We start from the raw sequence: 55,555 nt of genomic DNA on the forward strand, positions 1-55,555 counted from the left end.
GGCGGGCTCTGAATCGAGCCCGCCCGGCGACCGGGAGCAGAACGGCAACCGGGACACCGGTCGGCCGCTCCGCGTCACCTCACGAACACTCCCGCCTGGCTCGCCAGGTCGAGGAAGTACTGCGGGGCCAGGCCCAGCACCAGCGTGACGGCGACGCCGACCGCGATCGTCGTCATCGTCAGCGGGGACGGGACGGCGACTGCTGGGCCGTCCGCCTTCGGCTCGCTGAAGAACATGAGCACGATGACCCGGATGTAGAAGAACGCGGCAATGGCGGACGAAATCACACCGACCACGACCAGGCCGCCCGCGCCGCCCTCCGCCGCCGCCTTGAAGACCGCGAACTTTCCGGCGAAGCCGGAGGTCAGCGGGATACCGGCGAAGGCCAGCAGATACACCGCGAAGACCGCGGCGACCAGCGGCGAGCGCCGGCCCAGCCCGGCCCACTTCGACAGGTGGGTCGCCTCGCCGCCCGCGTCGCGCACCAGCGTGACGACGGCGAACGCGCCGACCGTCACGAAGGAGTACGCGCCCAGGTAGAAGAGCACCGAGGAGATGCCGCTGGGGGTCGTCGCGATGACACCGGCGAGGATGAAGCCGGCGTGCGCGATGGACGAGTAGGCCAGCAGCCGCTTGATGTCGGTCTGGGTGATGGCGACGATCGCACCACCCAGCATCGTGACGATCGCGACGGCCCACATGACCGGCCGCCAGTCCCAGCTGAGGCCCGGCAGCACCACGTACAGCAGGCGCAGCAGCGCACCGAACGCGGCGACCTTCGTGGCCGCGGCCATGAAGCCGGTGACCGGCGTCGGGGCGCCCTGGTAGACGTCCGGCGTCCACATGTGGAACGGGACGGCGCCGACCTTGAAGAGCAGCCCGGTCAGGATCATCGCGCCGCCGATCAGCAGCAGCACGTCGTTGCCCATGGTGTCGGCGAGCGCCGGGTCGATCTGGGTGACGGAGCCGTCGACCACGTTGGCGATGGCCGCGTACGAGACGGAGCCCGCGTACCCGTACAGCAGGGCGATCCCGAAGAGCAGGAACGCCGACGAGAAGGCGCCGAGCAGGAAGTACTTCACCGCCGCCTCCTGCGACATCAGCCGCTTGCGGCGGGCGACGGCGCACAGCAGGTAGAGCGGGAGGGAGAAGACTTCCAGGGCCACGAAGAGCGTCAGCAGATCGTTGGCGGCCGGGAAGACCAGCATGCCCGCCACTGAGAAGAGGACCAGCGGGAAGACCTCGGTGGTGGTGAAGCCCGCCTTGACCGCGGCCTGCTCGCTCTCGCTGCCGGGCACCGAGGCGGCCTGTGCGGCGAACGAGTCGACGCGGTTGCCGTGCGACTCGGGGTCGAGCCGCCGCTCGGCGAAGGTGAAGACGGCGACCAGCGACGTCAACAGGATGGTGCCCTGCAGGAACAGCGCGGGTCCGTCGACGGCGATGGCACCCATCGCGGCGATGTGCGCCTTCGTCGTGCCGTACCCCCCGGTCGCGAGGCCGATGACCGCGGCGAACGCGGCGGCGAGGGCAACGACGGTCAGGAAGACCTGTGTGTAGTAGCGGGCCCGGCGCGGCACGAAGGCCTCGACGAGTACGCCGACGACGGCGACACCGATCACAATGAGGACCGGGGTCAGCTGGGCGTACTCGATGACCGGCGCCTTGAACTTCTCGTGCGGGGCGGCCGATGTCACCCCACCCGCCATTGTCCACAGGCTGTGGACAGCTGTTGTGCTCACTTGGCGGCCTCCACCTCAGGCTGGGGGTCCTTCTTGTGTACGTCCGACATGGTGTGCTGCACCGCCGGGTTGACGATCTCCGTGAGCGGCTTCGGGTAGACGCCCAGGAAGACCAGCAGCGCGATGAGCGGGAGGACCACCACCAGCTCCCGGACCTTCAGGTCGGGCATGCCCCGGACCTCGGCCTTCACCGGGCCCGTCATCGTCCGCTGGTAGAGGACGAGGACATAGAGCGCGGCGAGCACGATGCCGGTGGTGGCGATGATGCCGGCCGCCGGGTATGCGCTGAACGTGCCGACCAGGACCAGGAATTCGCTGACGAACGGGGAGAGGCCGGGGAGCGACAGGGTGGCGAGCCCGCCGATCAGGAACGTGCCGGCCAGGACCGGCGCCACCTTCTGCACCCCGCCGTAGTCGGCGATGAGCCGCGAACCGCGCCGCGTGATCAGGAAGCCGGCCACCAGCATCAGCGCGGCCGTCGAGATGCCGTGGTTGACCATGTAGAGCGTGGCGCCCGACTGGCCCTGGCTGGTCATCGCGAAGATGCCCAGGATGATGAAGCCGAAGTGCGAGATCGACGCGTAGGCGATCAGGCGCTTGATGTCGCGCTGGCCGACAGCGAGCAGCGCCCCGTACACGATGCTGATCAGCGCGAGGACCAGGATCACCGGCGTCGCCCACTTGCTGGCCTCCGGGAACAGCTGGAGGCAGAAGCGGAGCATCGCGAAGGTGCCGACCTTGTCGACGACCGCGGTGATCAGGACGGCGACCGGGGAGGTCGCCTCGCCCATGGCGTTGGGCAGCCAGGTATGCAGCGGCCAGAGCGGGGCCTTCACCGCGAAGGCGAAGAAGAACCCGAGGAACAGCCAGCGTTCGGTGCTGGTCGCCATGGAGAGCGAACCGCCCGCGCGGGCCGAGGCGATCTCGGAGAGCGAGAAGGTGCCCGCGACGACGTACAGGCCGATGACGGCGGCCAGCATGATGAGCCCGCCGGCCAGGTTGTAGAGGAGGAACTTGACCGCGGCGTACGAGCGTTGCGCCGCGGCGTTCTCGTCGCTGCCGGAGTGAGCCCGGTCCCCGAAGCCGCCGATGAGGAAGTACATCGGGATGAGCATGGCTTCGAAGAGGATGTAGAAGAGGAAGACGTCGGTGGCCTCGAAGGAGAGGATCACCATCGCTTCGACCATCAGGATCAGGGCGAAGAAGCCCTGGGTGGGACGCCAGCGCGAGGACTTCGTCTCCAGGGGATCGGCGTCATGCCAGCCGGCCAGCATGACGAACGGGATCAGCAGGGCGGTGAGCGCCAGGAGCGCCACCCCGATGCCGTCCACACCCAGTTCGTACCGGACGCCGAAGTCCTTGATCCAGGCGTGTGATTCGGTGAGCTGATAGCGGGCGCCGCCGGGCTCGAAGCGGGCAAGCACGATGCCCGCCAGCACGAGGGTGGCCAGCGAGAAGAGCAGCGCCAGCCATTTGGCGGTGGTGCGCCGGGCGGCCGGGACGGCGGCGGTGGCGATCGCGCCGATCGCCGGGAGCACCGCCGTCGCTGTCAGGAGGGGAAAGGACATGGTGATCAGACCGCCCTCATCAGCAGGGTCGCGGCGATGACGATCGCCGTACCGCCGAACATCGAGACCGCGTAGGAGCGGGCGTAGCCGTTCTGCAGCTTGCGCAGCCGGCCGGAGAGCCCGCCCATCGATGCGGCCGTGCCGTTGACCACGCCGTCGACCAGGGTGTGGTCGACGTACACGAGGGAGCGGGTGAGGTGCTCGCCGCCGCGGACCAGGACCACGTGGTTGAAGTCGTCCTGGAGGAGATCGCGGCGGGCGGCCCGGGTGAGCAGCGAGCCGCGCGGGGCGACGACCGGGACCGGACCGCGCCCGTACATCGCCCAGGCGATGGCGACGCCGATGACGAGCACCACCATGGTGGCGGCGGTGACCGTCATGGCGCTGACGGGGGAGTCTCCGTGGCTGTGTCCGGTGACCGGCTCCAGCCAGTTCAGGAAGCGGTCACCGATGGAGAAGAACCCTCCGGCGAAGACCGAACCGAACGCCAGGACGATCATGGGGATGGTCATCGACTTCGGGGACTCGTGGGGGTGCGGATCGTGGCCCTCAGCGTCGGGCTGCCAGCGCTTCTCGCCGAAGAACGTCAGCAGCATCACGCGTGTCATGTAGAACGCGGTGATCGCGGCGCCCAGCAGCGTGACGGCGCCGAGGATCCAGCCCTCGGTGCCGCCCTTGGCGAAGGCCGCCTCGATGATCTTGTCCTTGGAGAAGAAGCCGGAAAGACCGGGGAAGCCGATGATCGCCAGATAGCCGAGGCCGAAGGTGACGAAGGTGACCGGCATGTACGTCCGCAGGCCGCCGAACTTCCGCATGTCGACCTCGTCGTTCATGCCGTGCATGACCGAACCGGCGCCGAGGAAGAGTCCGGCCTTGAAGAAGCCGTGCGTCACCAGGTGCATGATCGCGAAGACATAGCCGATCGGGCCGAGCCCGGCGGCCAGGATCATGTAGCCGATCTGCGACATCGTCGACCCGGCGAGGGCCTTCTTGATGTCGTCCTTCGCGCAACCGACGATCGCACCGAACAGCAGCGTGACCCCACCGACGACCACGACGACCAACTGCGCGTCCGGGGCGGCGTTGAAGATCGCGCCGGAGCGGACGATCAGGTAGACGCCCGCGGTCACCATGGTGGCGGCGTGGATGAGGGCCGAGACCGGGGTCGGACCCTCCATCGCGTCACCGAGCCAGGACTGCAGCGGTACCTGGGCCGACTTGCCGCAGGCGGCGAGCAGCAGCAGCAGGCCGATCGCCGTCAGCTTGCCCTCGCCGGTCTCCCCGGTCGAGGCCAGGACGGGGCCGAAGGCGAACGTGCCGAACGTGGTGAACATCAGCATGATCGCGATCGACAGACCCATGTCGCCGACCCGGTTGACCAGGAACGCCTTCTTGGCAGCGGTGGCCGCGCTGGGCTTGTGCTGCCAGAAGCCGATCAGCAGGTACGACGCCAGACCGACGCCCTCCCACCCGACGTACAGCAGCAGGTAGTTGTCGGCGAGGACCAGCAGGAGCATCGCCGCGAGGAAGAGGTTCAGGTACCCGAAGAAGCGGCGCCTGCGCTCGTCGTGCTCCATGTAGCCGATCGAATAGAGGTGGATCAGGGTGCCCACACCGGTGATCAGCAGCACGAACGTCATCGACAGCTGGTCGAGCTGGAAGGCCACATCGGCCTGGAAGCTCTCGACCGGGATCCAGCTGAACAGGTGCTGGTGCAGCGTCCGCTGATCGGCGCCCTTCCCCAGCATGTCGGTGAAGAGCACCGCCCCGATGACGAACGAGGCGGCGGCGAGCAGGGTGCCGAGCCAGTGGCCTGAGCGGTCCAGCCGTCGGCCGCCGCAGAGCAGCACGGCCGCTCCGAGCAGGGGCGCCGCGATGAGCAGCGCAATGAGGTTGTCCACGATTCAGCGTCCCCTTACAGCTTCATCAGGCTGGCGTCGTCGACCGAGGCCGAGTGGCGGGAACGGAACAGCGACACGATGATCGCGAGCCCGACCACGACCTCGGCGGCGGCGACGACCATCGTGAAGAAGGCGATGATCTGGCCGTCGAGGTTGCCGTGCATCCGGGAGAAGGTGACGAACGCGAGGTTGCAGGCGTTGAGCATCAGCTCCACGCACATGAACACCACGATCGCGTTCCGCCTGATCAGCACCCCGGACGCGCCGATGGTGAACAACAGGGCGGAGAGATAGAGGTAGTTGACCGGATTCACTTGGTGACCTCCTCTTCGTCCTGGTCACGGCCGAGCCGCTCCTCGGAGCGCTGCTCCAGCGCCTTGAGGTCGGCCAGCGACTCGTTCGACACGTCACGGATCTGGCCGCGCCGCCGCAGCGTCTGCATGACGGTGAGCTCGGACGCGGTGCCGTCCGGGAGCAGACCGGCGATGTCCACGGCGTTGTGCCGGGCGTAGACACCGGGGGCCGGCAGCGGCGGCAGGTGATTGCCGCGTACCCGCTCCTCCGACATCTCCCGCTGGGTCCTGGCCCGTTCGGTGCGCTCCCGGTGGGTGAGCACCATCGCGCCGACCGTCGCCGTGATCAGCAGGGCGCCGGTGATCTCGAAGGCGAAGACGTACTTCGTGAAGATGAGGCTGGCCAGCCCCTCGACGTTTCCGCCGTGCGCGGCGTTCGCGGTGCCGAGTCCGTTGAAGCTGTTCAGCGAGGCGTGGCCGATGCCCGCGATCAGCAGGACGCCGAAGCCGATCCCGCATCCCGCGGCCAGCCAGCGCTGGCCCTTGAGGGTCTCCTTCAGCGAGTCCGCCGCCGTGACACCGACGAGCATGACCACGAAGAGGAACAGCATCATGATCGCGCCGGTGTAGACGACGATCTGGACGACGCCGAGGAAGTAGGCGCCGTTGGCCAGGTAGAACACCGCCAGGACGATCATGGTCCCGGCGAGGCTCAGCGCGCTGTGCACGGCTTTCTTCATCAGTACGGTGGACAGCGCGCCGATCACGGCGACCGTGCCGAGCACCCAGAACTGGACGGCCTCGCCGATGGATGTGGTGGAGGCCGCTGCGGCCAGGCCGGTCATGCGTCCACCTCCTTGTCCTTGGCCGGCTGCTCCTTGGACTCGCCCTTGGAGAGCGCGACCTGACGCTCCGTGCCGGGCGCCGCCTCGGTGACCAGCCCCCGGTAGTAGTCCTGCTCGTCCATACCCGGGAAGATCGCGTGCGGAGTGTCGACCATGCCCTCCTCCAGGCCCGCGAGCAGCTCGTCCTTGGTGTAGATGAGGCTTTCGCGGGTGGTGTTGGCGAGCTCGAACTCATTGGTCATCGTGAGCGCCCGGGTCGGGCACGCCTCGATGCACAGTCCGCAGAGAATGCAGCGCGCGTAGTTGATCTGGTAGACGCGCCCGTAGCGCTCACCCGGGGAGTAGCGCTCCTCGTCGGTGTTGTCCGCGCCCTCCACATAGATGGCATCGGCGGGACAGGCCCAGGCGCACAGCTCGCAGCCGACGCACTTCTCCAGGCCGTCCGGGTGACGGTTGAGCTGGTGCCTGCCGTGGAAGCGCGGCGCCGTCACCTTCTGCTGTTCGGGGTACTGCTCGGTCAGCCGCTTCTTGAACATGGCCTTGAAGGTCACGCCGAAGCCGGCCACAGGATTCTGGAACTTGTCCCCAGTGGACTCCGATGGCTCAGACACCGTCAGCCTCCTTTCCGTCACTCGGACTTCCACCAATCTGACTGCCGTCACTCTGAGAGTCCGGCCCGCCACTGACAACGAGCTCCCGCTCGTGCCGTGGCCTGCGGCGCGGTACCGGCGGCAGGGTCTGTCCGGGCAGCGGCGGCACCGGGAATCCGCCCGCCATCGGGTCGAACTCCGGCCCGGGTCCGGCTTCCGTCCCGGTCTCCCCGGCCGCCTTGGTCGAGCGGTCCCGGAAGATGTCGGCGACGAAGGAGATCAGCAGGATCGCGATCACGGCCCCGGCCACGTACAGCACGATCTTCGAGAAGTCGTAGCCCTCGTTGCGCAGCGCCCGCACCGTTGCGACCAGCATCAGCCAGACCACGGAGACGGGGATCAGGACCTTCCAGCCGAGCTTCATCAGCTGGTCGTAGCGGACGCGGGGCAGCGTGCCACGCAGCCAGATGAAGAAGAACAGCAGCAACTGGACCTTGAGGACGAACCAGAGCATCGGCCACCAGCCGTGGTTCGCGCCCTCCCAGAAGGTGCTGATCGGCCACGGGGCCCGCCAGCCGCCCAGGAACAGCGTCGTGGAGACGGCGGAGACGGTGACCATGTTGACGTACTCGGCGAGCATGAACATCGCGAACTTGATCGACGAGTACTCGGTGTTGAAGCCGCCGACGAGGTCGCCCTCGGACTCCGGCATGTCGAACGGGGCGCGGTTGGTCTCACCGACCATCGTGACGATGTAGATGATGAACGAGACCGGCAGCAGGATGATGAACCAGCGGTCCTGCTGCGCCTCCACGATCTTCGAGGTCGACATCGACCCGGAGTAGAGGAAGACGGAGGCGAACGCGGCGCCCATCGCGATCTCGTACGAGATCATCTGCGCGCAGGAGCGCAATCCGCCGAGCAGCGGGTACGTCGATCCGGAGGACCAGCCGGCCAGCACGATGCCGTAGATCCCGACCGACGCGACCGCGAGGACGTAGAGCATCGCGATCGGCAGGTCGGTGAGCTGCATCGCCGTACGGTGGCCGAAGATCGAGACCTCGTTGCCGGACGGCCCGAACGGGATCACGGCGATCGCCATGAACGCCGGTACGGCGGCGACGATCGGCGCGAGGACGTAGACGACCTTGTCCGCCCGCCTGACGACGACGTCTTCCTTCAGCATCAGCTTGATGCCGTCGGCGAGCGACTGGAGCATGCCCCAGGGGCCGTGCCGGTTGGGGCCGATGCGCAGCTGCATCCAGGCGACGACCTTGCGCTCCCACACGATGGAGAAGAGCACGGTCACCATCAGGAACGCGAAGCAGAACACCGCCTTGATGACGACGAGCCACCAGGGGTCGGTGCCGAACATCGAGAGATCCTCGGCGGCGAGTACGGCACGGTCGGGTGCCGCGGCCAGTTGAGCGAGGGCAGTCACGCTCGCACCTCCGGTGTGACGTCGGGAGTACCCGGCGCGGCGGGGCCGATCCGGACCAGACCGCCGGGTTGGGCGCCGGTGTCGGCCGGTACGCCCCGCCCGACGGAGTTCAGCGGCACCCAGACCACCCGGTCCGGCATGTCGGTGACCCGCAGCGGGAGTTCGACGCTGCCGGACGGTCCGGTGACGGCCAGCAGATCGCCGTCCTTCACACCCGTCTCGGCGGCGGTGACGGCGGAGAGCCGGGCGACCGCGGCGTGCCGGGTGCCGGCCAGCGCCGCGTCGCCCTCCTGGAGCCGCCCCTGGTCGAGCAGCAGCCGGTGGCCCGCGAGGACCGCCTCGCCGTCGCCGGGCCGGGGCAGCGGCTGCGCCGACTCGTGCGGGTCGGTGGCGTGCGTACCGGTCCAGCCGCCGAGCCGGTCCAGCTCACGGCGTACGGACTTCAGGTCCGGCAGCGCGAAGCGACTCGGTTCATCAGAGCCTCCGGCGCGGACCAGCGCGTCGGCGAGCATGTGCAGCACCCGGGCATCGGTCGGTGCGAGGGTCCGCGTCATCTGCTCGGGCTTCAGCGCCGCCTCGAACATCCGGGCCCTGCCCTCCCAGTTGAGGAAGGTGCCAGGCTTCTCGGCCACCGCGGCGACCGGGAAGACGACGTCGGCCCGCTCGGTGATCTCGCTGGGCCGCAGCTCCAGCGAGACGAGGAAGCCGACCTGGTCCAGCGCCTCCAGGGCGCGGGCCGGGTCCGGCAGATCGGCGGTCTCCACCCCGGCGACGAGCAGCGCGCCCAGTTCGCCGGTGGCGGCGGCCTCGACGATCTGGCCGGTGTCGCGGCCGAACCGGGAGGGGAGTTCGGCGACGCCCCACACGGCCGCCACCTCGTCCCTGGCATGCGGGTCGGTGGCCGGGCGGCCGCCGGGCAGCAGCGACGGGAGCGCGCCCGCCTCCACCGCACCGCGCTCGCCGGCCCGGCGCGGGATCCACACGAGCCGGGACCCGGTCGCGGTGGCCGCCCGTACCGCGGCGGTCAGCCCGCCCGGTACTCCGGCCAGCCGCTCGCCCACCACGATCACGGCGCCCTCGCCACGCAGCGCCTCGGCCGCCGCGGCTCCGTCGCCGTCGAGTCCGACGCCGCCCGCGATTGCGTCCAGCCACTCGGTCTCGGTGCCGGGCGCGGCGGGCAGCAGTGTGCCGCCCGCCTTCTCCAGACCGCGGGTGGCGTGCGAGGCGACGGCGAAGGTGCGCTGGCCGTGCTTGCGGTGGGCCTTGCGCAGCCGCAGGAAGACGCCGGGCGCCTCCTCCTCGGACTCGAAGCCGACCAGTAGGACAGTCGGCGCCTTCTCCAGCGAGGTGTAGGTGATCCCGCTGCCGTCCAGGTCGCGTCCGCGCCCGGCGACGCGGGCGGCCAGGAAGTCGGCCTCCTCGCTGCTGTGCACCCGGGCCCGGAAGTCGATGTCGTTCGTGTCGAGGGCGATCCGGGCGAACTTGCTGTACGCGTACGCGTCCTCGACGGTCAGCCGGCCGCCGGTGAGGACGCCGGTCCTGCCGCGTGCGGCGGCGAGCCCGGCGGCCGCGGCAGCCAGTGCCTCGGGCCAGCTCGCCGGTTCGAGGACACCGTCCGCGTTCCGTACCAGCGGCGTGGTGAGCCGGTCCCGCTGCTGCGCGTAACGGAAGCCGAAGCGGCCCTTGTCGCAGACCCACTCCTCGTTGACCTCGGGGTCGTTGGCGGCGAGCCGCCGCATGACCTTGCCGCGCCGGTGATCGGTGCGGGTCGCGCAGCCACCCGCGCAGTGCTCGCACACCGACGGCGACGACACCAGGTCGAAGGGGCGGGAGCGGAACCGGTACGCCGCCGAGGTGAGCGCGCCGACCGGGCAGATCTGGATGGTGTTGCCGGAGAAGTACGACTCGAAGGGGTCGCCCTCGCCCGTGCCGACCTGCTGGAGCGCGCCGCGCTCGATCAGCTCGATCATCGGGTCGCCCGCCACCTGGTTGGAGAACCGGGTGCAGCGCGCGCAGAGCACACACCGCTCACGGTCCAGCAGTACCTGGGTGGAGATCGGGACGGGCTTCTCGTACGTCCGCTTCTTTCCGTCGAACCGGGAGTCCGGGTCGCCGTGCGACATCGCCTGGTTCTGCAGCGGGCACTCGCCGCCCTTGTCGCAGACCGGGCAGTCCAGCGGGTGGTTGATGAGCAGCAGCTCCATCACCCCGCGCTGCGCCTTCTCGGCGACCGGCGAGGTGAGCTGCGACTTGACCGCCATGCCGTCGGTGCACGTGATGGTGCAGGACGCCATCGGCTTGCGCTGGCCCTCGACCTCGACGATGCACTGGCGGCAGGCGCCGACCGGGTCGAGGAGCGGGTGGTCGCAGAAGCGCGGAATCTCGATGCCGAGGAGTTCGGCGGCGCGGATGACCAAGGTGCCCTTGGGCACGCTGATCTCGATGCCGTCGATCGTCAGCGTGACAAGGTCCTCGGGCGGGACCGCCGCCTCGCCGCCCCCGGAGGGCGCACTCGTGGTGACTGTCATGCGTTCACCCCCTGGTGAGCGTTCTTGTCGTCGGCCCAGGCGGTCGACTTGGCGGGATCGAAGGGGCAGCCCCGGCCGGTGATGTGCCGCTCGTACTCCTCGCGGAAGTACTTCAGCGAGGAGAAGATCGGCGAGGCGGCGCCGTCGCCGAGGGCGCAGAAGGACTTGCCGTTGATGTTGTCGGCGATGTCGTTCAGCTTGTCGAGGTCGGCCATCTGTCCCTTGCCGGCCTCGATGTCGCGGAGCAACTGGACGAGCCAGTAGGTGCCTTCACGGCATGGCGTGCACTTGCCGCAGGACTCATGGGCGTAGAACTCGGTCCAGCGGGTGACGGCCCGCACGACGCAGGTCGTCTCGTCGAAGCACTGGAGCGCCTTGGTGCCGAGCATGGAACCGGCGGCGCCGACGCCCTCGTAGTCGAGGGGCACATCGAGGTGCTCGTCGGTGAACATCGGGGTGGAGGAGCCGCCCGGGGTCCAGAACTTCAGCCGGTGGCCGGCGCGCATGCCGCCGCTCATGTCGAGCAGCTGGCGCAGCGTGATGCCGAGCGGGGCCTCGTACTGTCCCGGGCTGGCGACGTGGCCGCTGAGCGAGTACAGCGTGAAGCCCGGGGACTTCTCGCTGCCCATCGACTTGAACCAGTCCTTGCCCTTGTTCAGGATCGCGGGAACCGAGGCGATGGACTCGACGTTGTTCACCACAGTGGGGCAGGCGTACAGACCGGCGACCGCAGGGAAGGGAGGCCGCAGCCGGGGCTGACCGCGTCGCCCTTCGAGCGAGTCGAGCAGTGCGGTCTCCTCACCGCAGATGTACGCGCCCGCGCCCGCGTGCACGGTGAGCTCCAGGTCGAGCCCCGAGCCCAGGATGCTCGTTCCGAGGTAGCCCGCCTCGTACGCCTCGCGCACGGCCTCGTGCAGCCGCCGCAGTACGGGGACGACTTCACCGCGCAGATAGATGAAGGCATGCGAGGAGCGGATCGCGTAGCAGGCGATCACGATACCTTCGATGAGGCTGTGCGGGTTGGCGAAGAGGAGCGGGATGTCCTTGCAGGTCCCGGGCTCCGACTCGTCGGCGTTGACCACCAGGTAGTGCGGCTTGCCGTCGCCCTGCGGGATGAACTGCCACTTCATGCCGGTGGGGAAGCCCGCGCCGCCGCGGCCGCGCAGGCCGGAGTCCTTGACGTACGCGATGAGGTCGTCCGGAGACATGGCGAGAGCCTTGCGCAGCCCCTCGTAGCCGCCGTGCCGCTTGTAGGTGTCCAGGGTCCATGACCCGGGCTCGTCCCAGAAGGCGGAGAGGACGGGCGAGAGCAGCTTCTCGGGGCTGGCCCCGTTGCCGCCTCCGTCGTTGATTTCGGCTGCCAACGTCATCACTCTCCCTCCTCTGCTGCGGTGCCGGCCGAGTGGTCCGGGTCCTGCGGGGCGTCGGTGCGGGCCGACTCGCCACGTGGGGCGACGACCTTCGGGTGCAGCTCCTCGCCCTTCGCCAGCCGGAGGCCGACGAGCGAGGCGGGGCCCGCTCCACCGGTCGCCTCGACGGCGCCGGGGCGCTGGTCGGGGAAGCCGGCCAGGATCCGCGCGGTCTCCTTGTACGAGCAGAGCGGGGCGCCGCGGGTGGGTTCGACGGTTCGCCCGGCGATCAGGTCGTCGACGAGCTGCGTCGCGCTCTGGGGCGTCTGGTTGTCGAAGAACTCCCAGTTGACCATCACCACGGGTGCGAAGTCGCAGGCCGCGTTGCACTCGATGTGTTCGAGGGTGACCTTGCCGTCCTCGGTCGTCTCGTTGTTGCCGACGCCGAGATGCTGCTTGAGTCGGTCGAAGATGGCGTCGCCGCCCATCACCGCACACAGCGTGTTGGTGCAGACACCCACCTGGTAGTCGCCGCTCGGCTTGCGCCGGTACATCGTGTAGAAGGTGGCGACCGCGGTGACCTCGGCGGTGGTGAGGCCGAGCAGTTCGGCACAGAGTGCCATGCCGGTACGGGAGACGTATCCCTCCTCGGACTGCACCAGGTGCAGCAGCGGCAGCAGCGCGGAGCGGCTGTCGGGGTAGCGGGCGATCACCTCCTTCGCATCCGCTTCGAGCCTGGCGCGCACCTCGGCCGGGTAGGCGGGGGCGGGGAGCTGCGGCATCCCCAGACTGACTTCCTGACGTGCTTCGGTCACCGGTCGACGCCTCCCATCACGGGGTCGATGGACGCGACGGCGACGATGACATCGGCGACCTGGCCGCCCTCGCACATCGCCGCCATGGCCTGCAGATTGGTGAAGGACGGGTCGCGGAAGTGGACCCGGTAGGGGCGGGTTCCGCCGTCCGAGACGATGTGCACGCCGAGCTCGCCCTTGGGCGATTCGACGGCGGTGTACGCCTGTCCGGCCGGGACCCGGAAGCCCTCGGTCACCAGCTTGAAGTGGTGGATCAGGGCCTCCATGGAGGTCCCCATGATCTTCTTGATGTGGTCGAGCGAGTTGCCGAGCCCGTCGGGTCCCAGCGCGAGCTGAGCGGGCCAGGCGATCTTCTTGTCGGCGACCATGACCGGTCCGGGGGCGAGCCGGTCGATGCACTGCTCGATGATCCGCAGCGACTGCCGCATCTCTTCCAGACGGATGAGGAAGCGGCCGTAGGCGTCGCAGCTGTCGGCGGTGGGGACGTCGAATTCGTAGGTCTCGTAGCCGCAGTAGGGATCGGTCTTGCGCAGGTCGTGCGGGAGTCCGGCGGAGCGCAGGATCGGGCCGGTGGCGCCGAGCGCCATGCAGCCGGTCAGGTTGAGATAGCCGACGTCCTGCATGCGGGCCTTGAAGATGGGGTTGCCGGTGGCGAGCTTGTCGTACTCCGGCAGGTTCTTCTTCATGGTTTTCACGAACTCGCGCAGCTGGTCGACCGCGCCCGGCGGCAGATCCTGGGCGAGTCCGCCGGGCCGGACGAACGCGTGGTTCATCCGGAGCCCGGTGATCAGCTCGAAGAGGTCGAGAACGAGTTCACGATCGCGGAACCCGTAGATCATGATCGTGGTCGCGCCGAGCTCCATGCCGCCCGTGGCGATGCACACCAGGTGCGAGGAGATCCGGTTGAGCTCCATCAGGAGCACGCGCAGGACACTCGCCCGGTCGGGGATCCGGTCCTCGATGCCGAGAAGCTTCTCGACACCCAGGCAGTACGCCGTCTCGTTGAAGAACGGCGTCAGGTAGTCCATGCGCGTGACGAACGTGGTGCCCTGCGTCCAGTTCCGGAATTCGAGGTTCTTCTCGATGCCGGTGTGGAGGTAGCCGATGCCGCAGCGGGCCTCGGTGACGGTCTCGCCGTCGATCTCCAGGATCAGCCGCAGCACGCCGTGCGTGGACGGGTGCTGGGGACCCATGTTGACGATGATGCGCTCGTCGTCGGACTTGACCGCGGACTCGACGACCTCGTCCCAGTCGCCGCCGGTGACCGTATATACAGTCCCCTCGGTCGTGGCGCGAGGCGTTGCATGGGGAGTAGTCATCAGGAGTACGACCTCCGCTGGTCCGGAGCCGGGATCTGGGCGCCCTTGTACTCGATGGCGATGCCACCGAGCGGGTAGTCCTTGCGCTGCGGGAAGCCCTGCCAGTCGTCCGGCATCATGATCCGGGTGAGGGCCGGGTGCCCGTCGAAGACGAGCCCGAAGAAGTCGTAGGTCTCGCGCTCGTGCCAGTCGTTGGTCGGATAGACCGCGACGAGCGACGGGATGTGCGGGTCGCTGTCCGGGGCAGAGACCTCCAGCCGGATCAGCCGGCCGTGGGTGATCGACCGCAGATGGTAGACGGCGTGCAGCTCGCGGCCCTTGTCGCCGAGGAAGTGGACACCGCTCACCCCGGTACAGAGCTCGAAGCGCAGGGCCGGGTCGTCGCGCAGGGTTCGAGCCACGGTGGGCAGGTGCTCGCGGGCGATGTGGAAGGTGAGCTCACCGCGGTCGACAACGGTCTTCTCGATGGCGTTCCCGGGAAGCAGATCCTGCTCCTCCAGGGCCCCTTCGAGTTCGTCGGCCACCTCGTCGAACCAGCCGCCGTACGGCCGGGACGTGGCTCCCGGCAGCGTCACCGTGCGGACGAGCCCGCCGTAGCCGGAGGTGTCGCCGCCGTTGTTGGCGCCGAACATGCCCTTGCGTACGCCGATGACCTCGCCGGTCTCGTCGCGCGGCGCGGGTACGCCGTTGTTGTTCTGTTCGTCGCTCACCGCAGCAGCCCCTTCATCTCGATCAGGGGAAGCGCCTTGAGTGCCGCGTCCTCCGCCTCGCGGGCGGCCTCCTCCGCGTTGACCCCGAGCTTGGAGCCCTGGATCTTCTGGTGGAGCTTGAGAATGGCGTCCATCAGCATCTCGGGGCGCGGCGGGCAGCCCGGCAAATAGATGTCGACGGGCACAATATGATCAACACCCTGCACAATGGCATAATTGTTGAACATCCCACCCGAGGATGCGCAAACCCCCATGGAGATAACCCACTTGGGGTTCGGCATCTGGTCGTAGACCTGCCGCAGGACGGGCGCCATCTTCTGGCTGACCCGACCCGCCACGATCATCAGATCCGCCTGCCGCGGCGATCCGCGGAAGACCTCCATCCCGAATCGGGCCAGGTCGTAGCGCCCGGCTCCGGTCGTCATCATCTCGATGGCGCAGCAGGCAAGACCGAACGTGGCAGGGAAGACGGAGGATTTCCGCACCCAGCCGGCGGCCTGCTCGACAGTGGTCAGCACGAAGCCGCTGGGCAGCTTCTCTTCGAGTCCCATGGTGTGCCCCTCAGCCCCTCAGTCCCATTCCAGGCCGCCGCGACGCCATACATACGCATAGGCGACGAAGACGGTGAGCACGAAGAGCAGCATCTCGACGAGCCCGAAGATCCCCAGGGCGTCGAAGGTGACCGCCCAGGGATAGAGGAAGACGATCTCGATGTCGAAGACGATGAAGAGCATCGCCGTCAGGTAGTACTTGATGGGGAAGCGGCCGCCTCCGGCTGGAGTGGGGGTGGGTTCAATACCGCACTCGTACGCTTCGAGCTTTGCTCGGTTGTACCGCTTTGGGCCGATAAGCGTGGCCATGACCACGGAGAAGATCGCAAACCCTGCCCCGAGGGCGCCGAGCACGAGGATGGGCGCGTAGGCATTCACGCTCCTCGCTCCTTCCAGTCGTCCTTGACCGTTGGACCGCATCGGGCGACCGGCTCGCCACCTCACCAAGATCGTGCACATGTGAGGCAGTTCACAAGCCCGACTGCCCCGCATCCTATGCCTGCCGTCCTGTGATCTGCGACACGGGGTACTACACCGACTTTGTGATCTCCACCACCCGGCGAAGGATCATGAAGCCGGATGAGGGGTGATCTTCGTACGCAAAGCGGCCGCGCGATCACGAGACGTGACATCTGGTGTTGTTGTTGCTGGTCAAGGCGATGCTTCTTTAACAATCAGACGCCTCGACCAGCAAATTGGCAATGGACGGCAGAGGGGTGATAAGGGGATCCGTCCCACTTCGGGGTCACCCGCGCGAGGGGCTCACGAGGAGCGATGTGGACGCGTGCACATATTCATGACCTTCCGGATGAAACGCCCCCACCGTGCCGGCCGCCCCGCCGTCGGCACCGTCGCGCGCGTCGGCCGCCCGTATGCCCACCTCGCCACAGTCACACTGTGACCTGCGTCACTTCACCGGACCTTCAATAAAGCCGGGCTTGGCCATCGGTGTGAACGGATGGTAGGTGGCGGGCAATTCGGGCGAATTGCTGAAAGCCCGTGATCACAGCGGTGATCGTGCATGACCGATTTGCCCGTTACGGCGTCAATAAGGGTCAGCGGAAAGCGGATTCAGTGATTCCGAACGTAACTGTGTCGCAACACACGTTTCTTGAAGGGAACCCAGGTGCCCTGATAGCGCTAGTACTCATGTCCCTCACCGCTCACATACCCAGCCACCGGAAGCCCCGCCGAAGCGCCCCGAAATCGGCACTGCGCGCCGGAGTTGCCGGTGGCGTCCTCAGCACCATCGCGGTCGCAGGCGCTGCCGGTCCTGCCCAGGCCGAGCCGGTGACCCAGACCATCGAGATGCCCACCCTCACCTCCGGGCTCTCCACCGCCGTCGCCGCGTCCGCCGAGGCCACGCAGCAGGTCGCCCTGGACCTGGAGACGCAGGCCCAGGAGGACGCCGCGGCCACCAGCGCGGCCAAGGCCGCCACGAAGGCCAAGGCCGAGGCGGTCCGCAAGGCAGAGGCCAAGGCCAAGGCGGAGGCGGCCGCCAAGGCCAAGGCGGAGGCCGCCCTGCGCGCCTCCCGCTCCGAGGCCCGTACGACGCTCAGCACGTCCAGCACGTCCAGCACGTCCGGCTCCACCGCCGTGGCGTCCTACTCGTCGAGCGCCACCGGCTCCGCCGCCTCCGTCGTCGCGTTCGTCCAGGCCCAGGTCGGCGACGCGTACGTGTCCGGCGGCACCGGCCCCAACTCCTGGGACTGCTCCGGCCTGGTCCAGGCCGCGTTCCGCACGGTGGGCGTCGACCTGCCGCGCGTCTCGCAGGCCCAGTCGACCGCCGGCACCCAGGTCTCGCTGAGCAACCTCCAGCCGGGCGACATCCTGTACTGGGGCGGCGCGGGCTCCGCGTACCACGTCGGCGTCTACGTGGGCGGCGGCCAGTTCGTCGGTGCGCAGAACCCGAGCACCGGCGTGGTGCTGCGCCCGCTGAGCTACGACCCGCCGTCGGGCGCGGTCCGCGTTCTCTGATTCACAAGCGCGCGAACACGGCGAAGGGCCGTCACTCCCCCGCTCGGGAGCGACGGCCCTTCGTCGTGGAACGGCGGGCCGGGTGCTGTCGCCGGCGCGCCGGTACCTTTTCCGTTCCCGGATCCGCCTGCGCGCGCGGTCCCGGGCGGGATAGTTTCGCTCTCATGGCGCGACCCCGTACCCGCCCTCCTTACGAAGCCGACGAGCGGACCCAGCTGCTCGGCTGGTTCGACATGCAACGGGCGGTCGTTCACTGGAAGTGCGAGGGGCTGTCCGAGACGGATGCGCACCGGGCCGTGCTGCCCGCCTCGCCCCGTCTGACCGCCGCCGGGCTCGTCTCGCATCTGCGCTGGGTCGAGCACTCCTGGTTCGAGGTGATGTTCCTCGGCCGGCCCGCCGTGGGGCCGCGGTTCGACCCGGACACCGAGGACGCCGACATGCGGGTCGACGGCATTCCACTCGCGCAGCTCCTCAAGGAGTACGAGCAGCAGTGCGCCGTCACCGACGACATCGTCGCCGGCCACGCCCTGGAGGACGTGGGCCGTCACCCCGACTTCGAGATCGCCAGGGCGAATCTGCGATGGATGCTGTTCCACATGATCGAGGAGACCGCCCGGCACGCCGGTCACCTCGATGCCGTACGGGAGATCATCGACGGCGAGAAGGGCTACTACTGACCCGGCCGGGGCGCCGCTCGCCCTCGCTTCGTGCAGCAGGACAACGGTCTCCATGCCTCACACGCCTCACCGAGATCGCCGGCGCCTCGCCCGTGGACCGGGCGAGGGCGCGAACGGGAGTGGTGGTCAGGCTTTCGGGGCCACCTTCGAGAGGCCGTTGATGATGCGGTCCATCGCGTCGCCGCCGGTCGGGTCGGTGAGGTTGGCGAGCATCTTCAGCGTGAACTTCATCAGCAGCGGGTGCGTCAGACCGCGCTGGGTGGCGATCTTCATGACCTTCGGGTTGCCGATGAGCTTCACGAAGGCGCGGCCCATCGTGTAGTAGCCGCCGTAGGTCTCCTTCAGGATCTTCGGGTAGCTGTGCAGCGCCAGTTCGCGCTGGGCGGGGGTCGCGCGGGCGTGCGCCTGGACGATGACGTCCGCGGCGATCTGGCCCGACTCCATGGCGTACGCGATGCCTTCGCCGTTGAACGGGTTGACCATGCCGCCCGCGTCACCGACGAGCAGCAGCCCCTTGGTGTAGTGCGGCTGGCGGTTGAACGCCATGGGGAGCGCGGCGCCGCGGATCGGCATCGTCATGTTCTCCGGGGTGTAGCCCCAGTCCTCCGGCATGGACGCGCACCACGCCTTGAGGACCTCCCGCCAGTCCAGCTCCTTGAAGGCGGACGACGAGTTGAGGATGCCGAGGCCGACGTTGGACGTGCCGTCGCCCATGCCGAAGATCCAGCCGTAGCCGGGCAGCAGCCGGTCCTGGGGGCCGCGCCGGTCCCACAGTTCCAGCCAGGACTCCAGGTAGTCGTCGTCGTGGCGCGGGGAGGTGAAATACGTACGGACCGCGACACCCATCGGGCGGTCCTCGCGGCGGTGCAGACCCATGGCGAGCGACAGCCGGGTGGAGTTGCCGTCGGCGGCGACGACGAGCGGGGCGTGGAAGGTGACCGGGGTCTTCTCCTCGCCGAGCTTCGCGTTCACACCGATGATGCGGCCGGTGCGCTCGTCGATGATCGGGGCGCCGACATTGCACCGCTCGTGCAGCCGGGCGCCCGCCTTCTGCGCCTGGCGGGCCAGCTGCTCGTCGAAGTCGTCGCGCTTGCGAACCAGTCCGTAGTCCGGGTACGAGGCGAGATCCGGCCAGTCCAGCTGCAGCCGGACGCCGCCGCCGATGATGCGCAGCCCCTTGTTGCGCAGCCAGCCCGCCTCTTCGGAGATGTCGATCCCCATGGCGACGAGCTGCTTGGTGGCGCGCGGGGTGAGGCCGTCGCCGCAGACCTTCTCGCGCGGGAAGGCGGTCTTCTCCAGCAGGAGAACGTCGAGTCCGGCCTTGGCGAGGTAGTACGCGGTCGTGGAGCCGGCTGGGCCTGCCCCGACGACGATCACATCCGCGCTGTGTTCGGACAGGGGCTCGGTCACGGTCGGATCTCCCGAAGACTCGAAATCGCGTGCCGCGCGGCACATGTCCCGTGCAGTCTATGGGTGCCTGCTGACCAACCTTCCGAAGGGCTCCCCGATGTCGACCGTGCGCTCCCCCGGCCCGCAGCAGATGCGGCGCGACCAGCACCGCGGCCGCCACCCACAGCAGTCCGAACAGCAGCGCGTCCGCCCCGGCCGGTGCGGGCTCGTCTTCCCGCCCACCGGTTCCCCCGTTACCGGAATCCCGGCAACTTCCGTCCGGCGCACGGCTCATCGCTGCCGGGCGGCGGTCTGCGTCAGGGACGTACACCCCGGTGCAGCGCCACCACACCACCGGTCAGATCGCGCCAGGCCACCTTCGACCAGCCCGCCTTCTGCAGCAGCTGCGCGAGCCCGGCCTGATCGGGCCAGGCACGGATCGACTCGGCGAGATAGACGTACGCGTCGGGGTTGGACGACACCGCGCGCGCGACCGGCGGCAGTGCCCGCATCAGGTACTCGGTGTAGACCGTGCGGAACGGCGCCCAGGTCGGCTGCGAGAACTCGCAGATGACCACGCGGCCGCCCGGTTTGGTCACCCGGTACAGCTCACGCAGTGCCCCAACCGTGTCCTGGACGTTGCGCAGCCCGAAGGAGATCGTCACCGCGTCGAACATCTCGTCGCGGAACGGCAGCTTCGTGGCGTCGCCCGCGGTGAACGGCAGCCAGGGGTGGCGCTTCTTTCCGACCTGCAGCATGCCGACGGAGAAGTCGCACGGCACGACGTACGCGCCGGTCGCGGCGAACGGCAGCGAGGACGTCGCCGTGCCCGCAGCCAGGTCGAGGACCTTCTCCGCGGGGCGGGCGTGCACCGCCTTCGCAACCTCCTTGCGCCACAGCCGGGCCTGGCCGAGCGACAGCACATCGTTGGTGAGGTCGTAGTTCGCCGCCACGTCGTCGAACATCGAGGCGACTTCGTGCGGCTGCTTGTCCAGGGATGCTCGGGTCACCCACCCATTCAAGCAGCCCGGCCGCGCACGCCTCGCGCCGGTCGTGCGTCGGCACCCGGAGCCGCTCGAAAGCCGGCTTCAACCTTTTGGGCGCGAGGCGACTCAGTACAGGGGTGAGAGACCACCGAGGAACCGGAGAGGGGGGCAGATGACCGCAGACCGCAGTCGGGACTCCACCGGCTTCGAGGAGTTCGCCCGGGCGAACCAACGGCGTCTGTACCGGACCGCATATCTGCTGTGCGGTGATGCGGAGAGCGCCCGCGATCTGACGCAGACGACGCTCGCCAAGCTGTTCCAGCACTGGCACCGGGCGAGCGCCGCCGACCATCCCGCCGCCTATGCGCGCACCGTCCTCACCCGGACGTATCTCGCCGAGCGCCGGCGGCGGCTCCGCGACTTCCTGGCCCACAGCCGGGTCGACGCCCCGCCCCCCGTGGTGGGTCCCGAGCTGACGGTGACGCTGCTGTCCGCACTCGCCGAACTGCCGCCCCGCGCCCGGGCGATGGTCGTCCTGCGCTACTGGGAGGACCTGGGCGTGCAGACGGTCGCCGAGCTGCTGCGCTGCAGCGAATCCACCGTCAAGAGCCAGTGCTCGCGCTCGCTCGCCACGCTGCGTACGCGGCTGGGCGACCCGCATCTCTACACCACCCGCAGCTGAGGAGAACCGTCATGGACATGTTTTCGGAAGGCGTGCCGGAGGAGACCGGGACTCAGCGGATCAAGGAGGCGATGACGGAGGCGGCCGAGGGGGCGCCACCGCTGCCGGACCTGGTGCCGGTCGCGCTTGCCGAGGGGCGCAGGCGTCGCACCAGGGCGCGGGCGGCCATCGGCGTGGGGGTGGCCGGGGTGGTGGCGCTCGGGGTGTTCGGTGCGACGCTGCCGTCCTGGGGCACGGGCAACGGCACCGCACAGGTCGGGGCGCCTGCCCCGGGCCGCAGCGACGCGACTGCGTCGCCCGCACCCACGGGCCCCGCGAGCGACGTCGTCAAGCCGACCTCCGTTCCCACCGAGCCGCCGCGCACGCCGGTGCACGTCGAGCCCACCCCGGGCGAGTCGTCCATGGCGGACCTGCCCGCCGCCGAGCGCAGGCGGATGGAGCGGTTCCAGCAGGCCGCGGCGGCGTTGTTCGACACGATGCTGCCGGCGGCGTTCGGTACCGTCCGCCCGGTCGATCTGGCGGTCAGCCGGTACCAGGGTGCGTCCAAGGGCAGCGTCTTCCCCGTCGTCTTTTCCGTAAGCCCCGTCAGTGGCTCGTCCGGCAGCCCGGAGGCCCCCTGCCAGTACGCCCCGAAAGCGAAGTACCGGTGCGAGAACGCACAGCTGCCCGGTGGCATCGTGGCCCGCGCCGTCACCGCGACCGGGAACACGATGGGCGGGAAGGACATCGTCGATGTGAGCGTCCGCTTCGAGTTCGGCCACAGCACCGTCCTCCTGTCGGCGGAAGGCGACGACTCCTCCATGGTCTCGGCGCCGGTCACCGCGGACCAGTTGCTCCACATCGCACGGGACCCCCGCTTCCTGAACCTGGTGCGTTATGCGGACGCGTACCCGATGGAGCCGACGCAGGAGTCCGTCCGTGGCGGGTGAGGCACGGGGACGCCGGGCGCGTGGCCGCGGCCGCGGCGCGACCCGGCGCGCCCGCCGCCGACGGACCCGGATACGGGTGGTGGGCGCCGTGCTGGTGCCGGGCGCGCTGCTCTGCGGGGCGCTGGTGTGGGGGCCCTGGGGCGGTGGGGACGGGGCGTCGGCGGCGTCGAACACCCCGTCGGTCCGGCCGTCGGTGACCCGGTCGGCCACGGCCGTCGAGCCCGACTCCCGTTCCGTACCCAGCAGTCCGGAACCCGTCGGCTCGACGGCCGGCTCCCGCGACGGCAAGAAGAAACGGGCGGCCGGGACGCGGAACCCGTTCGGGTCCGTGCCCGGTCACGGCTCCGGCACGTTCGTCACCGCCGCCCCGGCGTCCGTGGCCGCCCATGGCACGGGCACCGTCCACCGCTACCGCGTCGAGGTGGAGCGGGGCAGCGGTCTGACCGCCGGTCCGGCCGCCGCCGAGGTCTCCGAGGTGCTCGCCGACCCCCGTGGCTGGACCCGCACCGGGCACGACGCGTTCCGGCAGGTCGGCTCGGGCCCGGCCGGTCTGGTGATCCGTATCGCGACGCCGGACACCGTCGACCGGCTCTGCGGGGCGTACGGGCTGCACACACGGGGCGAGGTCAACTGCCACGTCGGCAGCACGGTCGTGGTGAACCTGAAGCGGTGGATGCAGGGCTCGCCGCAGTTCGACGGGCCGCTCGCCGAGTACCGGGCGCTGATCATCAACCACGAGGTCGGCCACTGGCTGGGCCACGGCCACGAGACCTGCCCGGGGCCCGGACACCCCGCGCCCGCGATGATGCAGCAGATCGACGGGTTACGGGGGTGCGTCGCCAACGCCTGGCCGTACACGGCCACGGGCAGGTACATCAGTGGCCCGTCCGTTCCCTGACGGGCGCCGGCGGCTAGCGCCGCCGGTACACCAGCCGCCCGCCCAGCACCGTGGCGATGCACGCCCCGCCGCCCGCCGCACAGAGCGCGTCCTCGTCCGGTACGTCGAAGACGGCGAGGTCGGCGCGGCCGCCGACGGTGAGCGGGCCGTGCACGGAGCCGGGCAGGTCGTGGCCCTCCGCGAACGGGTCCAGACTTGGTGCGCCGACCAGAATGCCGGGGGCGGCGACGGCCGAAACCTCGGTCAGCCCCGAGCGGTCCACTGCGGTGCGGAGGAGCGGGTCGTGGAACCGGCCCGCGAGGTGTGTGGTGCCGTGCCGCAGCATCTGCTGCAGCCCGCGCCGTACGCTGCCCGCCCACCGCGCCGCGTCCATCTCGCCGGCCAGCCGCTCGAACGCCTCGCCCCACAGCGGCCGGTTGCCGAGCTCGTCCGCCTCGCGCGGGTCGGGGTGGTAGCAGCGGGTCAGCAGCCAGACTGCGTGCCACTGCCGCAGACCGGGCGTCAGGACGCCCGGCCACTGGCGGACCCGGGCCGCCGGGTGGGCGGCGACGACCTCGTCGTACGGTCCGAGGGCGACGATCCGGTCGCCGTCCACGGCGACCGCGCCCTGCGCGACGGCAGCCGCGCCGACCGGAAGAACCAGCGGCGCGGCGTGAACGGTCAGCACGACAGCCCCAGGCCGACCGGCACATGGGGGGCGGCGTCGCGGGGCTGGGCACGCACATCTGCCGCGTTGTCGTCAATCACCATGGCCCCGCCATGCCTCAATCCTCCGCCTTGCAGCTGCACGCACCCAACCCCGCTCCTTCTCCCACCCCCCATGTGCCGGTCGGCCTCAGTTGGCGCTGAGGAGCTTGAGTTCCGGGTGTGCGGTGCCGCCCTCGATCGCGGTGGACGAGATGTGCGAGACGACGCGCTCGTCGACCGGGTCGTTCGCCGGGTCGTCGTGGACGACGAGGTGCTCGTACGTCGTGGCGCGCTGCGCCGGGACCCGGCCCGCCTTGCGGATCAGGTCGATGATCTCCAGCCGGTTGGAGCGGTGCTTGGCACCGGCGGAGGAGACGACGTTCTCCTCCAGCATGATCGAGCCGAGGTCGTCGGCGCCGTAGTGCAGCGACAGCTGGCCGACCTCCTTGCCGGTGGTCAGCCAGGAGCCCTGGATGTGGGCGACGTTGTCGAGGAAGAGCCGGGCGATGGCGATCATCCGCAGGTACTCGAAGAGCGTGGCCTGCGTCCGGCCCTTCAGGTGGTTGTTCTCCGGCTGGTACGTGTACGGGATGAACGCGCGGAAGCCACCGGTCCGGTCCTGTACGTCGCGGATCATGCGCAGGTGCTCGATGCGCTCGGCGTTGGTCTCGCCGGTGCCCATCAGCATCGTGGAGGTGGACTCGACACCGAGCCGGTGTGCCGCCTCCATGATCTCCAGCCAGCGCTCGCCGGACTCCTTGAGCGGGGCGATCGCCTTGCGCGGCCGGGCCGGCAGCAGCTCGGCTCCGGCGCCCGCGAAGGAGTCGAGACCGGCGGCGTGGATCCGCTGGATGGCCTCCTCCACGGAGACCTTGGAGATCCGGGCCATGTGCTCGACCTCGGAGGCGCCCAGCGAGTGGATGACCAGCTGCGGGAACGCCTTCTTGATCGCGGAGAAGTGCTCCTCGTAGTACTCGACGCCGTAGTCCGGGTGGTGCCCGCCCTGGAACATAATCTGCGTGCCGCCGAGCTCGACGGTCTCCGCGCAGCGGCGCAGGATGTCGTCGAGGTCGCGGGACCAGCCCTTGGCGGTGTCCTTCGGTGCGGCGTAGAAGGCGCAGAACTTGCAGGCCGTGACGCACACGTTGGTGTAGTTGATGTTGCGCTCGATGATGTACGTCGCGATGTGCTCCGTACCGGCGTAGCGGCGTCGGCGCACGGCGTCGGCGGCCGCGCCCAGCGCGTGCAGGGGCGCCGACCGGTAAAGGTCGAGGGCCTCCTCCGGAGTGATCCGGCCGCCTTCGGCGGCTCGGTCGAGGATGGGCTGGAGGTCGGCCTTCTCGGTCACCGGGCTGTCACCTTTCGGCGGTTTTTCAACGGATCCATGGACCGGTTCAGCCTACGCCAGCCCCTCCCGGGGTCAGTTGCCGGACCGGGCGAGTGTGCCGTAGGGAAGCCCCGCGCCCCGCTCCTCGGACCGGAAGCGGAGTGTGCCGTCCCCGGCGAGGGTGAAGGTGACGTCGGTCGTGGTCTGCGTGCAGAGCCCGGCGGTTCCGGGCCGGTCCGGGTCGGCGCGCTCCCGGAGCGTCAGTTCCTCGGCGGTGCCGGAGGAGAGCTTCGCGATGCTGTTGCAGCTGACGGTCGCTCCGAGGGCGGAGAAGGTGGTGTTCATACGGACGACGTCCGTGCCCTTCTTCCCCTCGGTGAACACCGCGGTGAGGGTGCCGTGCGGCTGCCCGGTCGTCTTCTCGGTCAGCGGCCCCTTCCAGGTACCGACGAACGTCTTGGGCAGCGCGGTGACCTGGCCCGCACCGTCGTATCCCTCGTCCGTCGGGTTCGGCGACGCGCCGGTGGACGCGGCAGGGGGCTGGGCGACCCCGCCGTGCTCGGCGTCGCTGCCACCGATGCCCGGCAGCAGGTCGAGGAGGAGGGCGCTGCCGACGGTCACGGCGGCGAGCGCGCCCGCCACGGCGAGGGCGACGGTGCAGCTGAGCCTGCGGCCGCGGTTCCGGCCGGCGGGGCCGGGTTCGGAGCCGGCGCCGACGGTCACGGAGAACCGGGAAGCGGGGGTACGGGGGCCGGGGAGCCCGCCCGGGTCGTGGTCCCCGGCCTCGGCCGGCGGGGACGTCCGGGGCGGGCGGGTCGGCTCGATCGGCGGCCCGAACACTCCGTGCGCGCCGTTGCTGTCGGCGGAGCCGTGGGCGGTGAGGGAGGCGTTGCTGAACGGCACCGGTCCCGACTGCACGGGCCCGTCCTGCGGCTCCAGGTCCAGCAGCGCCACTGCCGAGCGGCTGACCTCGCGCACCAGCGGTCCGGGCAGCCAGCCCGCCGCCACCGCGGCCGCCGCCCCGCCGGGTGCCAGCTGCCGGGCGAGCTCCGTCGGGGTGGGCCGACGCGCGGGGTCCTTCGCCAGGCACGTGGCGATCACGTCCCGCAGTTCGCCCTCGATCTCACCCAGCTCCGGCTCCTCGTGCACCACCTTGTAGAGGAGTACTGCCGAGGAATCGCCGAGGAAGGGGGCGTCGCCCGTCGCCGCGTACGCGAGCACCGCGCCGAGCGAGAAGACATCGGCGGCGCCCGAGATCTCCAGACCCCGGATCTGCTCCGGTGCCATGTAGCCGGGCGAGCCGACCGAGACCCCGGTGGAGGTGAGCGAGGCGGTGGCGTCGATCGCGCGGGCGATACCGAAGTCGATGAGGCGGGGGCCGTCGAGGGCGAGCAGGACGTTGGACGGCTTCACGTCGCGGTGGATGAGCCCCTGCCCGTGCACGGCGGCCAGGGCCTCCGCGAGTCCGGCGCCCAGGGTCCGTACCGCCTGCTCGGGCAGTGGCCCGTGCTCGGTGACCGCGGCCGACAGCGGGGGCCCGGCGACATAGCCGGTGGCGACCCACGGCACGGGTGCGTCCGGATCGGCGTCCAGGACAGGCGCCGTCCACTGGGCGCCGATCCGCCGCGCCGCGTCGACCTCACGCCGGAACCGGGCACGGAACTGTTCGTCGAGTGCGAAGTGCGGATGGACGACCTTGACCGCGACGGTGCGTCCGCCCGCGCTGCGTCCCAGATACACCCGGCCCATGCCGCCCGCACCGAGTCTGCCGAGCAACCGGTAGGCACCGATGGTGAGCGGTTCGCCGGCTTCCAGCGGCTGCATATGGACTCCCCCTGTGGACCGGCCGGACCTCCGACCGAAGCCTAGGGGTCGGAGGTCGTGAGATCACAGAGAAACCATCGGCCGATTTCGCCCCTATGGGAACGAATCGCGGTTTTCGACACAGCAAAAGGCGCGAATGAGTCGTTCACCCGATCGAATCCGGGACTCGACCCGGACTCACCCCGTACGCCGTCCGCTATTCGGGATAGGGCGTACGAGCTGTCCGGCCGCCGCATTCGCGGCATTCGCCGGAAAGGAATCCCCGGGCAGTGCGATAAACAGCGCGGAAGGGAACGGTGAAGCCCAGAAGAAGGTTCAGCATTCACCCATTGCCCGGCCCATTCCCCCCGCGCAGCGGCCGGTGCCGGATCAGTGGTCGAGCAGCTCGACGTTCACGTCCACCGGGAAACCGGTCGTCGCCCCGGTCCGACGGGCAAACTCACGTACACCCGACAGCTGGTCCGGACCGAAGCGGAAGTCCAGCGTCGTGAAGTATCGCTCCAGCAGCTCCGCGTCGAAGACCTCCCACCGCGCCGCCGTCTCGGCGACCTTGGTGACCTCTTCCAGCGACAGGTCTCGCGAGGCGAGGAACGCCCGGTGCACCTCCTCCACCACGGCCGGGTGCGCGGCCAGATAGTCCTTGCGGGCCGCCCAGACCGCGAAGACGAACGGCAGCCCCGTCCACTCCTTCCACATCTGCCCCAGGTCATGGACCTGCAGACCGAGGCGCGGCGCGTCGTGCAGCGAGGCGCGCAGCGCGGCGTCGCCGATCAGCACGGCGGCGTCCGCCTCCTGCATCATCAGGCCGAGGTCGGGCGGGCAGGTGTAGTAGTCGGGCGTCACCTCGTACCGCTCGGCGAGCAGCAGCTGAGCGAGGCGTACGGAGGTGCGCGAGGTCGAACCGAGTGCCACCCGGGCCCCGTCGAGCTGCTCCAGGGGCAGCTGCGACACGATCACGCACGACATGACGGGCCCGTCGCAGCCGACCGCGATATCGGGGAAGGCGACGAGCTGATCGGCGTTGCGCAGGTACTCGACGAGGGTGATGGGGCCGATGTCGAGGTCACCGCGGACCAGCTGCTCGCTGAGCTTCTCCGGGGTGTCCTTCGACAGCTCCAGGTCGAGCAGGGTTCCGGTCCGCGCCAGGCCCCAGTAGAGGGGGAGGCAGTTCAGGAACTGGATGTGGCCGACGCGCGGCCTGCTGCGACGGTCGTCGCCTGCTGCGGGGGAGACGGTTGAATTGTCCACATCGCGAGGCTAGACCCGTGCGGGCATCCCGCCGCCACCGGGGCGCGGAGGGCGCGCCCAGTCCCGCCCCTCCATGCCTGCCGGTCCCGCGCCTCCGTGCCTGCCGGTCCCGCCCCTCCGTGCCTGCCGGTCCCGCGCCCCGGCGTGTCTCCGCGGCCACCTCCGCGCCACCCGAACGACATCCCCGGGCCCCCTTCTGACCGCTATCTCCGTCACTCTCTCGGCAGGGCAATCAAACATCCGGGTGAAGTGATCTTTCCCTCTACCGTTCCGCACACGCTGCGTGCTAGGCTCGACGCAAGTTGCAGTTTGGTTTCCCTTGCAGTACAGAGCCTGCGGAGCATGTAACCCGCAGGCTTTTGTAGTTTTCAGACTTCTTTGCAGGTTCTGGAGCAGGGCAACCCTTTGGCCCAAGGAGGGCTTATGGCTACCGGAACCGTCAAGTGGTTCAACGCTGAAAAGGGCTTCGGCTTCATCGCCCAGGACGGCGGCGGCCCGGATGTCTTCGTCCACTACTCCGCGATCAACGCGTCCGGGTTCCGCTCCCTCGAGGAGAACCAGGTCGTGAACTTCGACGTCACTCAGGGGCCGAAGGGCCCGCAGGCTGAGAACGTCAGCCCGGCCTAGTTGCCCGGGTCGGCCGATCGCGGCCGGCATGCAGTACCCAAGGAGCCCCGCTCCCCCGCCTCGGCGGAGGAGCGGGGCTCCTGCCTTGTGATGCCCCGCCCGGTGCCGCCGCGGACGGGAGCTTGACCTTGACACCGTGTGAGGGCGTGAACTCGGAAACATCATGTTCACCATCGGAGATTTCGCCAGGTACGGACGGGTGTCGGCCCGGATGCTGCGTCACTACGACGCCATCGGGCTCCTGCCTCCCGACCGCACCGACCCCGCGACCGGCTACCGCTTCTACGGTGCCGCTCAGCTCGCCCGCCTCAACCGCATCATCGCTCTCAAGGATCTCGGCTTCACGCTCCAGCAGGTGCAGGCCGTACTCGACGAACAGGTCGGACCCGAGGAGCTCCGCGGAATGCTGCGACTGCGGCAGGCGGAGCTGGAGGCGGCCATGGCCGCAGCGGCGGCGCGGCTGGCGCAGGTCGAGGCGAGACTCCGATCGATCGAGAGCGAGGGGCACATGCCCACGGACGACGTTGTGATCAAGAACGTTCCCGCGGTACGGGTGGCGGAGCTGACGGGGACTGCGGCCGGCTACGAGCCGCAGGCCATCACTCCGGTGATCGGACCGCTGTACGACCGGCTGTTCCCGCTGCTGGAGGCGGCCGGAATCAGCCCCACCGGCCCGGGCATCGCGCGCTACGAGGACGCCCCGGCGGGCGACGGCGCGATCACCGTGCACGCGGGGGTGACGGTCTCCGCCCCGGTCGGCCCGGTCGGTGACACCGGCGTCACGGTGGTCGACCTGCCCGCGTTCGAGGCGGCGACCATCGTCCACCGCGGTTCGATGGACGGGGTCCTCACCACCGAGCAGACGCTGGCCCGCTGGCTGGACACCAACGGGTACCGGTCACTGGGGTACACCCGGGAAATCAACCTGGAGTGCCCGGAGGACAAGGACACGTGGGTGACGGAGCTCCAGGAGCCGGTGACCAGGGCCTGACCACGTCCCGCGGGGCCTGCCGGAGACGGTGGGCCCCGTGCCGCACCACCCGTCGGTGGGGCCCGTGCCGCCCCCGGTCGGTGGGGCCTACGGCCTCACGCCCCCGGCCCCGGCCACAGTCCCTCGTCCGTGAGCCCCAGCAGATCGATGGCGTTGCGGCGCACGATCAGGTCCACCACGTCCGGGTCCAGGTGCCCCATCTGCGCCTCGCCGACCTCGCGCGACTTGGGCCAGGTCGAGTCCGAGTGCGGGTAGTCGGTCTCGTACAGGACGTTTTCGACGCCGATCGCGTCCAGGTTCTTCAGCCCGAACGCGTCATCGAAGAAGCACCCGTACACATGCTCGGCGAAGAGCTCCGACGGCGGCCGGTGCACCTTGTCGGCGACACCGCCCCAGGCCCGGTTCTCCTCCCAGACCACGTCGGCCCGTTCCAGGATGTACGGGATCCAGCCGATCTGGCCCTCCGCGTACATGATCCGGAGGTTCGGGAACCGTTCGAACTTGCCGCTCATCAGCCAGTCGACCATCGAGAAGCAGCAGTTGGCGAAGGTGATGGTGGAGCCGACCGCGGGCGGGGCGTCGGCCGAGGTGGACGGCATCTTCGAGGACGAGCCGATGTGCATCGCGATCACGGTGCCCGTCTCGTCGCAGGCCCGCAGGAACGGATCCCACTCGTCCGTATGTATCGACGGGAGACCCAGATGTGGGGGTATCTCGGAGAACGCGACGGCACGCACCCCGCGCGCGGCGTTCCGCCGGACCTCGTCGGCGGCGAGCTGTGCGTCCCAGAGCGGGACGAGGGTCAGCGGGATCAGCCGGCCCTGCGCGTCGGGGCCGCACCACTCCTCCACCATCCAGTCGTTGTACGCGCGCACGCCGAGCAGTCCGAGTTCACGGTCCTTCGCCTCCGTGAACGTCTGGCCGCAGAACCGAGGGAAGGTCGGGAAACAGAGCGCGGACTGGACGTGGTTGATGTCCATGTCGGCGAGCCGGTCCGGGACCGCGTACGAACCGGGGCGCATCTGCTCGTACGTGATGACTTCGAGCCTGATCTCGTCCCTGTCGTAGCCGACGGAGGTGTCGAGCCGGGTGAGCGGCCGGTGCAGATCCTCGTACACCCACCAGTCGCCGATCGGTCCCTCGTCACCCTTTGCGCCCATCACCGGTGCGAACCTGCCGCCCATGAAGGTCATTTCCTTCAGGGGGGCGCGGACGATGCGCGGGCCGCGGTCGAGGTACTTGGACGGGAGCCGGTCCCGCCAGACATGAGCGGGCTCCACCGTGTGGTCGTCCACCGAGATGATCTTCGGGAAGGTCTCCATGTGCACCACGGTAGCGCCGATCTGACGTACCGTCAGCTCTCCGGACCGGGCCTGGGCTCCAAATCGTTGTCGAGGGCTTGCGCAGAGCGTCACCCACTGCTGACGTGTCCACCCATAACAAGGCAGACTGTTGACCGCGATACCAGCGGTAGGTCGTAATCCGGATCCACCCGGACCACATCGGTGCAGCGGCGGTCATTCCGGGCAGGGACACCAGCGCGACCGGCAGGACTGGCGGGGCGAGCAGGACAGGGGGCATCAATGGACCGTGACCACGGACCACGTGTGCGCGTTCCGGAGCAGCGCGCTGCTCAGCAGCAGACGACCGGGACCGGCCTGCGGTTTGCCGTGCTCGGCCCCGTACGCGCCTGGCGCGACGACGAACCGCTGGCGTCCGGATCGCCGCAGCAGCGGGCCCTGCTGGTCGCGCTGCTGCTGCGCGACGGACGCACGGCCACCGCCGCCGAACTCATCGACGCCATCTGGGGCGACGAGCCCCCGTCCCAGGCGCTCGCCGCCGTACGGACGTACGCGTCCCGGCTGCGCAAGACCCTCGACCCGTCCACGCTGGTCAGCGACGCCGGCGGGTACGCGATCCGGACCAGCCCCGACGCGCTCGACCTCACGGTGGCCCAGGAGTTGGCCGCCGGCGCGGAGAAGGCGCGGGCGGGCGGGGACCGGTACCGGGCCCGGACCCTGCTCAACGAGGCGCTGGCGCTGTGGGACGGCGAAACGCTGGCCTCCGTCCCGGGCCCCTACGCCGAGAACCAGCGCACCAGGCTCGCCGAGTGGCGGCTCCAGCTCACCGAGACCCGGCTCGACCTGGATCTGGAGGTCGGCTGCCACGCGGAGGCGGTCTCCGAACTCACCGCACTCACCGCGGCGCACCCGCTGCGGGAGCGGCTGCGCGAACTGCTGATGATCGCCCTGTACCGCAGCGGCCGTCAGGCGGAAGCGCTCGCGGTGTACGCCGACACGCGCCGGCTGCTCGCCGACGAGCTGGGCGTCGACCCGCGCCCCGAGCTCTCGCAGCTCCAGCAGCGGATCCTGCAGGCCGACGAGGACCTGGCCCACCCGGCCGACGAGGCCGCGCCCGCGCCCGCCGCCGTCCGCCCGGCCCAACTCCCGGCGACGGTACCGGACTTCACCGGCCGCGCCTCCTTCGTACGCGAGCTGGGCGACCGGCTGGCGACGGCGGAGGGTTCGGTCATGGCCGTGTCGGCGCTCGCGGGCATCGGCGGCGTCGGCAAGACGACCCTCGCCGTGCACGTCGCCCACCAGGCGCGCCCGCACTTCCCGGACGGCCAGCTCTACGTCGACCTGCAGGGCGCCGGCGCACGGGCGGCGGAGCCGGAGACGGTGCTCGGCGCGTTCCTGCGCGCTCTGGGCACGGCGGACTCGGCGATCCCCGACTCCCTGGACGAACGCGCCGCCCTCTACCGCTCCACGCTCGACGGCCGCCGCATCCTGGTCCTCCTGGACAACGCGCACGACGCGGCGCAGATCCGCCCCCTGCTGCCCGGCACGGCCGGCTGCGCGGCCCTCGTGACCAGCCGCGTCCGCATGGTCGACCTGGCGGGCGCGCACCTGGTGGACCTGGACGTGATGTCCCCGGAGGAGGCGCTCCAGCTCTTCACCCGGATCGTCGGCGAGGAACGGGTCGGCTCGGAGCGCGAGGCGGCCCTGGACGTGGTCGCCGCGTGCGGCTTCCTCCCCCTGGCGATCCGTATCGCCGCCTCCCGCCTGGCCTCCCGCCGCACCTGGACGGTCTCCGTCCTCGCGGCCAAACTCGCGGACGAGCGGCGCCGCCTGGACGAACTCCAGGCGGGCGACCTGGCGGTGAAGGCCACCTTCGAACTCGGCTACGGCCAACTGGAACCGGCCCAGGCCCGCGCGTTCCGCCTGCTGGGCCTGGCGGACGGCCCGGACATCTCCCTGCCGGCAGCGTCGGCGCTACTGAACCTGGAGGTGCATGCGGCGGAGGACCTGCTGGAGTCCCTGGTCGACACGTCGCTCCTGGAGTCGGCGGCGCCGGGCAGGTACCGCTACCACGACCTGGTACGGCTCTACGCGCGTGCGTGCGCGGAACGGGACGAACAGCCGCCGGAGGAGCGGGAGTTTGCGCTGTCGCGGCTGCTGGACTTCTATCTGGCGACGGCGGCGGGGGTGTATGCGCTGGAGCGGCCGGGGGAGCGGGTGCTCGACCACTTCTCGCGCACCGAGCATCCGGGGCTGACTGTTCAGGTGCGGGAGACCGCCCTCGACTGGCTGTTCACCGAATCCAGCGGCCTGCTCGCCTGCGCCCGACAATCGGCCTCCATCGGAATGTCGAGGCGCGCCTCCGACCTGCTCATGGCCGTTGTGGATCTAGGCGAATCGGGTGCGAATTCACACCAGTTCGCAGCCGCCGCCATGGCCGTCAGTGAGGCCGCCAAGACGGCGGGGGACGCCCACGCGGAGGGTCGTGCGCGCACTATGCTCACCCATGCTCTCAGCGTCTCCGGACGCTTCGCCGAAGCCGAGATCCAGGCGCGGCGGGCACTGGCTCTGGGGCGGTCGGCCCAGGATCCGGTCTCTTTGGGGCAGGCACCCAACCAGCGCGGCATCATCGCGCTCTACGAAAACCGTCACGGCGAAGCGGAAAGCCATCTCACCGAAGCATTGGCAGCCTTCCAGGCCGACGGCAACAAGCCGGGTGAAGCAGCCGCCCTGTGCAATCTGTCCCGCGTCCACCTCGCAACAGGCCGAACGATGAGCGCCGTGGACCTCGCCCAGCAAGGCGTAACCATCTACGAGCAGGACACCACCGGCCTGGCCCTTCGCCTCGCCAACGGAAAGTACGCACTCGGCCTTGCCCTCATGGGTACCGGACTGGCCTCACGAGCCGAGGCCACTCTGAACGAGGCGCTGCACGTCTTCCAGGACAGCCGTCAGCAGTTGTGGCACGGCATGACGCTGTTCCGTCTGGCCGAGGTGCACTTGGGTAATCGACAGCCGGCTCAGGCCGCGTCCCACGCAGAGCAAGCCCTGGCCGTGCTTCGGGGTGTCGGCGGTGAATGGCGGCGCGCCAACGTCCTGTCCGTGCTAGGACGAAGCCTGGCCGCCATCGGACAGACCGACCGGGCCCGAGTCTGCTGGCGCGAGGCTCTTTCAGCCTTTGAGGAACTCGGCTCCCCCGAAGCCGAGGAGGTACACGCACTACTGCACCCGGCACATGTGGCCGGGGTGGCCTGACGGCCGTTCATCAATCGTTTATCACCGCACGGCAGTCTCTGACTTATCGATCCGCCGCGTCGGGGGGCAGACGGATCGGCGAGTGGCCTCACCGCTAGGGTGAACGGCCCTGGAATGCCCGCCCGGCGATCCACGGGGGAATCGCCGGGCGGCGCGCCCATCCATTACACCCACTTTTTTCAGGAGTTGACCTTCATGGCCGACAACACCGGGAACCTCAAGCCGACGGACGCGCACGCCACCGGCGAGGAAATCACCACCCTGGACGCACACGCCACAAGCGAGCCGCTCAAGCCGCTTGACGCGCACGCGACGAGCGAGCCTGTCAAGCCCACGGACGCGCACGCGACGAGCGAGCCGACCAACTAAGACCTCACCCGCACGGGGGGCGGCCGCGGCGGCGCGGAGGGGGAGCCGTCGCGGCCGCTGCACGTTCGCACACCGGCTCACGTATTCGCGCCAACGTTCGACCGCTTCCCGCCAACGGGGTTCCACCACCGCCCCCCCCTGTCACTACTGTCACTTCACGTCCGGAAGCTCGCTCCACACACAGGAGTTGGAATGACCCGCACGAAGAAGACGCTCGTCGCCGCCGCGTTCGCCGTGGCCCTCGGTCTCGGCGCGGCCAGCCCCGCCCTGGCCGACAGCCACATGACCGGCGACACCCCCGTCACGACGCAGGACATGCACGCTACCGGCGACACCCCCGTCACGACGCAGGACATGCACGCCACCGGCGGCACCCCCGTCACGACGCAGGACATGCACGCCACCTGAGCCCTACCCGCACGCAAGGGAGGCCCGAGCCGAAAAGCTCGGGCCTCTTCCGCGTCCGGCGGGGCTACAGCCCCCGCACCAGCACCCTCGCCTCGCACAACTTCCCCATGTCGTCATCGTCCGACGTGAAGACCACCACTCGCCCCGGCTGACGCCCCGCGATCACCGCCAGGGCCGCATCGATGGCGTACTTATGGCCGTGCAGCCCGGTCTTCCCCAATAGTTCAATCGCCTCGTCGGCGATGTCCTTGGTCACGGGCTCGACCACCACCCGCGCCATCGCCCAGTTCCAGACGGGTCGCCGGATCTTGCTGTGATACGCCTCGATGAGTGTCATGGAGCTGGTCACCACGCGGACACCGGACTGATGAGCCTTCGTGAGGATGGCGGTCATGGCCCTGTCGCGGAGTACGGCCCTGGACAGTGCCTCGCTGTCCAGCACAAAGCAGGTGTCTCCCATCAGGCAGCTGCCGCCCCGCCCTGCGCCCCGGATTCCCGCTCCTCGAACCACCGCTCGATGTCGCGGAGCTCCGCCGCAGCCGCGGCCTGCTCCTCCTCTGTGAGCGGCCCGCCCCCTTCCTGCATCCAGGCGACCAGCTCCCCCAGCCGGTCGTGCTCACGCTGGCGCTCTATGGCGCGCGTGACATACGCGCTGAACGCACCGGGGCCGACCTCGCTGCGGATCTCCTCCGCCAGCTCCTCCGGCAGGGTGACCGTGTATTTCTTGGTTGCCATACCAATCACCATACTGCCGCGATCGTGCCCGCATCGCCCTATTCACCCCATACGGTGAAGCGCATGCGCCGCCGCACGTCTCTCCCGTACCGTGGCTGCGGAGACGCGCGAAGGGACCGGAATGACCGCACAGCACATCGACCCCGCGGGGCCCCTCATCCCCCGCCCGCAGCGGACCCCTGCGGCGCTCCGAATCGCCCTCGCGCGGGTGGCTCCGCACCGGCTGGGCGAGATGGAGCAGCAGAAGGACGCAGCCATCGCGCTGGCCGCGGAGACCGGCAGCCTGGGGCCGATCATGCAGTTCCTGGAGACGTGGGCCGTCGCGGTGGAGATCGCCCGGCTACCCGTTGCCGCCGCCCGCCTGCACTCTGCCGAGTACGCGGCGCAGAACCTCGACAGGGATGACCCTGTCTGGCGGGCAGCCATGGACGAGATCCGTATCGTGCACGCGTCCGCACGGGAATCTCTCGCCACCTCACGATCATCCGGCACCAGTGCGTCCACATGCTCCAGCTGACGCCTTGGCCTTCGGCCTGAGCGGCCCCTACCCCCGCCCCCGCAGCTCCCCCTTCACCACCTTCCCGCTCGCGTTCCGCGGCAGCTCCCCCACGAACTCCACCGCCCTCGGCACCTTGTAGTTCGCCATCTCGCGCCTCGACCAGGCGATCAGGTCGTCCGCCGTCAGCGTCGCGCCCGCCCGGCGGACCGCGTACGCCTTGCCGACCTCGCCGAGCCTCGGGTCCGGGATGCCGATCACCGCCACGTCCGCCACATCCGGGTGGAGGCCCAGGAGTTGTTCGATCTCGGCCGGGTACGCGTTGAAGCCGCCGACGATGAACATGTCCTTGATCCGGTCCGTGATGCGCAGGTTGCCCGCCTCGTCGAGGACACCGATGTCGCCGGTGCGGAGCCAGCCGTCCTCGGTGATCGTGGCCGCCGTGGTGTCCGGGTCCTCGAAGTAGCCCCGCATCACGTGGAAGCCGCGGACCAGGATCTCCCCTGGGCTGCCGGGGTCCGCCAGGACGCGGATCTCCGTACCGGGGATCGCGCGGCCCGAGGTGGCGGAGATCGTCTCGGGCGGGTCGCCCTGTCGGCACATCGTGACGATGCCGCTCGCCTCCGAGAGGCCGTAGGCCGTGAGGACCGTCTCGATGCCCAGCTCCGTGCGCAGGCGTTCCACCAGCCGCAGGGGGACCACCGCCGCGCCCGTGACGACCAGGCCCAGGGCGGAGAGGTCGTGCGTCGCCCGCGCCGGGTGGTCCAGGAGCGACTGGTGGAGGGTGGGCGGGCCGGGGAGGACCGAGATGCGTTCGGCGGCGATGTTCGCGAGGACGGTGTCCACGTTGAACACCGGTTGCGGGATCATCGTCGCGCCCCGCATCAGGCACGCGACGATGCCCGCCTTGTAGCCGAACGTATGGAAGAACGGGTTCACGATCAGATAGCGGTCGCCCTCGCGCAGGCCGGCCAGTTCGCTCCAGATCGCGTAGCAGCGCAGGGTCTGGGCGTGGGTGATGACGGCGCCCTTGGGACGGCCCGTGGTGCCGGAGGTGTAGATGATGTCGGACGGGGATGCGGAGGCGACCGCGTCGGCCCGTTCCCGTACCGCGGCAGGCGATATCCGCTCCCCCGCCGCCAGGAAGTCCTTCCAGGTGAGGTAGGACTCGGGTGCCGTGTCCGCGAGCACCACCACCCGCTCCAGGTGCGGAAGTTCCGCCTCCGCCCTGCGCAGCGACGCCACGTACGACGTGCCCAGGAAGGTGCCGGTGATGAAGAGCAGCTTCGCCCGGCTGCGTTCCAGGATGTACGCCGCCTCCGCGCCCTTGAAGCGGGTATTGAGGGGGACCAGGACCGCGCCCGCCGTGACCGCCCCGAGCGCGGAGACGATCCAGTCCAGGGTGTTCGGTGCCCAGACCGCGACCCGGTCCCCCGGCTCCACACCCGAGGCCATGCACGCCGCGGCGGCGCGTTCGACGCGGTCACCGAGTTCGGCGTACGAGATGCGGGTGCGGCCCTCGACGACCGCCTCACGGTCTCCGTACCGCCGCGCTGCCGCCCGCACCAGCTTCGGGATGCTGCCCCACTCCTCGTCGCCGCGCATCGCATGCCCTCCCACCGAACCGCAACAGCTGACTATCCGTCAGATTAGCTGTAGCCTCTGCCGCTGTCAGCAGTCATGACGATCGCGGAGGTGGCGGGTGGCGACGCTCAAGGACGTGGCGGCGATAGCCGGGATCGGACAGACGGCCTTCGCGAAACAACTCCCGGAATCCGAGAAGACGTTGGCCTGCCGGGCCATCGTCGCGGCACTCGACGACGCGGGCGTCTCCGCGTCGGAGGTCGACGCGTTCGCCTCGTACACGATGGAGGAGACCGACGAGGTCGAGGTCGCCAAGGCGATCGGGGCCGGTGACGTCACCTTCTTCTCCAAGGTCGGCTACGGGGGCGGTGGTTCGTGCGCGACGATCGCACATCTCGCCGCGGCCGTCGCCACCGGACAGGCGAGCGTCGGGGTCGCCTGGCGCTCGCGGAAGCGCGGCTCGGGGCCGAGGCCCTGGAAGGACACCACCGTCCAGCTGCCCACCCCCGCCCAGTGGACCCGCCCGTACGGTCTGCTGCGGCCCGCCGACGAGATCGGGATGCTCGCACGGCGGTACATGCACGAGTACGGGGCCACCCGCGACCATCTCTTCAATGTCGCGCTCGCCTGCCGCAACCGCGCCAACCAGAACCCGGACGCGATGATGTACGAACGGCCGCTGACCCGCGACATGTATATGACCTCGCGCTGGATCAGTGAGCCGCTCTGTCTCTTCGACAACTGTCTGGAGACGGACGGGGCACTGGCCTGCGTCGTCGTCTCCGCCGAGCGGGCCCGGGACTGCCGCCACAAGCCCGTCTACATCCACTCCGTCGCCCAGGGGCTTCCCGCCCAGCATCACGGGATGGTCAACTACTGGAACGACGACCCGCTCACCGGCCCCGCCTGGACGGCCGCCCGGCAGCTGTGGAAGCACGCCGACTTCGGGCCGGACGATGTCGATGTCGCACAGATCTATGACGCGTTCACCCCGCTCATCCCGCTCTCCTTGGAGGGTTACGGCTTCTGCGGGCGCGGCGAGGGCGCCGCGTTCACCGAGGGCGGGGCGCTGGAGAGCGGCGGCCGGCTGCCGATCAACACCGGGGGCGGCGGGCTCAGCGAGGCGTACGTGCACGGCTTCAACCTCATCAATGAGGGAGTGAAGCAGCTGCGCGGGATCTCCACCGCGCAGGTGCCGGACGCCGCAACCTGCCTGGTCACCGCCGGTGAGGGCGTGCCCACCTCCGCCGTACTGCTGAGGAGCTGAGAACACGGATGGAATCGCTGCTGCTGCCCGTCGCCGACGAGGACGGTGCCCCCTTCTGGGAGTACGCCGCCCGGGGCGAACTCCGCGTCCAGGCGTGCGCCGCCCCCGCGTGCGGCGCCCTCCGTTTCCCGCCGCGGCCCTGCTGCCCGCACTGCCGGTCCTTCGAGAGCGAGTGGCGGGCGATGAGCGGGCGCGGCCGGATCTGGTCGTACGTGCTGCCGCATCCGCCACTGCTGCCCGCGTACGCCGCGCAGGCCCCGTACAACGCGGTCGTCGTCGAACTCGCCGAAGCTCCGCACATCCGGCTGGTCGGCAATGTGGTCAGCGGCCCCGAAGCACCGCTGAACTCGGTCGATCCGGCGCGGCTGCGGATCGGGGCACCGGTGCGGGCGGTCTTCGCGCCCGTGAGCCCGGAGCTGACCGTGGTCCGCTGGCTCCTGGAACGGTGAGCGGACGACGATGACGCTGCGGACGGAGACCGACAAGGAGACCGGGGTCGCGGTCGTCACCCTCGACCGGCCGGAGAAGCTGAACGCGATCGACCTGGCGACGGCGGACGAACTCGCCGCCGCGTGGCGGGCGTTCCGGTTCGACGACGGGGTGCGGGCCGTCGTCGTCACCGGTGCGGGCGGGCGCGCCTTTTGCACGGGCATCGACCGGGACGTGGCGGTGCCGCAGCCCTCGTCCCCATACACGATCGACGATCCGCTGCTCGCGATCGGGCCGAAGGCGAACGACCTGTGGAAGCCGGTGATCGCCGCCGTGGAGGGGATGGCGTGCGGCGGGGCGTTCTATCTGCTGGGCGAGGCGGAGTTCGTCATCGCGTCGGAGGAGGCGACGTTCTTCGACCCGCATACGACCTACGGCATGGTCAGCGCGTACGAGGCGATTCACATGGCACAGCGGATGCCGTTCGGGGAGGTCGCCCGGATGTCCCTGATGGGTACGGCCGAACGGGTGACAGCCCGTCGTGCGTACGAGACCGGGCTGGTCAGTGAGGTGACAGCGACCGGCGGCGCGGTGGCGGCGGCGGTGCGGGCGGCGGCCGTCATCGCGTCGTACCCGACCGGGGCGGTGCAGGGAACGGTGCGGGCGGTGTGGTCCGCCAAGGAAGCGGCGCGCAACCAGGCACTGGCCCACGCCCCGCACCTGATCGCGCTCGGAAACCTGCCGGTGGAGCGGCAGGGCGAGCTGTTCGCGGCGCGGGAACGTGGGCGCGGACGTGGCGACAGCGGGTTCGGACTGCGGTGAGCGCGGTCAGTAGCTGAGCGTGGCCTCGACCCGGCACTTCTTCACCCGGGACACCTTGCCCGGGGTGTCCATCCGCACGGATAGGGTCCGGCTCGCGCCGCCTTCGACCTCCACGCTCGCCTCGCCGGTGTCGACGGTGTGGCCGGCCGCGTCGAGGAAGGTGACGTCGATGTCGTACATGTGCGTGTCGTACGCAACGGCCGTGATGCGGACGGTGGAGGCGGTCACGGCGCGCCGCTTGCCCTTGCGGGGCTGCGCGCAGCGGACGACGGCCACCTGGGGCGCTTCGGTCGCGGTGGCGTCGGGCGTCGCGGTCCCGCTCGAGGAACCACTGGACGAACTGTCGTGGTTGCTGTCGTCGTAGTCATCGTTGTCGTAGCTGCTGCGGTGGTAACTTCCGTTGCTCTTCTTGGAGTTGGAGCATCCGCCGCTGCTGCTGCTGCTACTACTTCCGCCCGAACCGTGGCTCCTGCCACGGCCCTTGCCGTGGGTCGAGGTCGAGAAGCCGGTGAGCGCGAGCACCACCGCCACCAGGACCACCGAGAGTTTCAGATGCTGCCGCATCATCGATGCAGCCCCCCTTGTTTTGTTGTCATGTTGCTGTCGAACGACCGCGCGACACCGTAACGCATGGCGCACGGGAAGGGTCGTCCGGCCGGTGCGTCCCTGGGTCCCGTCCTGCCGATCTTCGTGGGCCCGGAACGCCTGGGCTGATCCACGAAGATCGACAGGACAGGACCTGGTGGCGAGGGTCAGGGGCCCGGCGTAGCGTCGACGCCGAGAGCGGTTCCGACGCGCGACGCCGGTCCGCACGACCGCAGGAGGCCGATGATGATCCGCTACATCCTCGGCTCGACCGTCGCTCTCGCAGGAGCGGCGGCCGCCGTGCTCAGCCCCTTCCGTGACTGGTACGACGGCCGCCTCGGGCGGCAGTACCGGATCGCGGACCTCTTCAACGGCATCAGCGGTGCGCGGCCGGGACTGTGGGGGTCGATCTGGCTGCCGCTTCTCTTCGCCGCGGCCGTGACGGTGGTGGGTGTGTGGCTCCGGTCCCGGCTGCTGGTCGCGTGCGCGGGGGTCGTCGTCCTCGGCTTCACCGTGCTGTGGATGGTGCGGCAGGGGCAGGCGACCGGGAGCCTGACGGTGGCGGCGGACGGATCCGGGCTGCAGGTGGGGGTGGCGACCGCCGCGGTGGGCGGGGCACTGATGCTGGTGGGGGCTGCGGTGATGCCGGGGCGGCGGGGCCGCGGGCGTCTGGAGCGCGTGGACCGGAAGCGGCCCTACGCGGCACCGGGGTCGGACGATCCGGACACCTGGCCGCCGACGCAGGAGCCGGGGCCATCGGTGCAGACGAGTCCCCTGCCGGAGCCGGAGGCGGACCCGTACACGGGCCCCGAGCCCCCGGACCCGCGCCGCCCGCCGGGCCCCTGACGCGCCGGACGCACCCGACGCCCTCCACAGCCTTGCCCCACCCATGGCGCACGGTTCCGTCCTCACACGGACGGGTCGGGGTGAGCCGGCCACCCATGGCGTGAGCTCCTCCGAGGACAAAGCGGCTGCCGGGCGAGCCCGGTGAACGCCTACGCCCGTGCCCGGTTCCCTGTGCCCGTCCCCTTCAGCGCGTCCAGCGCGTACACGCAGCGGTCCTTGCTGCACGCGTACACCACGCCCCCCTTCGCCACCGGCGACCCCGTGATCTCGCCGCCCGTCGCAAGCTTCCAGCGCAGCTGGCCGCCCGCTGCGTCCAGCGTGTACAGCACGTGGTCCGCGGAACCGAAGTGGACGCGGCCGTCCGCGACGACCGGCGCGCCGACGACCTCGCCGCCCGCGGCGAACCGCCATTTCGGGGTACCCGTCACCGCGTCCAGCGTGTACAGCGCGCTGCCGCTGCCGACGTGGACATTGCCCGCCGTGACCAGTACCGGTTCGATCGACTGGCGCGCCTCCGTCGCGATGCGCCACCGGTCCTTGCCGGTCGTCGCGTCGAGTGCGTACACCGTGCCGAGGTAGTCGGCCAGGTACACCCCGCCACCGGTGACCGCGGGCCCCGGCGCGAACGCGGGCGGGGACAGGAAGACCGCGGGCGACTCGAAGTGCCACCGCACCAGCCCCGACGCGATGTCCACCGCGAGGACCCGGGTGCCCGCGGCGACGTACACGTAGCCGTCCGCGGCGGCCGTCACCCGTACCGGCACACCCCCGCAGGACGCCGCGTCCCCGATCGGGTACGACCAGCGCTCGATGCCCGTACGGGCGTCCACCGCGCGCAGCCGGGCGTCCTGCCACAGGTACACCGTGCCGTCGTGGATCGCGGGCCCGGCCTCGGCCGTCTCGAAATCGGTCTGTACGCCTCCGGTCTCCCACAGCTTCTCGCCGGTGGACGCTTCCCACGCCTGCACGCCGCCACCGCGCGTGCCGGTGATGACGGTGCCCCGGTCGGCCTTGAGCGAGTGCACCCAGGCGTCGGTCTGCAGCCGCCACCGTTCGACGCCGGTCAGCGCGTCCAGGGCGTACAGCGAAGGGCCGTCGGAGCCGTGGATGCGGCCGCCGTCGAGCGTCATCGACCAGGCGACGTCACGGGTCTTGAACTGGCGCCGTCCGTTGCCGACGTCCAGCGCGTGCACCTCGAACGACGTCACGTACAGCAAGTCCCCGGCGACGACCGGCGTGCCCCACACGTCGTTCGACATCCGGAACCGCCAGGGCCGCCAGCGGTCCGGCTCCGCGGGCGGCGCATCGGGGGCGTGCGCCGGAGGGGGCAGCGGGGCGGCGGCCGGGACCGCGCCGTTCAGCCCGGCGGGCGGGCGCACCCACCCGGTCGCGGGACCCGCCTCGGCGCCGGCCATCGCGCGCACGTCCGCGGCACGCGGCCCGGGTCCGATCGGCACCTTCGCCCCGGGCAGCCGCACCGGACCGCCCCCGTCGGACTCGGCCGCCCGAACGGGTGAGGGGGCGGGGGACGGCGACCTCAGGTCAGCGCCGCTGCGCCACGCCGACTCCCAGTCCGCGCCCCGCGGCGGGTGCTGGGGCGGCGGCGGCGCCGGGGCGGGCGCAGGGGCGGGCGCCGGCGCGGTGGGGACCGCCGTGCGCCCCCCGCCGCGGCGCTGCTCGATCATCGCCGTGGCGGACGTCGGCAGCCAGGCCGACGCCGTACCGCTGTCGTCGCTGCCGGAGGCAAAGAGGTGCGGGGCGAGCCGGGCCTGCAGATCGGCCGGGCTGGGCCGCAGCCCGGCGTCCATCTGCATGCAGGACTCGATCAGCGGCCGCAGGTCGTCGGGCAGCCCCTCCACATCGGGGCCCTCCCGCAGCAGCATGAAAACCGTCTCGACCGGGTTCGCCCCGTGGAACGGCGCATGCCCGGTGGCGGCGAAGACGAGCGTCGAGCCGAGCGAGAACACATCGCTCGCGCCCGTGACACTGCGCGAGTCCCTGGCCTGCTCCGGCGACATGTACGCAGGGGTGCCGACCGCCACGTTGGTCATGGTCAGCCGGGTGTTGGAGACTCCGGACGCGATCCCGAAGTCGATCACCCGCGGACCGTCCTCGACCACCAGCACGTTCGACGGCTTGAGGTCGCGGTGGACCAGCCCCGCGCCGTGGATGGACTGGAGCGCCTCGGCGATCCCGGCGGCCAGCCAGCGCACCGCCTGGGTCGGCATCGGGCCGCACTCCGTCACTATTTCTTCGAGCGAGGGAGCGGGCACGTAAGCGGTGGCGAGCCACGGCACGGCGGCACGCGGGTCGGCGTCCACCACGGCGGCCGTGTAGAAGCCGCTGACCGCGCGGGCGGCCTCCACCTCACGCGTGAAGCGGACCCGGAAGAGCTGGTCCTCGGCGAGCTCCGTACGCACGGTCTTGATCGCCACCCGCCGGCCGGACGCCGAGCGGGCGAGATAGACCAGCCCCATGCCGCCGGCCCCGAGCCGTCCCAGCACCTCGAACGGGCCGATCCGCCTCGGGTCGTGCTGCGTCAGCTGCTCCACCACTTGCCTGCCACCTCCCCGTACGGACCTCAGGAACAGAAGTCCGCGAAAAACCCCGCCCTGTGCAGCGTCTCACCACTGGGCACCACCCGGCGGTGCGCTCCCTGATTGTTCCTGGCTGAGGCGATGGTTGCGAACCCGGGGGCGGATCGGGGTGTCACATGTCACTCTGCCCTCTTTCAGGACACCGGGGGCTGAAGTACGGCGAACTCGGCACCCTGATCGTCGTGCAGGACCGCCATCCGCCCATACGGGATGTCGAAGGGCGGCGCGGAGACCCGGCCGCCGAGCCCGACCGCCGCCTCGGCAGCGGCGTCGCAGTCCGCGACGGCGAAGTAGATGCGGAAATAGCTGGGCATCTCGGCCGGGAACGCGTCGGTGATCACGCTGCGTCCGCCGATCGCGGTGTCCGGGCCGGGTTCGGTGCCTTCGGGGGACCACATGCGGAAGTCGACGCCGGACTCGGAGGCGCCCGCACCGCCGGACCCGGACTCGGCGGATCCGAAATCGGAGGCGCCCTCGTCGCCGGTGTCCTCGTCGCCGGTGTCCCCGTCGCCGGTGTCCCCGTCGCCGGTGTCCCCGTCGCCGGTGCCCGGCTCGCCATGATCGGTGCCGGACTCGCCGAGATCGGTTCCGAGGAAGCCGAAAACCTTCTCGTAGAAGGCGTCGACGCGGCCCTTCTGCCGGGTGTGGACCTCGGTCCAGCAGAAGGATCCGGGCTCGTTCTGCTTCTCGAACCCGCTGCGGTCACCGGCCTGCCAGAGCCCGAAGACCGCACCGCCCGGGTCGGCGGCCTGCGCGAGCACGCCCGCGCGGCCGACCCGGACGGGCTCGGTGATGACCCGGCCGCCCTCCTGCCGGATCAGGGCGACGGTCGCGACGATGTCGTCGGTGGTGAAGTAGACGCCCCAGGCGGTCGGCATCCGGCCGTCCTGCTTGGCGGCGAGTGCGGCGACGAGCTTGCCGTCGCTGAGGGCCTCGGCGTACGCGCCCCCGGCGGCCTCCCCGGCCCGGAAGGTCCACCCGAAGAGCCCGCCGTAGAAACGCTTGCCCGCTTCGAGATCGGGGAGCTGCGCGTCCACCCAGCATGGCGCGGAGCGCGGGAATGCGGCCATGGGCCCGGGTCCTTCCATCGAGGTGACGCTCGTCACACCCAACGTAGCCGCGCGCCGCGTGTACCGCGCAGCGAACGCCTCTCGTCGAACGAAGATTCGATATCGGAGTTCCTTGGCCGTCGCGTCACGGAAAGTTATCCACCGATGTTGTCCACAGGCTGTTGATAACACCGCTCAGGCTGTGGATCGCATCCGCCGAAATCCGGCCACTTCTCCCACGCCACCCCACCGCACCTGCGGAACTCCCCATTTGCAGTCGGCCGAATCGCGCTCCGATCACCCCTCGGTAAGCTGACGGCATGACAGGACAAGTGCGCACCGTCGACGGCCGCGTGGCCGGTCGACGCGGACAGGCGACGCGGCAGAAGCTGCTCGACTGCCTCAGCGAAATGCTCAGCTCCTCGCCTTACCGGGACGTCAAAGTCATCGACGTCGCCCGCAGGGCCGGGACTTCACCCGCAACCTTCTACCAGTACTTCCCCGACGTCGAGGGAGCCGTCCTCGAGATCGCCGAAGAAATGGCCAAGGAGGGCGCCGCGTTGACCGAATTGGTCGCCGGCCGCTCCTGGGTCGGCAAGGCGGGCTGGCAGACCTCCGAAGAGCTCGTCGAGGGATTCCTCGACTTCTGGCGACGCCATGACGCGATCCTGCGCGTGGTCGACCTGGGGGCGGCCGAGGGCGACAAGCGGTTCTACAAGATCCGCATGAAGATCCTGAACTCGGTCACCAACTCCCTCACCGATTCGGTGAAGGAGCTCCAGGCCAAAGGCAAGGTCGACAAGGACGTCAGTCCGGCAGCGATGGCGGGCTCGCTCGTCGCGATGCTGGCGGCGGTCGCCTCACACCAGAAGGGTTTCCAGACCTGGGGCGTCAAGCAGGCGGAACTCAAGCCCAATCTCGCACTGTTGGTGCATCTGGGCATCACCGGCAAGAAACCGACGAGATAGCGCCGGGCGCACCCTTCTCTCCGGCCTCTTGCCTCGCTTCTTCCTGCACTGGGCTCCGCACGGCAATCCCGGGCTGCCCACGTCCTGTCTCACCGATGGCGGACCACCCGATGTGGTCCGCCATCGGCGTATCCGGGCGGCTTCCGGGTCACGGAGTGTCGCGCCGCTCCAGCCGGAAGAGCCGGATCTCCCGCTCCACCCGTGCCTGATACGTGGCGTACGGCGGCCAGAAGGCCAGCGCCGCCTGCCACACCTCCACCCTCTCCGCGCCCTCCAGCAGCCGGGCACGCACAGCGATGTCGCGCCCCTTCCAGTTGATGACGGCGTCGTCCGGATGGGCCAGCAGATTGGCGGTCCAGGCAGGATGACCCGGACGGCCGAAGTTGCTGCCGATCAGAATCCAGCTGTCGCTGCCGCCGCCCTCGGAGCGGCGCTCCGGCATGCAGGCCAGCGGAGTGGTGCGCGGCTGTCCGCTCCTCGCCCCGCGCGCCGTCAGGACCATCCCCGGCAGCATCCGCGCGCTGAGCAGCACCTTCCCGCGGGTGAGCCGGTGGACGGTGCGGTCCATGGCGGGCACGACGTACGGGGCGATCCTGGCGAAGGCACGGGTCGAGGACACCTTCTGGATCAGCCGGACTCCGGGCGCCATCAGACCGCCACCTCCTCGCGCGGTTTCTGGTCGCCGGGCGTGAACAGACCGGCCTGTTCGGCGGCGTGGTCGCGCAGCCGGTGGACCGGACCGAAGAGCAGCTCGTCGGCGGCGGCCCGTTTGAAGTAGAGATGCGCCTCGTGTTCCCAGGTGAAGCCGATGCCGCCGTGCAGCTGGATGGCCTCGGCGGTGGTGATCCGCAGCGCTTCCAGCGCCTGAGCGAGCGCGAGCCCTCCGGCCGCCGGGTCCCACGCCGCGTAGTACGCCGCGGACCTGGCCGCCTGCACCCGTACGTAACTGTCGGCGAGCCGGTGCTTCACCGCCTGGAAGGAGCCGATGGCGCGGCCGAACTGCTCGCGCGCCTTGACGTATTCGATGGTCCGGTCGAGTGCGCTCGCCGCGGCTCCGACCGCCTCCGCCGCCAGTACGGCGGCGGTCGTGCGCCCGACGGCCGCGAGTGCTCCGGCCGGCCCCGACACATCCACCGAGTCGTCCGCGCCGAGCAGTTCGGCGGTGGTCTCACGGAGTTCGACACGGGCCACCGGCCGGGTCTCGTCGAGCGAGATCTGCCGGGTGCGGGCGAGCCCGGTCGCCGTGTCGGAGCGGACGAGGAAGAGGAGAGTCCGGCTGCGCGGGAAGCCACCCGTGTGGGCGGCGACCAGCAGAAGTCCGGCGCTGTGCCCGTCGAGGACCTGGGCGGCTTCCCCGTACAACCGCCACCCGTCCGGGCCGGGCGTGGCCTGTACGCCGCCGGACCGGCCGCCGCCCGCCCAGGCGCCGCCGCTGGTGTCGCCGATGAGACCGAGGGCGGTGGCCGGTGAGCCGCCGGGGACTGCGAGGGTCGCGGTCAGTTCGCCCGCGGCGATGCGCGGCAGCAGGGCGGTGCGCTGGGCGTCGGTGCCGACGGCGGCGATCAGCGGTGCGGCGAGCGCGGCGGTGGCGAGCAGCGGGGACGGCAGCAGGGCGCGGCCGGCCTCCTCGCAGGCGACGGCGAGTTCGGCGGGGCCGCAGCCGGCTCCTCCGTACTCCTCCGCGAGCGTGAGGCCGGGCAGTCCGAGATCCTGGGCGAGCTGCCGCCACAGGGTCTCGTCGTATCCGTGCGCGGTCCGTACGGCGCTCCTGACCTCGGCGGGTCCGCAGCGTTTGGCCAGCAGGTCGCGCAGGGTGCGGCGGATCTCGTCCTGCTCCGCGGTGAAGGCGGCGTCCATGGTCGGGCTCCTTCCCCTCAGGGGCCGTCGACCCCTGATCTGACGGGGCGTCATGCTAAGGGTGACGGCGCCAGAAACCCAGACTCGCGCACACCTCCGCTCCCGGACCCGGCCCGCCCGCACACCGGTCTGTAGCGCCATATCTGATGTACCGTCAGATTCATGCCTTCCTCACCCTTCTCTCCCCCGCGCAAGGTCGCTGTCGTCGGCATATCCCTCGCGGACTGCGGACGCGTCGACGGCCCGACTCCGTACACCCTCCACGCCCAGGCCGCCCGCCGGGCACTCGCCGACTCGGGCCTGGACCGCTCGGTCGTCGACGGTTTCGCCTCCGCCGGACTCGGCACGCTCGCCCCCGTCGAGGTCGCCGAGTATCTGGGACTGAAACCCACCTGGGTGGACTCCACCGCCGTCGGCGGTGCGGCCTGGGAGGTGATGGCCGCCCACGCCGCCGACGCGATCGCGGCAGGCCGCGCGAACGCCGTACTCCTGGTGTACGGATCGACCGCCCGCGCCGACATCAGGGCGGGGCGCCGCACGTCGAACCTGTCGTTCGGTTCGCGCGGCCCGCTCCAGTTCGAGGTGGCGTACGGGCACTCGCTGATCGCCAAGTACGCCATGGCCGCCCGCCGCCATATGCACGCGTACGGGACGACGCTGGAGCAGCTCGCCGAGGTGGCGGTCCAGGCGCGAGCGAACGCGGCGGCCAACCCGGACGCGATGTTCCGGGACCCGATCACGGTGGACGACGTGCTGTCCGGCCCGATGATCGCGGACCCGTTCACCAAGCTGCACTGCTGCATCCGCAGCGACGGCGGGTGCGCGGTGCTGCTGGCCGCGGAGGAGTACGTGCCGGACACGGCGAAGGCTCCGGTGTGGATCCTCGGCACGGGTGAGCACGTCTCGCACTCCACGATGTCGGAGTGGGACGACTTCACGGTCTCCCCGGCGGCCGTCTCGGGCCGCCGGGCGTTCGAACGGGCCGGGGTACGGCCGGCGGACATCGACCTGGCCGAGATCTATGACGCGTTCACCTATATGACGCTGGTGACACTGGAGGACCTCGGCTTCTGCGCGAAGGGCGAGGGCGGCGCCTTCGTCGAGAAGGGCCGCACAGGCCTGACCGGCGAGCTCCCGGTCAACACCGACGGCGGCGGCCTCTCCGCCTGCCACCCCGGCATGCGCGGGCTGTTCCTGCTGGTGGAGGCGGTACGGCAACTGCGCGGGGAGGCGGGAGACCGTCAGGTCCGGAAGGCGGACGGACGGCTGCCGGAGCTGGCGGTGGCCTCGGGGACGGGCGGCTGGTTCTGCTCGTCGGGGACGGTGGTGCTGGGGCGGGGGTGAGCGGGTATGAGGGCAGTGTGAGGGGGTGAGGCAACGGTGCACTCCGGGGCCTGATGTCCAATGGCCGCATGACGGATGCATCGACCTCTGCCCAGCGCACCTTCCGGGACCTCCTGCACACCCAGCGCGTCTGGGACGTGGACCTCCCCGCCTTCGACCCGGCCGCCGCGCCCCGCACCCCGCTCCCCCTCTTCCACGCCTGGTTCGCCGAGGCGGTGGCCGCCGGGCAGACCGAGCCGCACACCATGACGCTGGCCACCGTCGACGCCGAGGGCCACCCCGACGTTCGGACGCTGATGCTGCACGACGCGGACGACCGCGGCTGGCACTTCGCCACGCACGCCACCAGCGCAAAGGGCCGCCAGCTCGCCGCGCGTCCGCATGCGGCGCTCGGTTTCTACTGGCCCGCACAGGGCCGACAGGTACGGGTACGAGGTCCGGTCACCGCCTGCACCCCGGCCGAGAGCCGGGCCGATCTGCACGTCCGCTCGACCGGGGCGCTGGCCTCGGCGCTGGTGGGGCGACAGAGCGAGGTGCTCGGCTCGTACGAGGAGCTGAACCGCGCCTCGGACGCCGCATGGGAGCGGGCGCTGGCAGAACCGGAGACGGACGTGACGAGCTGGACGCGGTACGTGGTCGAGCCGCACGAGGTCGAGTTCTTCCAGGGCGATGCGCGGCGACGGCACGTCCGGCTCCGCTACCGCCGGGACGGCGGCGACTGGACCCGGGAACTGCTCTGGCCGTGAGCCGGAAAACTATTTCGACCAGAAAGGGGCACTATGGGAAGCAGGTGAGTTGCTGGAGGCATTCCATGACACAAGCCCGTTCCCGTTACGCCCCCGACCACGGTCTGACCACGCGCATGGTCACCACCATGTTCCTGATCGGACTGCTGTACGTGGTCCTGGTGGGCGTGCTCCTCGCGGTGCTGCGGGGCGCCTGGCCGATCATCCTGATCCTCGTGGGTGGCCTGTTCATCGCGCAGTTCTGGTTCAGCGACCGCATCGCCGCCTTCAGCATGGGCGCCCGCGAGGTCACCCCCGAGGAAGCACCCGAGCTGCACGGCACCATCGACCGGATCTGCGCCCTGGCCGACATGCCCAAGCCCCGGGTCGCCATCGCCCAGAGCGACGTACCGAACGCCTTCGCCACCGGCCGCGGCGAGAAGACCGCCCTCGTCTGCGCCACCACCGGGCTCCTGCGCAGACTGCAACCCGAGGAGCTGGAGGGCGTCCTCGCACACGAGATGTCACACGTCGCGCACCGGGACGTCGCCGTCATGACGATCGCCTCGTTCCTCGGCGTCATGGCCGGCGTGATCACCCGCGTCGCCCTCTGGGGCGGCTTCTCCCGCAGCAGCCGCAGCAGCGACCCCGTCGGCATCGCGATCCTGCTGGTCCCGCTGATCAGCGCCGTCGTGTACTGCCTGAGTTTCCTGCTCACCCGACTGCTCTCGCGCTACCGCGAACTCTCCGCCGACCGCGCCGCCGCCCTCCTCACCGGCCGCCCCTCCGCGCTCGCCTCGGCGCTCACCAAGGTCAGCGGGCAGATGGCCCGGATCCCGACGGAGGACCTGCGGAAGGCGGAGCCGTACAACGCCTTCTACTTCGTCCCGGCGTTCTCGTCCGAGGAGAGCCTCAGCCGGCTGCTCTCCTCCCACCCGACCCTCGAACAGCGCCTCGACCAGCTGGCCCGCATCTCCGCCGAACTCGCCCGCCCGTAAGGAGTCCACAGTGGGTCTGCTCGACACGATCCTGGGACGCAGCAAACCGGTCCGCCCCGACCTCGACCAGCTCTTCGCCGTACCGTCCGCCGCGCTCACCCTCCAGGCGGGCGCGGGCTTCATCCCCACCGGTCTGGGCTCGGTCTGCTTCGCGGGCGTGGAGGGCGGCACCTTCGCCCGTATCCAGCAGGACGTACAGGAACTGCTCGACGCGGACACGGACCGGGGCGGGATCCCGGTGGAGTTCAGCCACGATTCGTACGGCTACACCTGGCTGCTCGCCCGCCACTCCCCCGACGACGTGGCCGGCCTGGTCAACGACCTGCACGCGGTCAACACACTGCTCCAGGACGGGGGTTTCGGCCCGCAACTGCTCTGTTCACTGATCGGCTTCCGGAACGCCGAAGGGCGCTCGCTGGCCCTGGTCTACCTCTACAAACGCGGCACGTTCTATCCGTTCGCCCCGGTGCCGGGCGGCGCCGAGAGACGGGACAGCGCCCTGGAGCTGCAGGTCAGGGCGACACTGGGCGACGACTTGCGGGTCGAGCAGGATCTCTCCCGGTGGTTCCCGGTCTGGGGCGCGCCCGGCCTGTGACAATCAGGCGGTGCGTGCACCGGCCACGAAAGCGGACCAGGCGGCCGGGGTGACGGCGAAGGTGGGGCCTTACGCGCTGATCACCCGCGCCAGCCGCTCCAGCCGCACCCAGTTGAGGATCTTCGGCGCGTGTTTCTCCTCGTCGACCAGCTCCACGCACGCCTTCAACGCTCCCCCCGCCTCGAAGACTTGATCTGCATCCCGCAGGAAGTCCAACGAGGGGATGCGCTCAGCCCGCCCATATGCCCCCCATTAAGGACTCCGAGACCAACAGCTTCTCCGACGCGTCCCTCTGCGTGAGCCCCGCCCGTATCCGGTGGATCCGGATCAGATCCCCCACAAGCCTCCGCACCTGCGACGGCTCACCACTCGTCCCCACAGCCACCACCGCTCTCACCACATTGCCGAATGTGTACCGTGTCTATCTCGTCACGCTACGAAGTCGGCGGGATCCTCGTATCCATGACGAGCAAGAATCTCCCCGAATGGGTACCCCCCGCGGGGCTGCAACTCCATCTGACCGGGGTCCACTTCGACGCCATCCGGGTGCGCGGCGTACGCGGCGAGGCCGTCCTGCACCACCTCGCCACGCTCACGGACGGCGATCCGGGTCCGGTGGTCCGGGAGGTCGCGGGCGGGCGGTGGACGTACTTCCTGATCCCGCCCGGGGTGAGCAAGGAGTACGACTGGCCGCCCGGGGCGACATGTCTCGGCCCGTCGGCGCGGGACCTGTACGTGGGGATCCCCGCGGCGCACGGCAACACGTATCCGCTGAGCTGGCGGTGCGGGGCGCCGGAGGAGGGGCAGTTCGTGGACGCCGAGCTGCTGCACGGGGTGGTGGTTGCGCAATTGGTACGGGAGAACTGGTGACCCGTTCCGTATCATCAGGTTCATGACTCCTGAGCGCCCGAATTCCGTCAGTCGGCTTCGTGCCTCCGACGCCGACCGCGAAGCGGTGGTGGAGCAGCTCCAGGAGGCGGCGGCCGAGGGCCGCATCGATCTCGACGAGCTGGATACGCGCCTGGGTCAGGCGCTCGCCGCCAGGACCTTCGCCGAGCTGGAACCCCTCACCGCCGATCTGGCGCTCGCGCCGCAGAACGCGACGGAGCCGCTGGTCATCGAGGGCGGCATCCACGGCCTGGCACGGACCGGACGGTGGAAGGTGCCTGCGCGCATCGACGTGGACGGCGGCATGGGCGGCGCCAAGCTCGACTTCACGCAGACCGAGACCCGACTGCGCGAGATCGATCTGGAGGTCAACGGCCAGATGGGCGGGGTCGTCGTCGTCGTACCCAGGGGGTGGGCGGCGGAGACCGACGACGTCCGTCCCGGCATGGGCGGCTTCAAGGACCGGACCCGGGGCGAGAGACTCCCGGGCGCACCGCTGCTCCGCCTCACCGGCTCGGGCGGCATGGGCGGAGTGGTCGTCCGCCACCCCAACATCTGGGAGCGATGGAAGCTGCGCCGCAGCAAGCGGCGCTGAGCCTGCCACGTCAGGCACCGGCTTCCGGCCGGAAGACCGGGACCGCCTCGCACCCCTCCTCCTGCCGGAAAGCGACGCGCAACTCCATGCCGATCGCGAGGGCAGACTCCTCGCAGTCGACGATCTCCGTCATCATGCGCGGCCCCTCGGCGAGGTCGACGACGGCCGCCGTGTACGGGACGCGGGAACCGAACGGCGGCAGGTCGTTGCGGTGGACGACGGACCAGGTGTAGAGCCTGGCGCGGCCGCTCGCCCGCTCCCAGTCGACGTCCTCGCTCCAGCACGTGGGGCAGAACTCGCGCGGATAGTGGTGGGCGGCGCCGCAGGCACGGCACCGTCGCAGCAGCAAGTACCCCTCGGCGGCGGCGTCCCAGTAGGGGCGGGTGAAGTCGTCCGGCTCGGGCAGGTCGAAGCGGGGGGTGGCGGCGGTCATCCGAAAAGTCCGATCGCGTGGTCGAGGGACCAGACCTGCCAGGACATGGCGAAGAGGGCGACCAGCGAGATCAGCACCATCATCGCGTTCTGCCCCTGCTCGGCCCAGTCGTGGATCATCAGCACCAGATAGAGGAGATTGAGGAGCAGCCCGCCGACGAGCGCGACCGGGGTCAGGAAGCCGACGATCAGCCCGAGACCGAGGGCGAGTTCCGCGTACACGACGAGGTAGGCCATTGCCTTGGGGCGGGGCGCGACGACCTTTTCGAAGCCGCTCCTGACCGCCGGCCACTTGTGCTTGCCCGCGACGTCCGCCGCCCAGGCGATGCCCGTACCGCGTTCGAACCAGCCCTTCTTGTCCTTGTGCCGCCAGCTCTCAAGCCACCACAGTCCGAGCCCTATTCGAAGGACGGCGAGCCACTCGGCTCCGCCGAGCCAGATCGTCCGCATCAGGATCCCTCCCACTCAAAGAATCTGACGGTACGTCAGTTCACTCGATCCGGCACGGCCGCGCAAGAGGCGCGCAGAACGCAGACCGAAGGCACACGCCCGTGATCAATTCGCAATCGATTCCGGCCTTGACCGGGACCCATCAAGCGAACGCGCGATTACGTTCCGAGCCATGCCCGACAGCACCTCTACCGCCGGTAGCCCCCGCTCCGTACCCACCGACATCACGGAACACCGGCCCGTCTATGTCATCGGCGGCGGCCCGGGCGGTCTCGCCGCCGCGGCCGCCCTGCGCGCGCAAGGGGTGCGGTCCGTCGCGCTGGAGAAGTCCGAGAGCGTCGGCGCTTGGCCGCCTCGTCGTCACGGACACCGCCGAGGACGCGCTCTCCGGTCCGGAAAAGGAACTCGCGGGGCCCGTCACATCCGCGCGAAGCGTTCCGTCATTGCTGTGAAGGACGAAAACGAGCGGGTGTCACCACAGGCCCCGAAGATCCGGAGGAGCAGCATCATGGAAGCACGGATGAAGAACCCGGCCGTCGTCATCCCCGAGGTCATGCCCGCCATCCAGGAACTCCTGAAGGCCACTCGGAACCGTGGCGTCCCGGACTCGATGCTGGAACTCGTCCACCTGCGGGCGAGCCAGATCAACGGATGCAGCTTCTGCGTCGACTACGGGGTCCGCAGCGCCAGGAAGGCGGGCACGGCCGACGAGAAGCTGTTCGCCGTGGCGGCCTGGCGCGAGGCGCCGTACTTCTCCGACGAGGAGCGCGCGGCGCTGGCGCTCACCGAGGCGGCGACCCGGCTGAGCGACCGGGGCGATGCGGTGCCGGACGACATCTGGGACGCCGCGGCCGACCACTTCGACGAGCAGGGACTCGCCGCGCTGACCCTCATGATCGGCATCACCAACCTTTTCAACCGCCTCAACGCCACCACCAGGCAGCCGGCGGGCGAGCCGACCTGGTAGTCGGCGCGCAGAGGAGGGCCTCCGCAGCCGCGGAGGCCCTCCTCGCTTTCCCCCTGACCCTACTTGGTGAAGCAGAAGTACTTCTGCGGCGCCGACCCTCGG

55 protein-coding genes and 1 pseudogene (1 of these 56 cut by a window edge) are annotated in these 55,555 nt (G+C 70.1%); 24 read left to right on the top strand and 32 right to left on the bottom strand.

Annotation, left to right across the window (positions count from 1 at the left end; genetic code table 11):
- Positions 1 to 74: 74 nt before the first annotated feature.
- Genes nuoN through AB0915_RS11795 form a run of 14 tightly spaced genes read right to left on the bottom strand, consistent with a single transcriptional unit; the run spans position 75 to position 16,027 of the window.
- Positions 75 to 1,739: an NADH-quinone oxidoreductase subunit NuoN gene (gene nuoN, locus AB0915_RS11730; RefSeq protein WP_366690921.1), complete on the bottom strand. Its 1,665-nt coding sequence runs from the start codon at positions 1,737 to 1,739 to the stop codon at positions 75 to 77.
- Entirely contained in the window at positions 1,736 to 3,307 is a 1,572-nt protein-coding gene (locus AB0915_RS11735) for an NADH-quinone oxidoreductase subunit M (RefSeq protein WP_366690922.1), read from the bottom strand. Before AB0915_RS11735 ends, nuoN begins: the two co-directional genes overlap by 4 nt.
- Positions 3,308 to 3,312: 5 nt before the next feature.
- A complete protein-coding gene (gene nuoL, locus AB0915_RS11740) occupies positions 3,313 to 5,208 on the bottom strand; it encodes an NADH-quinone oxidoreductase subunit L (protein WP_366690923.1) in 1,896 nt (631 codons plus the stop codon).
- A 14-nt stretch (positions 5,209 to 5,222) separates the two neighbouring features.
- On the bottom strand, positions 5,223 to 5,522 hold the full coding sequence (nuoK, locus tag AB0915_RS11745) for an NADH-quinone oxidoreductase subunit NuoK (protein WP_037693122.1): 300 nt from the start codon (positions 5,520 to 5,522) through the stop codon (positions 5,223 to 5,225).
- Complete coding sequence (locus AB0915_RS11750) at positions 5,519 to 6,346, bottom strand: NADH-quinone oxidoreductase subunit J (protein ID WP_366690924.1); 828 nt, start codon at positions 6,344 to 6,346, stop codon at positions 5,519 to 5,521. Before AB0915_RS11750 ends, nuoK begins: the two co-directional genes overlap by 4 nt.
- Positions 6,343 to 6,957: an NADH-quinone oxidoreductase subunit NuoI gene (nuoI, locus tag AB0915_RS11755; RefSeq protein ID WP_366690925.1), complete on the bottom strand. Its 615-nt coding sequence runs from the start codon at positions 6,955 to 6,957 to the stop codon at positions 6,343 to 6,345. Before nuoI ends, AB0915_RS11750 begins: the two co-directional genes overlap by 4 nt.
- Entirely contained in the window at positions 6,950 to 8,377 is a 1,428-nt protein-coding gene (gene nuoH / locus AB0915_RS11760; RefSeq protein ID WP_366690926.1) for an NADH-quinone oxidoreductase subunit NuoH, read from the bottom strand. Before nuoH ends, nuoI begins: the two co-directional genes overlap by 8 nt.
- The gene (locus AB0915_RS11765; RefSeq protein ID WP_366690927.1) at positions 8,374 to 10,905 is read right to left on the bottom strand and encodes an NADH-quinone oxidoreductase subunit G; all 2,532 of its coding nucleotides are present in this window, start codon (positions 10,903 to 10,905) and stop codon (positions 8,374 to 8,376) included. The genes nuoH and AB0915_RS11765 overlap by 4 nt, the downstream gene beginning before the upstream one ends.
- Entirely contained in the window at positions 10,902 to 12,278 is a 1,377-nt protein-coding gene (nuoF, locus tag AB0915_RS11770) for an NADH-quinone oxidoreductase subunit NuoF (protein ID WP_366137058.1), read from the bottom strand. The genes AB0915_RS11765 and nuoF overlap by 4 nt, the downstream gene beginning before the upstream one ends.
- Entirely contained in the window at positions 12,275 to 13,036 is a 762-nt protein-coding gene (gene nuoE / locus AB0915_RS11775; protein ID WP_366690978.1) for an NADH-quinone oxidoreductase subunit NuoE, read from the bottom strand. The genes nuoF and nuoE overlap by 4 nt, the downstream gene beginning before the upstream one ends.
- A 29-nt stretch (positions 13,037 to 13,065) precedes the next feature.
- Positions 13,066 to 14,388, bottom strand: coding sequence for an NADH-quinone oxidoreductase subunit D (locus AB0915_RS11780; RefSeq protein ID WP_366690928.1), 1,323 nt, complete (start codon positions 14,386 to 14,388; stop codon positions 13,066 to 13,068).
- The gene (locus AB0915_RS11785; RefSeq protein ID WP_366690929.1) at positions 14,388 to 15,098 is read right to left on the bottom strand and encodes an NADH-quinone oxidoreductase subunit C; all 711 of its coding nucleotides are present in this window, start codon (positions 15,096 to 15,098) and stop codon (positions 14,388 to 14,390) included. Before AB0915_RS11785 ends, AB0915_RS11780 begins: the two co-directional genes overlap by 1 nt.
- A complete protein-coding gene (locus AB0915_RS11790; protein ID WP_030926341.1) occupies positions 15,095 to 15,649 on the bottom strand; it encodes an NADH-quinone oxidoreductase subunit B family protein in 555 nt (184 codons plus the stop codon). Before AB0915_RS11790 ends, AB0915_RS11785 begins: the two co-directional genes overlap by 4 nt.
- Positions 15,650 to 15,667: 18 nt before the next feature.
- Complete coding sequence (locus AB0915_RS11795; protein WP_003992243.1) at positions 15,668 to 16,027, bottom strand: NADH-quinone oxidoreductase subunit A; 360 nt, start codon at positions 16,025 to 16,027, stop codon at positions 15,668 to 15,670.
- A gap of 771 nt (positions 16,028 to 16,798) precedes the next feature.
- Between AB0915_RS11795 and AB0915_RS11800 the strand changes: the two genes are divergently transcribed.
- Positions 16,799 to 17,626 (top strand): C40 family peptidase, encoded by an 828-nt coding sequence (locus AB0915_RS11800; RefSeq protein ID WP_366690930.1) that lies wholly within the window; start codon positions 16,799 to 16,801, stop codon positions 17,624 to 17,626.
- Positions 17,627 to 17,790: 164 nt separating this feature from the next.
- Positions 17,791 to 18,303 carry a DinB family protein gene (locus AB0915_RS11805; protein ID WP_366690931.1) on the top strand — a complete coding sequence of 171 codons (513 nt, stop codon included), beginning with the start codon at positions 17,791 to 17,793 and terminating at the stop codon, positions 18,301 to 18,303.
- Positions 18,304 to 18,429: 126 nt separating this feature from the next.
- Here the strand turns inward: AB0915_RS11805 and AB0915_RS11810 are convergent, their stop codons facing one another.
- Together AB0915_RS11810 and AB0915_RS11815 are read right to left on the bottom strand one after the other, a co-directional pair.
- On the bottom strand, positions 18,430 to 19,713 hold the full coding sequence (locus AB0915_RS11810) for a geranylgeranyl reductase family protein (protein WP_366690932.1): 1,284 nt from the start codon (positions 19,711 to 19,713) through the stop codon (positions 18,430 to 18,432).
- Positions 19,714 to 20,009: 296 nt separating this feature from the next.
- Positions 20,010 to 20,702, bottom strand: coding sequence for a demethylmenaquinone methyltransferase (locus tag AB0915_RS11815; RefSeq protein ID WP_366690933.1), 693 nt, complete (start codon positions 20,700 to 20,702; stop codon positions 20,010 to 20,012).
- 148 nt (positions 20,703 to 20,850) lie between these two features.
- Between AB0915_RS11815 and AB0915_RS11820 the strand changes: the two genes are divergently transcribed.
- From AB0915_RS11820 to AB0915_RS11830, 3 genes are read left to right on the top strand one after another with little or no spacing between them, the layout of a single operon-like run.
- Positions 20,851 to 21,360: a SigE family RNA polymerase sigma factor gene (locus AB0915_RS11820; RefSeq protein ID WP_366690934.1), complete on the top strand. Its 510-nt coding sequence runs from the start codon at positions 20,851 to 20,853 to the stop codon at positions 21,358 to 21,360.
- 11 nt (positions 21,361 to 21,371) lie between these two features.
- Positions 21,372 to 22,289: a hypothetical protein gene (locus AB0915_RS11825; protein WP_366690935.1), complete on the top strand. Its 918-nt coding sequence runs from the start codon at positions 21,372 to 21,374 to the stop codon at positions 22,287 to 22,289.
- Positions 22,279 to 23,187 carry a DUF3152 domain-containing protein gene (locus AB0915_RS11830; RefSeq protein WP_366690936.1) on the top strand — a complete coding sequence of 303 codons (909 nt, stop codon included), beginning with the start codon at positions 22,279 to 22,281 and terminating at the stop codon, positions 23,185 to 23,187. Before AB0915_RS11825 ends, AB0915_RS11830 begins: the two co-directional genes overlap by 11 nt.
- A gap of 13 nt (positions 23,188 to 23,200) precedes the next feature.
- On the opposite strand, the gene AB0915_RS11835 is transcribed toward AB0915_RS11830, so the two are convergent.
- The 4 genes from AB0915_RS11835 to AB0915_RS11850 form a co-directional block, all read right to left on the bottom strand.
- Positions 23,201 to 23,854, bottom strand: a complete 654-nt coding sequence (locus tag AB0915_RS11835) for a hypothetical protein (RefSeq protein ID WP_366690937.1) — start codon at positions 23,852 to 23,854, stop codon at positions 23,201 to 23,203.
- A gap of 168 nt (positions 23,855 to 24,022) precedes the next feature.
- Positions 24,023 to 25,222, bottom strand: a complete 1,200-nt coding sequence (gene mqnC, locus AB0915_RS11840) for a cyclic dehypoxanthinyl futalosine synthase (protein WP_359106458.1) — start codon at positions 25,220 to 25,222, stop codon at positions 24,023 to 24,025.
- A 72-nt stretch (positions 25,223 to 25,294) separates the two neighbouring features.
- Positions 25,295 to 27,025, bottom strand: coding sequence for a serine/threonine-protein kinase (locus AB0915_RS11845; protein ID WP_366690938.1), 1,731 nt, complete (start codon positions 27,023 to 27,025; stop codon positions 25,295 to 25,297).
- Positions 27,026 to 27,394: 369 nt separating this feature from the next.
- Entirely contained in the window at positions 27,395 to 28,273 is an 879-nt protein-coding gene (locus AB0915_RS11850; protein WP_037693090.1) for a menaquinone biosynthetic enzyme MqnA/MqnD family protein, read from the bottom strand.
- A 423-nt stretch (positions 28,274 to 28,696) separates the two neighbouring features.
- Between AB0915_RS11850 and AB0915_RS11855 the strand changes: the two genes are divergently transcribed.
- Together AB0915_RS11855 and AB0915_RS11860 are read left to right on the top strand one after the other, a co-directional pair.
- A complete protein-coding gene (locus tag AB0915_RS11855) occupies positions 28,697 to 28,900 on the top strand; it encodes a cold-shock protein (RefSeq protein WP_037693088.1) in 204 nt (67 codons plus the stop codon).
- Between the two features lie 163 nt (positions 28,901 to 29,063).
- Positions 29,064 to 29,891, top strand: coding sequence for a MerR family transcriptional regulator (locus tag AB0915_RS11860; RefSeq protein ID WP_366690939.1), 828 nt, complete (start codon positions 29,064 to 29,066; stop codon positions 29,889 to 29,891).
- A gap of 95 nt (positions 29,892 to 29,986) precedes the next feature.
- Here the strand turns inward: AB0915_RS11860 and AB0915_RS11865 are convergent, their stop codons facing one another.
- Positions 29,987 to 31,213, bottom strand: a complete 1,227-nt coding sequence (locus AB0915_RS11865; protein ID WP_366690940.1) for an amidohydrolase family protein — start codon at positions 31,211 to 31,213, stop codon at positions 29,987 to 29,989.
- 261 nt (positions 31,214 to 31,474) lie between these two features.
- On the opposite strand from AB0915_RS11865, the gene AB0915_RS11870 reads away from it, so the two are divergent.
- From AB0915_RS11870 to AB0915_RS11880, 3 genes are all read left to right on the top strand, one after another.
- Positions 31,475 to 34,447: a BTAD domain-containing putative transcriptional regulator gene (locus AB0915_RS11870; RefSeq protein ID WP_366690941.1), complete on the top strand. Its 2,973-nt coding sequence runs from the start codon at positions 31,475 to 31,477 to the stop codon at positions 34,445 to 34,447.
- Positions 34,448 to 34,642: 195 nt separating this feature from the next.
- Positions 34,643 to 34,816 (top strand): hypothetical protein, encoded by a 174-nt coding sequence (locus tag AB0915_RS11875; RefSeq protein ID WP_366690942.1) that lies wholly within the window; start codon positions 34,643 to 34,645, stop codon positions 34,814 to 34,816.
- 192 nt (positions 34,817 to 35,008) lie between these two features.
- The gene (locus tag AB0915_RS11880; protein ID WP_366690943.1) at positions 35,009 to 35,224 is read left to right on the top strand and encodes a hypothetical protein; all 216 of its coding nucleotides are present in this window, start codon (positions 35,009 to 35,011) and stop codon (positions 35,222 to 35,224) included.
- 64 nt (positions 35,225 to 35,288) lie between these two features.
- Here the strand turns inward: AB0915_RS11880 and AB0915_RS11885 are convergent, their stop codons facing one another.
- Together AB0915_RS11885 and AB0915_RS11890 are read right to left on the bottom strand one after the other, a co-directional pair.
- Positions 35,289 to 35,684 (bottom strand): PIN domain-containing protein, encoded by a 396-nt coding sequence (locus AB0915_RS11885; protein ID WP_366690944.1) that lies wholly within the window; start codon positions 35,682 to 35,684, stop codon positions 35,289 to 35,291.
- Entirely contained in the window at positions 35,684 to 35,959 is a 276-nt protein-coding gene (locus tag AB0915_RS11890; RefSeq protein WP_366690945.1) for a hypothetical protein, read from the bottom strand. Before AB0915_RS11890 ends, AB0915_RS11885 begins: the two co-directional genes overlap by 1 nt.
- 121 nt (positions 35,960 to 36,080) lie before the next feature.
- Here AB0915_RS11890 and AB0915_RS11895 point away from each other — a divergent pair, with 121 nt between their 5' ends.
- Positions 36,081 to 36,476 (top strand): hypothetical protein, encoded by a 396-nt coding sequence (locus AB0915_RS11895; protein ID WP_366690946.1) that lies wholly within the window; start codon positions 36,081 to 36,083, stop codon positions 36,474 to 36,476.
- Positions 36,477 to 36,503: 27 nt separating this feature from the next.
- On the opposite strand, the gene AB0915_RS11900 is transcribed toward AB0915_RS11895, so the two are convergent.
- Positions 36,504 to 38,060, bottom strand: a complete 1,557-nt coding sequence (locus AB0915_RS11900; protein ID WP_366690947.1) for a FadD3 family acyl-CoA ligase — start codon at positions 38,058 to 38,060, stop codon at positions 36,504 to 36,506.
- 97 nt (positions 38,061 to 38,157) lie between these two features.
- Between AB0915_RS11900 and AB0915_RS11905 the strand changes: the two genes are divergently transcribed.
- The 3 genes from AB0915_RS11905 to AB0915_RS11915 are packed head-to-tail and all read left to right on the top strand — an operon-like array spanning position 38,158 to position 40,557.
- On the top strand, positions 38,158 to 39,306 hold the full coding sequence (locus AB0915_RS11905) for a lipid-transfer protein (protein WP_366690948.1): 1,149 nt from the start codon (positions 38,158 to 38,160) through the stop codon (positions 39,304 to 39,306).
- Positions 39,307 to 39,314: 8 nt separating this feature from the next.
- A complete protein-coding gene (locus AB0915_RS11910; protein ID WP_366690949.1) occupies positions 39,315 to 39,755 on the top strand; it encodes an OB-fold domain-containing protein in 441 nt (146 codons plus the stop codon).
- A gap of 10 nt (positions 39,756 to 39,765) precedes the next feature.
- Positions 39,766 to 40,557 (top strand): enoyl-CoA hydratase/isomerase family protein, encoded by a 792-nt coding sequence (locus AB0915_RS11915; RefSeq protein WP_366690950.1) that lies wholly within the window; start codon positions 39,766 to 39,768, stop codon positions 40,555 to 40,557.
- 6 nt (positions 40,558 to 40,563) lie between these two features.
- Here the strand turns inward: AB0915_RS11915 and AB0915_RS11920 are convergent, their stop codons facing one another.
- Positions 40,564 to 41,124 carry a hypothetical protein gene (locus AB0915_RS11920; protein WP_366690951.1) on the bottom strand — a complete coding sequence of 187 codons (561 nt, stop codon included), beginning with the start codon at positions 41,122 to 41,124 and terminating at the stop codon, positions 40,564 to 40,566.
- Between the two features lie 264 nt (positions 41,125 to 41,388).
- Between AB0915_RS11920 and AB0915_RS11925 the strand changes: the two genes are divergently transcribed.
- The gene (locus AB0915_RS11925) at positions 41,389 to 41,988 is read left to right on the top strand and encodes a hypothetical protein (protein WP_366690979.1); all 600 of its coding nucleotides are present in this window, start codon (positions 41,389 to 41,391) and stop codon (positions 41,986 to 41,988) included.
- Between the two features lie 149 nt (positions 41,989 to 42,137).
- On the opposite strand, the gene AB0915_RS11930 is transcribed toward AB0915_RS11925, so the two are convergent.
- Both AB0915_RS11930 and AB0915_RS11935 read right to left on the bottom strand, forming a co-directional pair.
- Positions 42,138 to 44,543 (bottom strand): PQQ-binding-like beta-propeller repeat protein, encoded by a 2,406-nt coding sequence (locus AB0915_RS11930; RefSeq protein WP_366690952.1) that lies wholly within the window; start codon positions 44,541 to 44,543, stop codon positions 42,138 to 42,140.
- Positions 44,544 to 44,719: 176 nt separating this feature from the next.
- Positions 44,720 to 45,655: a VOC family protein gene (locus tag AB0915_RS11935; RefSeq protein ID WP_366690953.1), complete on the bottom strand. Its 936-nt coding sequence runs from the start codon at positions 45,653 to 45,655 to the stop codon at positions 44,720 to 44,722.
- 299 nt (positions 45,656 to 45,954) lie between these two features.
- Between AB0915_RS11935 and AB0915_RS11940 the strand changes: the two genes are divergently transcribed.
- A complete protein-coding gene (locus tag AB0915_RS11940) occupies positions 45,955 to 46,602 on the top strand; it encodes a TetR family transcriptional regulator (RefSeq protein ID WP_366133589.1) in 648 nt (215 codons plus the stop codon).
- Positions 46,603 to 46,750: 148 nt separating this feature from the next.
- On the opposite strand, the gene AB0915_RS11945 is transcribed toward AB0915_RS11940, so the two are convergent.
- Entirely contained in the window at positions 46,751 to 47,251 is a 501-nt protein-coding gene (locus tag AB0915_RS11945; protein ID WP_366690954.1) for a nitroreductase family deazaflavin-dependent oxidoreductase, read from the bottom strand.
- Positions 47,251 to 48,459 carry an acyl-CoA dehydrogenase family protein gene (locus tag AB0915_RS11950; RefSeq protein ID WP_366690955.1) on the bottom strand — a complete coding sequence of 403 codons (1,209 nt, stop codon included), beginning with the start codon at positions 48,457 to 48,459 and terminating at the stop codon, positions 47,251 to 47,253. The genes AB0915_RS11945 and AB0915_RS11950 overlap by 1 nt, the downstream gene beginning before the upstream one ends.
- A gap of 162 nt (positions 48,460 to 48,621) precedes the next feature.
- On the opposite strand from AB0915_RS11950, the gene AB0915_RS11955 reads away from it, so the two are divergent.
- From AB0915_RS11955 to AB0915_RS11980, 6 genes are all read left to right on the top strand, one after another.
- A complete protein-coding gene (locus AB0915_RS11955; RefSeq protein WP_366690956.1) occupies positions 48,622 to 49,803 on the top strand; it encodes an acetyl-CoA acetyltransferase in 1,182 nt (393 codons plus the stop codon).
- A gap of 68 nt (positions 49,804 to 49,871) precedes the next feature.
- Positions 49,872 to 50,549 carry a pyridoxal 5'-phosphate synthase gene (locus AB0915_RS11960; protein WP_366690957.1) on the top strand — a complete coding sequence of 226 codons (678 nt, stop codon included), beginning with the start codon at positions 49,872 to 49,874 and terminating at the stop codon, positions 50,547 to 50,549.
- Positions 50,550 to 50,614: 65 nt separating this feature from the next.
- Complete coding sequence (htpX, locus tag AB0915_RS11965) at positions 50,615 to 51,526, top strand: zinc metalloprotease HtpX (RefSeq protein WP_366690958.1); 912 nt, start codon at positions 50,615 to 50,617, stop codon at positions 51,524 to 51,526.
- A 10-nt stretch (positions 51,527 to 51,536) separates the two neighbouring features.
- Positions 51,537 to 52,121: a hypothetical protein gene (locus AB0915_RS11970; protein WP_366690959.1), complete on the top strand. Its 585-nt coding sequence runs from the start codon at positions 51,537 to 51,539 to the stop codon at positions 52,119 to 52,121.
- A gap of 462 nt (positions 52,122 to 52,583) precedes the next feature.
- Positions 52,584 to 52,991, top strand: a complete 408-nt coding sequence (locus AB0915_RS11975; RefSeq protein ID WP_366690960.1) for a hypothetical protein — start codon at positions 52,584 to 52,586, stop codon at positions 52,989 to 52,991.
- 22 nt (positions 52,992 to 53,013) lie between these two features.
- Positions 53,014 to 53,604: a DUF1707 domain-containing protein gene (locus AB0915_RS11980; protein WP_366690961.1), complete on the top strand. Its 591-nt coding sequence runs from the start codon at positions 53,014 to 53,016 to the stop codon at positions 53,602 to 53,604.
- A 10-nt stretch (positions 53,605 to 53,614) separates the two neighbouring features.
- Here the strand turns inward: AB0915_RS11980 and AB0915_RS11985 are convergent, their stop codons facing one another.
- Entirely contained in the window at positions 53,615 to 54,037 is a 423-nt protein-coding gene (locus AB0915_RS11985) for a Zn-ribbon domain-containing OB-fold protein (RefSeq protein WP_366690962.1), read from the bottom strand.
- Entirely contained in the window at positions 54,034 to 54,486 is a 453-nt protein-coding gene (locus AB0915_RS11990; protein ID WP_366690963.1) for a DoxX family membrane protein, read from the bottom strand. The genes AB0915_RS11985 and AB0915_RS11990 overlap by 4 nt, the downstream gene beginning before the upstream one ends.
- A 172-nt stretch (positions 54,487 to 54,658) precedes the next feature.
- On the opposite strand from AB0915_RS11990, the pseudogene AB0915_RS11995 reads away from it, so the two are divergent.
- A pseudogene (locus tag AB0915_RS11995) lies at positions 54,659 to 54,823 on the top strand (FAD-dependent monooxygenase); the annotation flags it as partial.
- A 171-nt stretch (positions 54,824 to 54,994) separates the two neighbouring features.
- Entirely contained in the window at positions 54,995 to 55,453 is a 459-nt protein-coding gene (locus AB0915_RS12000) for a carboxymuconolactone decarboxylase family protein (protein WP_366690980.1), read from the top strand.
- A gap of 59 nt (positions 55,454 to 55,512) precedes the next feature.
- Here the strand turns inward: AB0915_RS12000 and AB0915_RS12005 are convergent, their stop codons facing one another.
- Positions 55,513 to 55,555 carry the end of a hypothetical protein gene (locus AB0915_RS12005; protein WP_366690964.1) on the bottom strand. 104 nt of this gene lie beyond the right edge of the window, so 43 of the gene's 147 nt are visible here — the last part of the coding sequence; its start codon lies beyond the right edge, outside the window; it ends in the stop codon at positions 55,513 to 55,515.

The organism is Streptomyces sp. NPDC048411 (assembly GCF_040704695.1).
GTDB lineage: Bacteria > Actinomycetota > Actinomycetes > Streptomycetales > Streptomycetaceae > Streptomyces.

Excerpts from the sequence above, each read along its gene's own strand:
- AB0915_RS11890 (WP_366690945.1), bottom strand. The coding sequence starts at position 35,959 with ATGGCAACCAAGAAATACACGGTCACCCTGCCGGAGGAGCTGGCGGAG.
- AB0915_RS11990 (WP_366690963.1), bottom strand. The coding sequence starts at position 54,486 with ATGCGGACGATCTGGCTCGGCGGAGCCGAGTGGCTCGCCGTCCTTCGA.
- AB0915_RS11845 (WP_366690938.1), bottom strand. The coding sequence starts at position 27,025 with ATGCAGCCGCTGGAAGCCGGCGAACCGCTCACCATCGGTGCCTACCGG.
- AB0915_RS12000 (WP_366690980.1), top strand. The coding sequence starts at position 54,995 with ATGGAAGCACGGATGAAGAACCCGGCCGTCGTCATCCCCGAGGTCATG.
- AB0915_RS11975 (WP_366690960.1), top strand. The coding sequence starts at position 52,584 with ATGACGAGCAAGAATCTCCCCGAATGGGTACCCCCCGCGGGGCTGCAA.
- AB0915_RS11780 (WP_366690928.1), bottom strand. The coding sequence starts at position 14,388 with ATGACTACTCCCCATGCAACGCCTCGCGCCACGACCGAGGGGACTGTA.
- AB0915_RS11860 (WP_366690939.1), top strand. The coding sequence starts at position 29,064 with ATGTTCACCATCGGAGATTTCGCCAGGTACGGACGGGTGTCGGCCCGG.
- nuoE (WP_366690978.1), bottom strand. The coding sequence starts at position 13,036 with ATGCCGCAGCTCCCCGCCCCCGCCTACCCGGCCGAGGTGCGCGCCAGG.
- AB0915_RS11960 (WP_366690957.1), top strand. The coding sequence starts at position 49,872 with ATGACGGATGCATCGACCTCTGCCCAGCGCACCTTCCGGGACCTCCTG.
- AB0915_RS11820 (WP_366690934.1), top strand. The coding sequence starts at position 20,851 with ATGACCGCAGACCGCAGTCGGGACTCCACCGGCTTCGAGGAGTTCGCC.
- AB0915_RS11910 (WP_366690949.1), top strand. The coding sequence starts at position 39,315 with ATGGAATCGCTGCTGCTGCCCGTCGCCGACGAGGACGGTGCCCCCTTC.
- AB0915_RS11980 (WP_366690961.1), top strand. The coding sequence starts at position 53,014 with ATGACTCCTGAGCGCCCGAATTCCGTCAGTCGGCTTCGTGCCTCCGAC.
- AB0915_RS11800 (WP_366690930.1), top strand. The coding sequence starts at position 16,799 with ATGTCCCTCACCGCTCACATACCCAGCCACCGGAAGCCCCGCCGAAGC.
- AB0915_RS11955 (WP_366690956.1), top strand. The coding sequence starts at position 48,622 with ATGCCTTCCTCACCCTTCTCTCCCCCGCGCAAGGTCGCTGTCGTCGGC.
- AB0915_RS11985 (WP_366690962.1), bottom strand. The coding sequence starts at position 54,037 with ATGACCGCCGCCACCCCCCGCTTCGACCTGCCCGAGCCGGACGACTTC.
- AB0915_RS11925 (WP_366690979.1), top strand. The coding sequence starts at position 41,389 with ATGATCCGCTACATCCTCGGCTCGACCGTCGCTCTCGCAGGAGCGGCG.
- AB0915_RS11750 (WP_366690924.1), bottom strand. The coding sequence starts at position 6,346 with ATGACCGGCCTGGCCGCAGCGGCCTCCACCACATCCATCGGCGAGGCC.
- AB0915_RS11805 (WP_366690931.1), top strand. The coding sequence starts at position 17,791 with ATGGCGCGACCCCGTACCCGCCCTCCTTACGAAGCCGACGAGCGGACC.
- AB0915_RS11920 (WP_366690951.1), bottom strand. The coding sequence starts at position 41,124 with ATGATGCGGCAGCATCTGAAACTCTCGGTGGTCCTGGTGGCGGTGGTG.
- AB0915_RS11790 (WP_030926341.1), bottom strand. The coding sequence starts at position 15,649 with ATGGGACTCGAAGAGAAGCTGCCCAGCGGCTTCGTGCTGACCACTGTC.
- AB0915_RS11935 (WP_366690953.1), bottom strand. The coding sequence starts at position 45,655 with ATGGCCGCATTCCCGCGCTCCGCGCCATGCTGGGTGGACGCGCAGCTC.
- AB0915_RS11870 (WP_366690941.1), top strand. The coding sequence starts at position 31,475 with ATGGACCGTGACCACGGACCACGTGTGCGCGTTCCGGAGCAGCGCGCT.
- AB0915_RS11900 (WP_366690947.1), bottom strand. The coding sequence starts at position 38,060 with ATGCGCGGCGACGAGGAGTGGGGCAGCATCCCGAAGCTGGTGCGGGCG.
- AB0915_RS11855 (WP_037693088.1), top strand. The coding sequence starts at position 28,697 with ATGGCTACCGGAACCGTCAAGTGGTTCAACGCTGAAAAGGGCTTCGGC.
- AB0915_RS11765 (WP_366690927.1), bottom strand. The coding sequence starts at position 10,905 with ATGACAGTCACCACGAGTGCGCCCTCCGGGGGCGGCGAGGCGGCGGTC.
- AB0915_RS11885 (WP_366690944.1), bottom strand. The coding sequence starts at position 35,684 with ATGGGAGACACCTGCTTTGTGCTGGACAGCGAGGCACTGTCCAGGGCC.
- AB0915_RS11875 (WP_366690942.1), top strand. The coding sequence starts at position 34,643 with ATGGCCGACAACACCGGGAACCTCAAGCCGACGGACGCGCACGCCACC.
- htpX (WP_366690958.1), top strand. The coding sequence starts at position 50,615 with ATGACACAAGCCCGTTCCCGTTACGCCCCCGACCACGGTCTGACCACG.
- AB0915_RS11865 (WP_366690940.1), bottom strand. The coding sequence starts at position 31,213 with ATGGAGACCTTCCCGAAGATCATCTCGGTGGACGACCACACGGTGGAG.
- AB0915_RS11945 (WP_366690954.1), bottom strand. The coding sequence starts at position 47,251 with ATGGCGCCCGGAGTCCGGCTGATCCAGAAGGTGTCCTCGACCCGTGCC.
- AB0915_RS11880 (WP_366690943.1), top strand. The coding sequence starts at position 35,009 with ATGACCCGCACGAAGAAGACGCTCGTCGCCGCCGCGTTCGCCGTGGCC.
- AB0915_RS11825 (WP_366690935.1), top strand. The coding sequence starts at position 21,372 with ATGGACATGTTTTCGGAAGGCGTGCCGGAGGAGACCGGGACTCAGCGG.
- AB0915_RS11940 (WP_366133589.1), top strand. The coding sequence starts at position 45,955 with ATGACAGGACAAGTGCGCACCGTCGACGGCCGCGTGGCCGGTCGACGC.
- AB0915_RS11915 (WP_366690950.1), top strand. The coding sequence starts at position 39,766 with ATGACGCTGCGGACGGAGACCGACAAGGAGACCGGGGTCGCGGTCGTC.
- AB0915_RS11735 (WP_366690922.1), bottom strand. The coding sequence starts at position 3,307 with ATGTCCTTTCCCCTCCTGACAGCGACGGCGGTGCTCCCGGCGATCGGC.
- AB0915_RS11895 (WP_366690946.1), top strand. The coding sequence starts at position 36,081 with ATGACCGCACAGCACATCGACCCCGCGGGGCCCCTCATCCCCCGCCCG.
- AB0915_RS11950 (WP_366690955.1), bottom strand. The coding sequence starts at position 48,459 with ATGGACGCCGCCTTCACCGCGGAGCAGGACGAGATCCGCCGCACCCTG.